The sequence below is a fragment of the Nocardiopsis sp. B62 genome, from assembly GCF_018070675.1.
GTDB lineage: Bacteria > Actinomycetota > Actinomycetes > Streptosporangiales > Streptosporangiaceae > Nocardiopsis > Nocardiopsis prasina.
Genome location: NZ_JAGPXK010000016.1, coordinates 1 through 57,671 on the forward strand (window position 1 = coordinate 1; position 57,671 = coordinate 57,671).

Here is a 57,671-nt window from a genome sequence, read left to right on the forward strand (position 1 = left end):
GGGCGGGCGCCGCGCCCGCCCCCCACGGCTGTGCACAGAAGGGAGGGGCTTCCTACTCGACCGGCTCGTTGAGGATCGTGGTCAGCTGCTCGTTGGCGCCTTCCAGGACCTCCTCGGGGTCGCCGCCCCGAACGATGTCGAGCACGGCGCCGGGCAGGATCTTGTTGTCCAGGTCGGCGGCGTTCCAGCGCGGGGTGCTGGGGAAGAAGCGCGTGTTCTGCATGCTGGTGGCCGCGGCCGAGCGGGCGGGGTCGTTCTGGTACTCGTCCGCCTCGAGCAGCTCCGGGTAGGCCGGGAAGAAGCCCGCGACGTCGGCGTAGGCCTTGCCGCCCTCCTGGTCACCCAGGACGCCGAGCAGGTCGAAGGCCTCGTCCGGGTACGAGGTGAGACCGAAGACGGTCAGGGCCGAACCGCCCGCGAAGACCGGGGCGATGCCGTCGGCGCCGGGGATCGGGGCGGAGGCGATGTTGTCCAGGACCTCGGGGTCCTCGGCCTGCTCCTCCATGGAGCCCAGCGCCCAGCCGCCGTCGATGTACATGCCGAGCTGGCTGTTGGCGATGTCGGCCAGCGCGACCAGCTCGGTCTCACCGACGTAGCTCTGCGGGGAGATACCGTCCGTGGTGAGACCGGCGTAGAACTCGACGGCCTCGACGGTGGCGGGGTCGGTGAGCCTGCCGGTCCACTCCTCGCCGTCCTGCTCGGCGATCTCACCGCCGTTGCCCCAGATGAAGCTCGCGATGCCGTTGGTGAAGTCGGTGGGCGCGGCGAAACCGGGGACGTCGTACTCCTCCTCGATGGCCTCGGAGACCTCGATGAGCTCGTCCCAGGTCTCGGGGGCCTCGTGGCCGATCTCCTGGAGCCAGTCGGCGCGGTAGTACAGGGTGCGCACGCCGGAGAACCACGGGATGCCGTACTGGACGCCGTTGTAGGTGCCGTACTCCAGGGCCTCCTGGTCCATGTCGGCGGCGGGGGCCCACTCGTCGACGTGGCCGCCGATGTCGAGCAGCGCGCCCTGGGACGCCCAGTTGGAGACCTGGTCGTTGCCGACCTCGAGGACGTCGGGAGCGTCACCGCCCGCGATGGCGTTGGTGATCGACTCCTGGGCGTCGCCCCACGGGATGAACTCGACGTTGACGGAGGTGTCCGGGTACTGCTCCTGGAAACGACTCTCCGCCTCCTCGAAGTAGGCGACCAGCTCGTCCTGGGAGGTGCCCATGACCCACACGGTCAGGGAATCGGGGGTCTCGCCGGAAGAGTTGCCGTCGCCACTGCCGCAGGCGGCCGCGAGCATCACCACGGCCGAGGCCAGAGCGATCTTGGGGAACCTCATGTGAACGTATCTCCCTTCGCACGTCGCCGGGGCTCGGCGCCTGTGCTCGAAACGACCTGGGATCATGAACGGACCCGGGCGCCTCGACGTCTCTTATGGGGGGTGTGCTGGGACAGCACTGGTTGTGGCCGCCCCGCCGGCGCGGGTACCGGTGGCCCGAACACTGCCTCGGACCTGCCGGGACGTGACCTCCTGTGAGGTTGTCAGCTAAATTAACAGGAAACTTTCCTAATAAAAACAGGGTGAGGTGTCACGGTTATGTCTCAACGTCCGGGGACTCCCCGGCTGCTGCGCCAGCTCAACGATCGCGCGGCACTGGAACTCCTCTTGTCCGGCGGTCCGCTCACGAGGACCCAACTCGGAACGAGGACGGGCCTGTCCAAGGTGACTGCGTCCCAGCTTCTCTCCCGCCTGGAGGAACGCGACCTCGTCCGGGTCGTCGGCAGCCAGGCCGGGGGCAGGGGACCCAACGCGGCCCTCTACGCGGTCGTTCCGGAGAGCGCCTACGTGGCGGCCCTCGACGTCAGCGCGGGGCGGGTCACCGCCACGATCGCCGACATCACCGGCCGGATCATCAGTGACGTCACGGTCGACCCCAGTGCCTCCGACGACCCCGTCGCCCTGGTGCACACCGCGGTGATGAGGTTGGCCGAGACCGCGGAGGTCCCACTCGACAAGGTCCGCGCGTGTGTGATCGGCACTCCCGGCGTGGTCGATCCGCGCACCGGCGACATCCGCTTCTCCTTCGACCTCATGTCCTGGCACGAGGGGGTCCTGGAGGCCCTGCGCACCGACCTCAAGCGCTCGGTCATGCTGGAGAACGACGTGAACCTGGCCGCGCTGGCCGAGTACTCCGAGGGCGCGGCCGAGGGCGTGGACGAGTTCGTGCTGATCTGGCTCAGCGCGGCTGGCGGGGTCGGCATGTCCACGATGATCGACGGCCGCATCCTCCGGGGCCGCTCCGGAGGCGCGGGGGAGATCGGCTACCTGCCGGTGCCCGGCGCCCCCATGCCGGTCGACGTCGGTCTGTCCGGAGGGTACGACTCGCTTGCGGCCCAAGGCGACCGGGAGCTGCCGCACGGCTTCCAGGCGCTGGTCAAGGCCAAGCAGGTGGTCCAGCTCGCCGCCGAGCACGGTATCCCCGGTGACGACGTCACCGAGGTCGTGGCGGCCGCTTCGGGCAGCGACACTCCCGAGAGCGATGCCTTCCTCGACGCCTTCGCCGACAGGCTGGCCCGGGGCGTGGCGGCGGTGAGCGTGATCATCGACCCGGGGCTGGTGGTCCTGGGCGGCGACGTCGCCAAGGCGGGCGGCCCCAGGCTCGCCGAGCGGGTCCAGGCGGCCACCGCCCGGATAGCGCCCAACGTCACCGAGGTGGCCATGGGCACCGTCGAGGGCAGTCCGGTGGTGCGGGGCGCCCTCCTGCACGCTCTGGAGCGCGCCCGCGACGAGGTCTTCTCCTCCACGGTCTGAATCCCGTCACCCGTCCGCGCGCCCCGGCACCCTCACCCGCCGGGGCGCGCGGACGCGCCGCGCCAGCGGTGCCAGCCCCGGGAGCGACGGCCCCCGGGTGTCAGTCCTGGTCGGTGTCGGGCCCGAAGGAGTCGATCACCGCCTGGAACTCGTCCTGGTGGTCGCCACGGAGGTCCGCCGGGAAGTTGAAGCTGATCCGGTAGGCGATCCCCCGGTTGTCGTCGCTGATCTCGCGGGTGAACATCCACCGCTCCGGGGAGTCGCGTTCCTCGTGGCGGAACAGCACCTCGTAGACGGCGCTCCGGACGCCGGCCCCCAGCTCCTCGGTCTCCAACCGCTGCTGTCGGACGTCGCTGAACTCCTCGTCCTCCTGGAGCAGCTCCTCCATCCGCACCATGGAGCCCTCGGCGTCGCGGACCAGGAAGTCGTATTCGGTGGCGATGACCGTGGCGGTCGCGTCCTCCTCCCCGATCTCCAGCTCGTAGGACGAGAGGCGGGTGGCCGACTCGCCGCCGCCCTGGAAGTCCCCGTCGCGCACCACCCAGTCCTGCGGCATGACGAGTTCGACCACGCCGTCGCTGAGGCGGGCGAAACCCTCGGGAGCGTCGTCGGAGAGGTGGTCGGGGGCGTCGTCGGACGCGGAGTCCGAGGGGGCGTCGCTCGGTTCGGGTGCCGGTTCCTCCGGGGACGCGCTCCCCGCCTCGGGGCCGTACCCGTCGTTCAGCAGAGCCGGGAGGGTGAGAACACCCATCACCAGCAGGGCCGCGAGCGCGGCGGCGCCGATCCACAGCGGAGCACGGGAACGCCGTGGGCGGGCCACCGGGGGAGTCGGAGACGGAACTGGCGGCGCCTGGCGCACGGGGGGCGTATGGGGGCCGGAAGCGTGCGAGTCGAGCAGCGCCAACGCCCGCTCCGGGAGCAGTCGTCGCCGGGGGTCCCGCACCAACAGCCCGTTCACCACGGCGGCCAGCGGGCCACGGGCGGGCACCTGCGGGACGGGCTGCGTGAGCACCGCGGTGAGGGTCGAGGTGAGCGTGTCCCGCTTGAACGGGGAATCCCCGGCCAGCGCCGCGAACAGGGTGGCGCCCAGGCTCCACAGGTCCGAGACCGCGCTGGTCTCGTCGTCCTCCAGCCGTTCGGGGGCCGCGTAGGCGGCCGTGCCGAGGATCGTCCCGGTACCGGTCAGCGCCGTGCCCTCGTGGTCGGGCAGGTTGGCGATGCCGAAGTCGGTCAGGACTGGTCGGGCGCCGCCCTCGCTCAGCATGATGTTGGCGGGCTTGACGTCGCGGTGGATCACCCCGGCCCGGTGGGCGGCCCACAGGGCGCCCAGCAGGGGACGGGCGATCCGCTCGACCTCCGCCTCGGGCAGGGGACCCGCGCGCCTGAGCCGCTCCCGCAGCGACTCACCGTCCAGCAGCTCCATGACGATGTAGGTGACCCCGCCCTCGTCCAGGACGTCGTGCACGGTCACCACCGAGGGGTGGGAGACACGAGCCGCCGCCTGGGCCTCGCGCACCATCCGGGCGCGGGCGCGTTCACGCTCACGCGGGGGCATGTCGTGGGGGAGGTGGACCTCCTTGACCGCGACCTCCCGGTTCAGCCCGGTGTCGTGGGCGCGCCACACCGTGCCCATGGCCCCGCTGCCCAGTTCCCCCAGGAACGTGTAACGACCGACCGACCCGCGCGGGGAGGGTTGGTTGAGGTTCGCGGTGGGGCCCGAGGGGTCCGGGGGATCGGTGGGGTGCATGGACCCATTCTCTCAAAACCGCGAAGCGGGACGAATACGAAGGGTGCCGTCCCGGGGGCGGTCGCGGACCCGCCGCCCGTCAGCCGTCCCCGAGCGGCCGCACCATCGCGATCCTGGGGCGGACCGTGATCCCCGCCCGCTCCTCGGCCTGCCACTGTCGCTCCAGATCGGGACCCCACCCGGCCCGTGGCAGCTCCTCGAAGCCCCGGCGCTCGTACCAGGGGCCGTTCCAGGGCAGGTCCCGGAAGGTGGTGAGGGTGACCCGTGTGTGCCCGTCCTCCCGCGCGCGGGTGCAGACGGTCTCCAGGAGCGCCCCTCCGATCCCGCGCCGACCGTGGTCGGGGTGGACGGCGAGCTGTTCGAGGTGGACGGCGTCGTCCAGGGTGACCGTGGCGGCCAGGCCACACACGCCCTGGTCGGTGACGGCCACCAGGACCCGCTCCACGTGGTCGAGCATCTCCCTGGGGTCGTCCGGCGGGAGGTCGAGCCCGGCCTCGGCGAACAGTGTGTCCGCTGCCAGGGAGACCTCCACCAGGGCGTCGGTGTCCTCGGGTCCCATGGGACGGATGACGAGTGGCAAGGCCACCTCCTGCGTGCGGGTTCGAGCGATCGAGGTGATCCTCGCGCATCACCCGACGCTTCGGCCAGTGGATTCCTCCGGGCTCACCGCCGCAGCCGCAGCCCCTTCGGAGTGACGTGGAACCCGGCCGAGACCAGGGCCGTGTCCACCGGGGTGCCGAACACCTCCGCGCCGTCCGCGCGTTCCACCGTCAATGACTCCACCGCGCCCGAGAGCACCAGATCCGCCACCCTGCGAGCAGCCCGCTCCAGCAGCGCCGGGGTGGAACCGAAGGTCAGAACCGACCGGCCGCCCCGGCCCACGAACAGGGTCAGCCGACCGCCGTCCAGAACCACCAGCGCGCCCGCCACCCGGCCCGGCCGGTGGGACGCCTCCACACCCGCCGAACCCGCGGGCCAGGACAACGCGGCGCCGAACGGGTTGGCGGGGTCCGTGGCGGCCAGCACCACGGGCGGCGTCGGTCCGCCGGGCTCCTCACCGGACAGCGCCCGCAGCCGGTCCACCGCGCCGGGCAGCGCGAACTGCGCACCGCCCAACCCCTCCACGAAGTAGCCCCGGCGTACCCGACCCGCCTCCTCCATGGAGCGCAGCACCCGGTACTCGTCCGAGGAGATGCCCCGACCCTGCTGTCCCTTGAGCAGGATCCCGTCGCGTTCGAGCCGCGCCTCCACCCGAGCCAGCGTGCGGCGGGTCGGGTCCGGGTCGGGCGCCGGCAGGGCCGACCAGCGACCCGCCGCCGTGGGAGGACCGGACCGCGTGGGCATGACCGGGCGTCGCCTGGCCCGGGAGGAGCCGCGCCGCGTGACGGGGCCCGCCCCCAGCACGGCACGCAGCGGGGCCAGGGTGTCGTTGGTGACGCACCCCGCCCACACCAGCCGCCACACGGCCGCCACCAGGTCCGCGTCGGAGACCACCGCCCCGCCCAGAGCGCGGGCGACACGGTGGGACACGTCCCGGAAGAACAGCGCCCCGCCCTCCCGCAGCACATCCAGGACGGTCTCGGCGAGCGAGCCCTCCTCCGGCGGGACGGGATCGGGCAGCAGCAGTGGCGCCTCGTCCGCCGGGACCAGCGTCAACCAGCCGTCCTCACCCGGCAGCGCCCCGGTCCCCGCCCACACGACCTCCCCGGCCTGGGTGAGCGAGTCCAGGGCCACGGGGGCGTAACCCTCCACCCGGGCGGCCAGCACCGTCGACTCCAGGGACGAGGCCACCAACGGGGCACCGCGCAGCGACTCCACCGCCTCGAACACCGCGTCGGGTCCCCGCAGCCGCGCGTCGGGAACCGCCCGCTGCCACAGCGGCGCGAACCGGGCCAGCGCCCCGGGCTCGACCGGCTCGACCTCCCTGCGCAACCGGGCGACCGAACCCCGTCGCAGACGGCGCAGCACGTCGTCGTCGCACCACTCGGTACCGCTGCCTCCGGGCCGGAACCCGCCCCGGGCCACCCTGCCGCGCCCGGACAGCTCCCGCAGGGCGCCCTCCACCACCTCACGGCCCAGTCCCAGCCGCCCGGCCGCCTGCGCCGAGGTGAACGGCGCGTGCGTGCGCGCGTACCGCGACACCAGGTCCACCACCGGCTCCGCCACCGGTTCCAGGAACACCTCCGGGACCCCGGGCGGGGGCACGGCTCCCAGGGCGTCGCGGAGCCGGGCCGTGTCCTCCACCGCGCACCACCGCTCGGCCCCGGCCACCCGCATCCGCACCACGCGACCGGCGCCCTCCAACTCGGCCAGCCACTCCCGCAGCGCACCCCGCTCGTCCGCCTCGGCGGTGGTCAGCGGCCCCACCTCCCGCAACAGGTCGGCCGCACCCTCCAGGTCCCGCACCGGTGCGGCGGTCCGCTGCAACAGGGCGTCGGTCTGCTCCACCACCTCCGGGTCCAGCAGCTCCCGCAGGTCCGCGCTGCCCAGCAGGTCCGCCAACAGCGACGCGTCCAGGGTGAGCGCCTGCGCGCGCAACTCGGCGGCGGGGGCGTCACCCTCGTACAGGAACGCCGCCGTGTACTCCATCAGCAGTGACCGGGCGAAGGGCGAGGCCTGCGGGGTCTCCACCTCCACCACCCTCATCCGACGCGCCCGGACGTCAGTGAGCACCTCCGCCAGCGCGGGCACGTCGAACACGTCCCGCAGACACTCGCGCACCGTCTCCAACACGATCGGGAACGACCCGTAGCGGCCCGCCACCGACAACAGGTGCTGGGCCCGCAACCGCTGCTGCCACAACGGCATCCGCCGGTCCGGGCGCTGCCGTGGCAACAGCAGCGCCCGCGCGGCGCACTCACGGAACCGGGACGCGAACAGCGCCGACCCGGTGAGCTCGTCGGTGACCACGGCCTCCACGGTCTCCGGGTCCAACGACACCAGGTCGGCCAGCTCACCCGCCCGCAGGATGCCGCCCGACTCCACGTCCGGCAGCCGCAGCACGATCCCGTCGTCACCGTGCACCACCTGGGCGTCCGTCCCGAACCGTTCCCGGGCCCGCCCGGCGATCGCCAGCGCCCACGGCGCGTGCACCCGGGCCCCCAGCGGTGAGTGCACCACCGCCCTCCAGTCGCCCACCTGGTCGCGGAAGCGCTCGATCACCACTGTTCGGTCGTCCGGCACGCTGCCGGTCGCCTCACGTTGGTCGGCCACGTACTCCACGAGGTTGTCGGCGGCCCAGTTGTCCAGCCCGGCGGCCGTGGCCAACTCACGCCCCGCCACCTGGTCGCGTTCGGCCAGTGCACGGGTCATCGCGCCCACCGCACGGCCCAGTTCGGCCGGGCGTCCGAGCGCGTCCGCCTTCCAGAACGGCATCCGGCCCGGCCGTCCGGGGGCGGGGGAGACCATCACGCGGTCGGCGGTGATCGCCTCGATCCGCCACGAGGTCGAGCCCAGCACGAACACGTCGCCCACCCGCGACTCGTACACCATCTCCTCGTCCAGCTCACCGACTCGGGTCGGTGCCCTGCTCGTCGACTCCGAGGCCAGGTGCACCCCGTACATGCCCCGGTCGGGGATGGTGCCGCCGCTGATCACCGCCAGCCGCTGGGCGCCCGGCCGCGACCGCAGCACGTCCTCGCCTCGGTCCCACACCAGGCGTGGCCGCAGCTCGGCGAACTCGTCCGAGGGGTAGCGGCCGGACAGCATGTCCAGCACCGACTCCAGCACCGCGTCGCTCAGGTCCGCGAAGGGCGCCGCGCGTCGCACCAGTGCGGCGAGCCCGGGCACCGTCCAGTCGTCCATCGCCACCATGGCCACGACCTGCTGCGACAACACGTCCAGGGGGTCGCGCGGCATCTCCAGCCGTTCGATCCCGCCCGCGCGCATGCGTTCGGTCACCACGGTGGTCGCCAGCAGGTCGCCCCGGTACTGCGGAAGGAACACCCCGCGGGAGGTCTCACCCACCTGGTGGCCCGCGCGGCCGACCCGCTGGAGGCCACTGGCCACCGACGGGGGAGCGGCCACCTGCACCACCAGGTCCACCGCCCCCATGTCCACCCCGAGTTCGAGGCTGGAGGTGGCCACCACACACCGCAGCCGCCCCGCCTTGAGGTCGTCCTCGATGAGCTCCCGCTCGGCCTTGGACACGGACCCGTGGTGGGCGCGCGCGATCACCGGGTCACCGCCCCGGCTCTGCTCGGACTGGCCGATCACCTGCGCGGCCACCTCCTCGTCGGGGAGGCCGCCGTCGACGCGTTCGGCGTGGAGGTCGTTGAGCCGGGCGCACAGCTTCTCGGCGGTGCGACGGCCGTTGGTGAACACGATGGTGGAGCGGTTGGCCTCGACCAGATCCAGCACCCGGCGCTCCATGTGCGGCCAGACCGAGCCCCGGCTCATGGTGTTGCCCGCGCGCGGGTCCGGGGGCAGGCCCTCGGCCGTGGCGGCCGGGCTCCCGGGTTCGTCGAGGTCGGGTACGGACGCCTCCACGCGCAGGTCCATGCGGGGGGTGTCCGGCGGCGCCACGATCACGGCGCCACCGGTTCCGGCGGATCCCCCACCGGTTCCGGCGGATCCCCCACCGGTGCCGCTCAGGTAGGCGGCGACGGTCTCCCGCGGACGCACCGTGGCGGACAGGCCGATCCGCTGGGCCGGGCGGTCCACCAGGGCGGACAGGCGCTCCAGGCTCAGCGCCAGGTGGGCGCCGCGCTTGGTCCCGGCCAGGGCGTGCACCTCGTCCACGATGACCGTCTCCACCCCGGAGAGGCCCTCACGGGCCCTGGAGGTCAGGACGAGGAAGAGGGACTCGGGCGTGGTGATGAGGACGTCCGGGGGGTGGGTCGCCATCCGGCGCCGCTCCTGGGCGGGGGTGTCGCCGGTGCGCACCCCCACGGTGACCGGTGACAGGACCTCCCCACCGCCCTCGGCGGCCGCGGCGATCCCCGCGAGCGGCTGGCGGAGGTTGCGCTCCACGTCCACAGCCAGCGCCTTGAGCGGCGACACGTACAGGACCCGGCAGCGCTTCGAGCGATCCGTCGGCACCGGGGCGTGGGTGAGCCGGTCCAGGGACCACAGGAAGGCCGACAGCGTCTTGCCCGACCCGGTCGGCGCCACCACCAGCGTGTCCCTGCCGGAGGCGACCGTCCGCCAGGCCTCGGTCTGTGCGGCCGTGGGCCCGTCCGGGAAGGCCCGACCGAACCAGGCCCGGGTCGCCGTGCCGAAGGGTGCCAGGGGATCGGTCGCTCCGCTCATCGCACCAGTCTGCCCAAGGGGTCCGACAGATCGCCGCAGGACACCCGGGACCGCGGACCGGCGGAACTCGTCCTGTGGACGAGGCCCAGCGGCTCCCTCCGGTCACCCATACTGGGGCCGATGAGACTCACTGTTTTCTGGCACAACATGCACGCCCAGTTCGGCGAGGCCTACGCGGACAGCCTGGCCAAGGACTACGTCATCGAGAAGCTCGGCTCCCGCACGGTCAACCAGGCGCTGGCCGACGGGACCTCGGCCAAGGAGGTGTGGCGGGCCGTGTGTGACGCGTTCGACCTTCCCGCCTCCGTCCGCTGAGCCGACCTTCCCCAAGCACACGTAAAAACCGGGACGCCAGGGGTTCGTACCGGATTTCGAACATGAGTTCGGGTACTCTGGGTTCTCGGTGGGCGGACGTCGAGCGTCGCGATTGTCGTAGCGACCGCGTAGCGTCATGCGCATCATGAAGAAAAAGGCATCAACCCAACAGGGGAATCCCGTGGCATCTGGAGACCGAGACAAGGCTCTCGAAACAGCGCTCGCGCAGATCGAGCGGCAGTTCGGCAAGGGCTCCGTCATGCGGCTGGGGGACGACGACCGTCCGCCGATCGAGGCGATCCCCACCGGCGCCATCGCGCTGGACGTCGCCCTGGGCATCGGAGGCCTGCCCAAGGGCCGGGTCGTCGAGATCTACGGCCCCGAGTCCAGCGGTAAGACCACCGTCGCCCTGCACGCGGTGGCCAGCGCCCAGAAGATGGGCGGCATCGCCGCCTTCGTCGACGCCGAGCACGCGCTCGACCCCGAGTACGCCAAGAAGATCGGCGTCGACACCGACAACCTCCTCCTGTCGCAGCCGGACACCGGTGAGCAGGCGCTGGAGATCGTCGACATGCTCATCCGCTCCGGCGCCGTCTCGATCATCGTGATCGACTCCGTGGCGGCCCTGGTGCCCCGCGCCGAGATCGAGGGCGAGATGGGCGACAGCCACGTCGGCCTCCAGGCCCGGCTCATGTCCCAGGCGCTGCGCAAGATCGCCGGTGCCCTGCACACCACCGGCACCACCGCGATCTTCATCAACCAGCTCCGCGAGAAGGTCGGCGTCATGTTCGGCTCGCCGGAGACCACCACCGGTGGCAAGGCGCTGAAGTTCTACGCCTCGGTCCGCCTGGACGTGCGCCGCATCGAGACGCTCAAGGACGGCACCGACGCGGTCGGCAACCGCACCCGCGTCAAGGTCGTCAAGAACAAGGTCGCTCCGCCCTTCAAGCAGGCGGAGTTCGACATCCTCTACGGTGTCGGCGTCTCCCGCGAGGGCAGCCTCATCGACCTGGGCGTCGAGCACGCCATCGTGCGCAAGTCCGGCGCCTGGTACACCTACGACGGCACCCAGCTCGGGCAGGGCAAGGAGAACGCCCGCAACTTCCTGCGCGAGAACGTGGACGTGGCCAAGGAGATCGAGAAGAAGATCAAGGAGAAGCTGGGCATCCCCGGACAGGGTGACGACAGCGCCTCCAGCGCGTCCAGCCCCGCCGAGCCCAAGGCCGACCCGGTCAAGGCCGAGGAGCCCAAGGCCCCGGCCAAGCGCGTCGCGGCCAAGACCACCAAGGCCGCCGCCCCGGATGCGTGAGCGGCGCCGGTCACCCGACCGCACCGGACCGGCCGAGGCCGATCCGGTGAGCGCCGACGAGGAGACCGCTCCGGGCGGGCAGCCCGGAGCGGACCTCGAGAACAAGGCCAGGAACCTGGTCCTGCGGATGCTCACCCACTCCCCGCGCACCCGCGCCCAGCTGGAGCGCTCCCTGCACCGCAGGGAGTACCCGGACGAGGTGGTGGAGGGGGTCCTCAACGGCCTCGATGAGGCCGGACTGATCGACGACGCCGCCTTCGCCCAGGCCTGGGTCACCTCCCGGCAGTACGGCAGGCACCTGTCCCGCCGTGCCCTGACCCAGGAGCTGCGCACCCGGGGGGTGGAGGAGGAGACCGTCCGTGAGGCGGTCGCCGAGGTCAGTGACGAGGACGAGCAGGAGGCCGCCCGCGTGCTGGCCCGCAAGAGCCTGCGCGGGAGCCGAAGCAGGGAGAAGGAGGCCCGCATCCGCCGTGCCCTGGGCGTCCTGGCACGCAAGGGCTACCCGGGGGGCCTGTCCTACCGCATCGTCCGCGAGGAGATGGAACAGGAAGGCCTGGAGGCCGACCCGGACCACCCCGACCTCTAGCGCCCACTCAGCCAACCCCGCCCCACCCGGGCCGCAGGCGGGCCGGGGCCGCTTCGGCCCCGGGCGCCGTGCACGCACGCGGATGCTAGCTTCCTCTTCTGTGACGGAACACCAGGAAGAGACCAGGGCCGCCTACGACGGGGTCGTCGAGCTGTACGCGTCGATGTTCGCGGGACGGTTGGAGACACAGCCGTTCTCGCGGAACATGATCGGCACCTTCGCCGAACTGGTGCGCGGGACGGGGAACCCGCTGGCGGCCGACGTCGGGTGTGGGCCCGGACACCTGACGGCCATGCTGCGCGAACTGGGTCTGGACGCCTTCGGGCTGGACCTCTCCTCCGCCATGGTCGACCACGCACGGCGGACGTACCCGTCCCTGCGGTTCGAGCGGGCGCGGATGGAGACCCTACCGGTCGAGGACGGCGCGCTCGGCGGTGTGCTGGCCCACTACTCCGTGATCCACACCCCGCCCGGGGAACTGCCGGCGCTCCTGGACGAGCAGGTGCGGGTCCTGGCGCCCGGGGGGCTGCTCCTGGTCTCGTTCTTCGCCACCGACGGACCCGAGCCGGTTCGCTTCGACCACAAGGTGACCCCCGCCCACAGCTGGCCTGTGGAACGGTTCGCCGAACTGCTGGCCGAGGCTGGTCTCACCGTGGTCGCCCGGCTCATCCATGATCCGGCCTCCGAGCGGGGCTTCCTTGACGCCCACCTGTTGGCCCGCCTCGACCGGTGATCGCCGAAGTGACCGTGTGCGCACGGCTCCCTGACGGGCCCCACCCCGGCAGGGCGGCGGCGAACACCCCGCGGGTCTGATCAGGCCCGACCAGGCACTCCCGCACCCGGTCGAGTTCCTCGGGGGCTCAGGACGGCTCCGTGTGCTCCCTGACCACGGGCTCACCGGTCCCTGCGGTCACACCGGCCTCCGGGGTCACCTCGGGAAGCTGCTCCGCGACGGGGATGTCGACCTCCGGTTCCTCTGCGCGCGGTTCGGGGGGATCGGTGGTGAGTTCCAGCGGGGCCACGTCCGGCGCGAAACCGAACACTCCCGCGTAGAAGGCCAGCTCCGCCTCCAGGGAGCGCACGCGCGCGGCCTCGGACCGGAATCCGTGCGCCTCACCCTCGAACTCCAGCAGCGCGTGGGGCACCTGGCGCCTGCTCAGCCCAGCGGCCATGCGGCTCGCCTGGTCCGGGGTGACCACCTTGTCCTCCAACCCCTGGAGCAGGAGGACGGGGACCCCGATCTCACTGATCCGGTTGATCGGCGACCGCTCCCGGTAGGTCTCCACGAACCCCGGCAGGGTCCCGACCAGCGTGTCCGTGAAACGTGACTCGAAGTCGTGGGTGGTCTTGACCAGGCCCAGCAGGTCCGCGACACCGAAGTACGACACCCCGCAGGCGAAGGTGTCACCGGTCAGGGCGAGCAGGGCGGTGAGGCCGCCCGCGCTCGGGCCCCGGATCGCCAGGCGCTCGGGGTCGGCCAGGCCACGATCCACCAGGGCCCGAGCGGCCGCGGTGCAGTCCTCGACGTCCACCGCGCCCCACTGCTTGTGCAGGCGCTTGCGGTAAGAGCGCCCGTAGCCCGTGGAACCGCCGTAGTCCACGTCCACGATGCCGATCCCACGGCTGGTGAAGTAGGCCTTGACCAGGTCCAACGAGCGCGTGGCCTGCCCCACCGGCCCGCCGTGCGCCCACACCACGTAGGGCGCTGGCCCGTCCGAGGAGACCTCGGGGTTGGTGGGCGGGTACACGTTGGCGTGCACCGTCGCCCCGTAGCGGCCGGGCAGCGTCTCCTGGCGGGGGACGGGAAGGTAGGCGGGGTCGACGGGTTCCTCGGCGCCGCGCACCAGCACCTCGACGGTACGGCGGTCCGGGTCGAGCCGCACCAGGCACCCGGCTGTGTCCGCGGAGGCCGCGATGGCCACCACGCTGGTGCCGTCCGAGTCCAGGTGCGACCACGAGGTCAGCTCGGTGGTGACCGGCTCCAGGTCCAGGGTGTCGGGGTCGTACACGCTCGGCCGCATCGCGGTGTCGCCGTGCAGGGTCACGATCCGTCCGTCGTCCAGCAGGCGGAAACAGCGGTCGCCCAGACGCCACGGCGGGGAGTGGAACTCCTCCTCGGCCGGGTACAGGGCGATGGCCTGTCCCTTCAGCCCGGCCTGGTACAGGTTCCAGAAGCCGGGCCAGTCCGAGGCCAGGTACAGCGTGGAGTCGTCAGACCAGACGGGGGCGAGCACGGACTCGTCCACCCCGCCCTTGAGCGTGTACTCGCCGATCAGCCCGTCCTCGGTGAGGTCGCCCACCCGCAGCTCCGTGCCGTCCCAGGGCATCCTCGGGTGGTTCCACCGCACGTAGGCCAGATGGGTGCCGTCCGGCGAGACCGTGGGGGAGGCGTAGAAGTGCGCTCCGGAGACCAGCTCGCGGATCGCGGACGGGTCGTGGGCGCCCCGGCCCGAGAGCGGAACCGTCACGATGGAACGGCGCACGGTGCCGTCGACGTGCTGTTCCCGCACGCACAGGAGCTGTTTGCCGTCGGCGCCCAGCGCCGGGTCGGCGTACCGCAGAGCCCCGGGGGAGGCGGGTTCGGGGGTCAGCGGGACGGGGTCCTTGGCCCCGCGTTCGAGCAGGTAGAGCCGCTGGTCCTCGGAGTTGGCGAAGACCACGCCCACACGGGCGATGGCCTTGTCGTCACGGCGGGGGACGGGGAGATGGGAACGGCCGCCGTACTCGTGCACCCGCGTGCCCACGTTCCACGGTGCGGGCAGCAGATCGCGCACGGTGCCGTCCGCGTCACGGCGCACGAGCGTGGTGCGGCCTTCCTCGGCTGGTCGGTACTCCTCCCACCAGACCTCGTCGCCCAGGACGGAGGGATACGCCATCTGGCGCACTCCTCGGGCGACGTCACCGGCACTGATGGGTGATGGCCAGGAGCCGTGGGGGCTCGACAGTTCAGACATGTCCCGCTCAGGAAGGGTCGTGGGTGTGATCAGATGACATGTCGACCTTAGTGCTCCATGGCCTTCGTGTGCAGTCCCGAAGGGCCCGCCTGTGGACAGACGGCGCCGCCGCCACACGGGCAGGGCAACGTCGACAGCGGTGAGAACGTTCGACGACACCGGTGGCGAGCCCGAACGCGTGTGAGCCGCGGGTGGTACCAACGGCGACGGCCCCGCGGAGCGCACTCGGAGTGCGTCCACGGGGCCGTCGCGCGGGTGTTCCCAGGGGCTCGTTACGAGCTCGAACCCCCGTCGCTACCGGAGCCGGAGTCGCCACCGGAACCGGATCCACCACCGGAGCCGGAGTCCCCGCCGGAGCCGGAGTCCCCGTGGGATCCGGAACCGCCGTCACCGGACTCGGGACGCGGATCGGATTCGCCCCTTTCGGAGTCCTCCTCGGTCTCGATCACGACGAAGTCCGCCCCGGGCTGGGCCGTTGCTCCGCCGGTCACGGGCTGGCCGCCGGGAACTGCGGTCACGCCCGCCACGTCGGTGGGCGCGCCGCCCGCCGCCGTCGCCTTGGCGGAGGGCCTGCCCCGACGGGCGTTGCGGCGCTCCAACCAGATCGCGAACCGGCTCAGCGACAGGTTGATCATGATGTAGATCAACGCGCAGATGATCGCCGCGGGGATCACGTTGCTCTCCCGGGTGGCCACCAGCGTGAAACTACGCAGCAGCTCCGGGAAGGCGATGATGTAACCCAGCGCGGAGTCCTTGAGCAGGACCACCAGCTGCGCGACGATCGCGGGCATCATCGAGGTGATGGCCTGCGGGATGAGGATCGTCCACATCGTCTGGGTCCGGCTCATGCCGATGGACTGCGCGGCCTCGGCCTGGCCCTTGGGCACGGCCAAAATGCCCGCGCGGAACACCTCCGCGAGCACCGACCCGTTGTACAGGGTCAGGCCCGTGACCACCGCGACCAGCGCGGTCACCTGGAAGGTCCCGGTCGGGATGTTGAAGAGCTGCCAGGCGACGATGGGCAGCGCCATCGTGAAGAAGATCAGCATCAGCAGCGGGATGCCGCGGAAGAACTCCACGACGGCCCCGGCCGGGACGCGGATCCACCAGCGCTCGGAGAGACGACCGATACCGAAGACCAGGCCGAACAGCACCGCCAGCACCGAGGCGGTCAGCGCCGCGGTCAGCGTGTTCTGGAGGCCGGGGAGGACGTAACCGGTCCACGTCTCGGGACGGAGGAAGGGCTCCCACTTGTCTGCGGCCCACTGGCCCGACGGGTTGACGGCCCAGGTCTGCGCCGAGAACAGCGGTGACTCGCGCTCGCTCAGGGTCCGGTTGAACCCCAGGTACAACACGGCCAGACCGACCAGCCCGAGGGCGACGGTGATGATCGTGTAGACGAGGTTGCGCACCCGGGCCTTGGGCCCCGGAGCGTCGAAGAGAACGGCCTGCGCGCTCATCGGACCACCGCCACTCGCTTGGCGAGCCAGCCGAAGAAGTAACCCATCGGCAGGGTCAGGATCAGGAACCCGATCGCGAATCCGACGAAGGTCGGCAGGACCGGGGCGATGCCCTGGTCGAACATGAGCTTCATCTCCCGGGACGCCTCCTGGACGCCCAGCCCCGCGACGGAGGCGACGGTGGTGTTCTTGGTCAGCGCGATGAGCACGCTGCCCAGCGGACCGACGACGGTGCGCAGCGCCTGCGGGATGACGATCAGGCGCAGGTTCTGGGTGAAGGTCAGACCCAGGGAACGGGCCGCCTCGACCTGGCCCAGAGGGATGGTGTTGATCCCGGCGCGCAGCGATTCGGACACGAAGCACGCGGTGTAGGCGGACAGGCCGATGACCGCCCACCAGAACACGTCCCAGGCCACGCTGTCGGCCAGGCTCAGCCCGAGGGCACTGTTGAGGCCGAGGCCGCAGAAGAGCAGGACCAGGGTCAGGGGCGAGTTCCGGATGCCCTCGACGTAGGCGGTCGACAGACCGCGCAGCAGCGGGACGGGGGAGACCCGCATCGCGGTGAGCAGGATGCCGAGGACGAACGAGAAGACGGCACTGAAGAGGGTGAGCCGGACGGTCCATGAGAAACCGTCGACGACCCTGTCGATGTTGCTGAGAAAGGCTTCCATAGGTCCCAGCCGGTCAAGGCTCGGAAGGTGGGGCCGGGCTGTCCCGGCCCCACCTTCCGAACAAGGTCAGATGACGGTTTTAGGCGCAGGCCTCAAGCTCGGGGACGGACTCCTCGTAGGCGAAGTCGGTCGCGCCGAAGGCCTCCTCGAGGTACTCGGTGGCGGTGCCGTCATCCCACATCTTGGTGATGGCCTCGTTGATCTCCTCGCAGCGCTCGGTCGAGCCGGCGGGCAGACCGACGCCGTACATCTCCTCGCCGAACGGGTTGTTCACCATCCGGAAGCTGTCGGGGTTCTGGGCGGCGAAGCCCGCGAGGATGGTGTTGTCCGTGGTGACGGCGTCGACGGTGCCGTTGCTGAGCAGCTCCAGGCACTCGGAGTAGTTGCCCGCCTCGCGCAGCTCGGCGTCGATCTCCATGTCCTCGGTGATGTTGTTCGCCGAGCGGGAGCCGGAGGCCGAACACAGCACCTTGCCGTCGAGGTCCTCGGGGCTGTTGATGTCCGTGTTGTCAGCCTGGGTCAGGATGTCCTGCTTGGCGACGTAGTACGGGCCACCGAAGTCGACGACCTGGCGGCGCTCGTCGGTGATCGAGTAGGTCGCGAGGATCATGTCGACCGTGCCCTGCTGGAGGAAGGACTCACGGTTGGCGGAGGCCGCCTCGGTCCACTCGATCTGCTCCGGGGAGTAGCCGAGCTCACCGGCGATGTAGGTGGCGACGTCGACGTCGAAGCCGGCGGGGGTGCCGCCCTCGCTCAGGCCCAGGCCCGGCTGGTCGTACTTGACACCGATGGTGATGGTGTCGCCGCCGCCGTTGCCGTCACTGCTGCCACCGTCACCGTCGCCGCCGACATCGGCGGTGCCACAAGCGGTCAGAGCGAGGGCGAGGACGGCGACGCCGCCCAGGAGGCTGTTGAAACGACGTGCTCGCATGTGGGGTACCTCTTCCTTGGTGCTGCGTGCGAAGAACGCGAAGATCTCGGGGAGCCCGGTGGGCTCTAGTGGGTCAGGATCTTCGACAGGAAGTCCTGAGCCCTCTCCGACCGGGGATTGGTGAAGAACTCGTCGGGGGTGTTCTCCTCGACGATCTGGCCGTCGGCCATGAAGACGACCCGGTTGGCGGCACGGCGGGCGAAGCCCATCTCGTGCGTGACCACGACCATGGTCATGCCCTCGCTGGCGAGGTCGGTCATGACGTCGAGGACCTCCTGGACCATCTCGGGGTCCAGGGCGGAGGTCGGCTCGTCGAAGAGGAGCACCTTCGGGTTCATGGCCAGCGCACGGGCGATGGCCACGCGCTGCTGCTGACCACCCGAGAGCTGGGCGGGGTACTTGTGCGCCTGGTTGCCGATCCGGACCCGGTCGAGGAGTTCCATCCCCCGGGCCTCGGCGTCGGCCTTGGACTTGCGGAGCACCTTCATCGGGCCCAGCGTCACGTTCTGGAGCACGGTCTTGTGCGCGAACAGGTTGAAGGACTGGAACACCATTCCCACGTCGCTGCGCAGCTTGGCCAGGCCACGGCCCTCCGCGGGTAGGGGCTGGCCGTCCAGGGAGATGACACCGGAGTCGATCGTCTCGAGCCGGTTCATGGTGCGGCAGAGCGTCGACTTGCCGGACCCGGACGGGCCGATGACGACTACCACCTCGCCGGAGTTAACCGTCAGATCGATGTCGCGGAGCACGTGCAGGTCGCCGAAGTGCTTGTTGACGTTCTCCAGCACGACGAGAGGAGTTGAAGTCATGCATCGGAACCTAATGGGTCCAAGTTGCCGTGTCATCCCGAAAACGCTGCTTGAGTCAGGAGTAGCTGACTTGTTACGGCGTGATCCGCAAAACCGTTATCGATTTCGTTGTGTAAGTGGGCCACTGTCGCACGGAGTGGCGGAGCCACTCTCCAGAGTTTCCATTGGTCACTCTCGGTGATGGTGTCAGGACTCCCGATTAACCTGCTGGACACATCGTCCGTCCAGGTCAGGCTGACAGTCCGGCGCGGTCGGTTGGAACGATGAGCCGGGGGGAGTTACGGAGCGTCCCTATTTCCAGAAACCGACTTTCGACCTCCGGAGCCCCATGAAGGCAGGGCCGTCACCACGGAAATCACCCGGAAGCCGCGTTCCCGTAAACCGGACCGTCTCCCTGTCCATAACGGCCTCCGGTGACCGAATCCGCTCCGCTGGCGCCCACCCCGGGGGCCTGCGGCGCGAGGCGGAGGCGGGGCCCGGAACGGCCAACGCGCGAGCGTCCTGGGCGCCGCCGCGAAGCGGATAGCCTGGAACGGTGAGCCATAGTCGTACCTACCAAGTGCGGACCTACGGCTGCCAGATGAACGTCCACGACTCCGAGCGCCTCTCCGGTCTGCTGGAGGACGCTGGGTACGATCGCGCAGCTGAGGACACCACCGCAGACATCGTCGTCTTCAACACCTGTGCGGTCCGTGAGAACGCGGACAACCGCCTCTACGGCAACCTCGGTCACCTGCGCCCGGTCAAGGACGCCAACCCCGGGATGCAGATCGCCGTGGGTGGCTGCCTCGCCCAGAAGGACCGAGGGGAGATCGTGCGCCGCGCCCCCTGGGTGGACGTGGTGTTCGGCACCCACAACATCGGCTCCCTGCCCACCCTGCTGGAGCGCGCCCGCGTCCAGCGCGAGGCGCAGGTCGAGATCGCCGAGGCGCTGGAGCACTTCCCGTCCACGCTGCCCAGCCGCCGCGAGTCGGCCTACGCGGCCTGGGTGTCGATCTCGGTCGGCTGCAACAACACCTGCACCTTCTGCATCGTGCCCGCGCTGCGGGGCAAGGAGAAGGATCGGCGTCCCGGCGACGTGCTCGCCGAGGTCCGCGCCCTGGTCGACGAAGGCGTCACCGAGGTGACGCTGCTCGGACAGAACGTCAACGCCTACGGCAGCGAGTTCGGCGACCGTCAGGCCTTCTCCAAGCTGCTGCGCGCCTGCGGTGAGATCGAGGGGCTGGAGCGGGTCCGCTTCACCTCCCCGCACCCGCGCGACTTCACCGACGACGTCATCGAGGCCATGGCCGAGACGCCCAACGTGATGCCGCAGCTGCACATGCCGTTGCAGTCCGGGTCCAGCAAGGTCCTCAAGGACATGCGTCGTTCCTACCGCCAGGAGCGCTTCCTCGGCATCGTGGACAAGGTGCGCTCGGCGATGCCGCGCGCCGCCATCACCACGGACATCATCGTGGGCTTCCCCGGTGAGACCGAGGAGGACTTCGAGCAGACCCTGCACGTGGTCCGCGAGTCCAGGTTCGCGATGGCGTTCACCTTCCAGTATTCCAAGCGCCCCGGCACCCCTGCCGCCACCATGGACGGGCAGATCCCGCCGGAGGTCGTCAAGGAGCGCTACCAGCGGTTGGTCGAGCTCCAGGACCAGATCTCCTGGGAGGAGAACCAGAAGCTGGTCGGCCGTGAGGTCGAGCTGATGGTCTCCGAGGGAGAGGGCAAGAAGGACGGCGCGCACCGCCGCCTGTCCGGCCGCGCCCCCGACAACCGCCTCGTGCACTTCGCCGTGGGCGACGCCGAGGAGCCGCGCCCGGGCGACATGGTCACCGTCGAGGTCACCTACGCCGCCCCGCACCACCTCGTCGCCGACTCCGGCGTCAGGCACCTGCGCCGCACGCGCGCCGGTGACGCCTGGGACGCCCGTCAGGGCAGGCCGGTACAGGTCACCAAGCCGGACGTGCTCCTGGGCATGCCGAGGATCGGTGTTCCGCCGGAGGAGCCCGCCCCCGCTGGCGGCTGCTGCGACGCCTGATCCGCACCCGAGTTCCGAGGCCCCCGACGCACACGCGCCGGGGGCCTCGCGCCGTTCCGGCGCGGCTGTCACGCCTACGCGGGCCCGAGCCGGACCGGGAGCTCCCTCAGCCGCAGCGTCCCCGGGACGGTGTCGCGCACCGGCGGTCGGCCCGGGACCAGGGAGAGTTCCGGGTGGGCCGCGAACAGGGCGCCGACGGCGACCTCCCCCTCCTGGCGGGCCAGGGCCGCGCCCAGGCAGTAGTGCGCGCCGTGTCCGAAGGCCACGTGGGCCTCGCCCGGCCTGCCCTGGTGCCGGGTGACGTCGAACCGGTGCGGATCGGGGTGGACGTCCGGGTCGTGGTTGGCCCCGGCGACCAGCGCCACCGCTCGCTCCCCGGCGGCCAACGTGCCACGGGAGAGCTGGACGTCCTCCGTGGCGTACCGGGCCTTGGCCGTGACGGCGGTACCCCCGACGCGGAGCATCTCGTGGACCGCGGCGGGCAGCAGGCCGGGGTCGGACCGGAGCAGGGCGAGCTGGTCCGGGTGCTCCAGGAGCGCGCGGGTTCCGTTGCCCAACAGGTGGGCTGTGGTCTCGTGACCGGCGATGACCAGCGTGAACACCAGGGTGACCAGCTCGCCCTGGGAGAGTCGCCCGCCGCCCTCGTCCCGTGCGCGCACGAGCGCGTCGAGGAGGTCCTCACGCGGGTGCTCCCGGCGCTCGACGATCATCGCCTCGATGTGGTCGATCATCTCGCCGAGCACCCGGTTCATCACCTCGGGCTGGGCGGGGTCGAACCGGGCCAGCTGGTGGCTCCACGCGTGCCACTGCGGGCGGTCCGCCACGGGGACCCCCACGAGATCGCAGATGACCGCGATGGGCAGCGGGTAGGCGAAGTGCTCGATCAGGTCGACCACGCCCTCTTCGTCCACGTGTTCGGGGAGCGCCGTCAGCAGGTCGTTGGTGATCCGCTCGACGCCCGGACGCATCTCGTTGACGCGTCGCACGGTGAAGGTGCGGGAGACGAGTTTGCGCAGGCGGGCGTGGTCGGAGCCGTCCTTGTCCAGCAGCGACTCGGTGAGGTAGGTGATGAGGTCGGGGCGCAGGCCCAGGGCCGCCATGGCGTCGGATCGCCTGGCCCCGGTGGGACCCTCGGGCACGTTCTGGGGATCGACGACGAACCGCCGGTCACTGAGGATGGCGCGAACGTCGGCGTCGTCGACGAAGGCCCGCGCCGCCTGGCCGTCGACGAACAGGACCGGCGCGGAACCGCCCGCGGCCCGGATCCGCTCGATGACCTCCAGTGGCCGCGAGGAGAACTCCTCTGAGCGCATGTTGACGGGTTCGGGTGCGCGGGACTGGTCCGTGACGGGTGTGGCGGTGTGCATGTGCCCCTCCTTGTGGGGTCTACGTGCTGCGCTTGACGCGTTTCTGTTCCTCGATCTCGCCGGTCAGGAGCTGTTCGAGTCCGGTGAAGATCGCGACGGTGCCCGCCTGCGTGGCCCGCATGGCCGAGTCGGGCACGTCCTGCTCCAGGAGCAGGCGCAGGCTGTGCGCGGCCAGATCGGCTCTGGCGGTGCGTTCGGGGACGGGAAAGCCCTGTTGGGTGAGCAGGGGTTCGGAGAGCAGGTGTCCCATGACGGTGGAGCAGTAGGCGTAGAACCGTTGGTCGGCGGGGAGCTGCGGCCCCAGGACCCCGTGTTCCTCCAGCAGGTCCCAGTAGTCGCGCAGGGCCTTCTGCCGGGCCTCTGTCAGGTCCCTGACCAGCTGCGGAAGGGTGCGGGAGAAGGAGCTGAGTTCGTCGCTGCCGTTGTTGTAGAGCGCGTGGACGACGGGGGATTCGAACTGGAGGAGGTAGATGTGGCGCGCGATCTCGCTCGGCCGGGCGGACCGGGGGTCCTGCCGGATCAGGTCCAGGAGGCGGCCGACCATGTCGTGCTGGGCGCGTAGCAGCACCGTGAGGAAGAGCCGCTCCTTGGTGGGGAAGTGCAGGTAGACGGTGCCCTTGCCGACCCCCGCCCGGCGAGCGACGTCGTCGATGGTGGTCTTGCGGTGCCCCCAGGCCACCATGAGCTCCTCGGCGGCGTCGAGGATGCGTTCGGCCCGGGTGTCGCGTTCGGACACGGGCTGGTCCTGGGAGTGGTGGTCGGCGGACGGGGACACGTACGGCTCCTTCGGTACGGGGGCCGCCGGTGAGGGCGCTCACCAGCTTTGACGCGAAGACCATATCCAGACCTCCGTTCCCGGGCCGCATCACTCTGACTGTGTGACCAGATTTCAAATCTGGTCACACAGTCAAAGCTAGGTCAGATCACTCCGCGGTACAAGACCCGCGGTGCAGCCGGGGAGCGGCGGGCACGCGGGGCCGGGGACCGGAGGGGGCGGGAACGATAGCCTCGCCCTTGTGTTGATCGCCGCCGCCGTGTGCCCGCACCCGCCCGTACTGTTCCCCGAGATCGCCCGGGGAGCGGCGCCGGACCTGGACGGCCTGCGCGCCGCCTGCGACCGCGCCGTCGCCGGGCTCCGCGGGGCCGACCGCCTCCTCGTCGTGGGCCGGGGGGCGACCGAGCGGCGGTTCGGTCCCGACACCGGTGGGGACCTCGCCGACTTCGGGGTCGACCTGCGGGTGGGACCAGCACCGGCCGTCCTCGACCTGGCGGCCACGACCGGTCGCTGGCTGGCGGAGCGCAACGGACTGGAGCCGGACGGCTACCTGGAGGTTCCCTCCGGTGTCACACCGGAGCGGGCGGCGGAGCTCGGCGCCGAGCTCGCCGGGTCGGCGGACCGGGTGGCGTTGCTGGTCATGGGCGACGGAAGCGCCCGCAGGACCGAACACTCACCGGGGTACGTGGACGAGCGCGCCGTGCCCCACGACGACGCCGTCGCCGAGGCCCTGGGCAAGGCGGACACGGCGCGCCTCGCGGGGCTCGACCCCGAGCTGGCCCTCGAACTCATGGTGGCCGGGCGCCCCGCCTGGCAGGTCCTGGCCGGGGCCGCCGGGGAGGCGGCCCTCACCGGTGACCTGCTCGCCTACGAGGCTCCCTACGGGGTGGGGTACTTCGTGGCCACCTGGTCCTGATCCCGAAGGGCCCGGCCCCGGCCCCGGCTCAGCGCTGGGAGTTGGGCAGCATCGTGGCGACGTCCACCAGGGCCTCGCCCGGCTCCTCGGTCCGCCCGGACAACGCTGACTCCACCTGGGCCATCGCCCGCTCCAACAGGTTCGGGGCGTCGTAGGGCAGCCAGTGCACCCGGTGGTCACGGCGGAACCACGACTCCTGGCGCCGGGCGAACCGGCGCGTGGCCTGGGCGGTCTGCTCCTTGGCCTCGGTCTCGGTGAGCTCGCCGTCCAGCTGGGCGAGGGCCTGCGCGTAGCCCAGCGCCTTGGACGCGGTGCGCCCCTCGCGCAGCCCCTGCTTGTCCAGGCGGCGGACCTCCTCCAGCAGCCCCTGGTCCCACATGCGCTCGACCCGCAGGTCGATGCGCTCGTCGAGCTCGGGGCGCGGGGCGCTCAGCCCCAGCTGGGCGCACGGGTAGAAGGAGGTGTGGTCGGGCAGGTTGGCGGTGAACGGCCGCCCGGTCAGCTCGATGACCTCCAGCGCGCGGACGATCCGCCGACCGTTGCCGGGCAGGATGGTGCGGGCGGCCTCGGGGTCGGCCTCGGCCAGCCTGGCGTGCATCAGCCCCGGGCCCACGTCGGCCAGCTCGTTCTCCAGTCGCGCACGCACCCGGGGGTTGGTGCCCGGGAACTCCATGTGGTCCAGGACCGCGCGCACGTACAGGCCGGAACCGCCCACGAGGACGGGGATGACGTCGCGGTCCGCGCAGTCGTCCACCCGCTCCCGGGCGAGGGTCTGGTAGGTGGCGACGTCGGCGGGTTCGTGCACGTCCCAGATGTCCAGCAGGTGGTGCGGCACGCCCCGGCGCTCCTCGAAGGGGAGCTTCGCGGTGCCGATGTCCATGCCCCGGTACAGCTGCATGGAATCAGCGTTGATCACCTCGCCCCGACGGCCGGTGCGTTCCTCCAACCACTCCGCCAGATCGACGGCCAGGTCCGACTTGCCCACAGCGGTCGGGCCCACGACCGCGATCACCTTGATCATCCCTCCAGCGTAGCCACGTCCGGCCGGCTCCGTGGCCAGAGCGGGTGAGAGATCGGTGGGAGTTCGGTGGGAGAGCGCTCCGTTCGATGACCTCGACGTGCGCGTCTAGGATGGCCAGCATGCGATTCGCCAAGGGCCACGGAACCGAGAACGACTTCGTGATTCTCCCCGACCCCGACGGGGAGCTCCAGCTCACGGAGGAGACCGTCCGTTCGCTCTGCGACCGACGGGCCGGTATCGGGGGTGACGGTGTCCTCCGGGTGGTGCGCACGCCCGCCCTCGGTGAGGCGCTCGCCCCGGCCGCCCGCACCGCCGAGCGGACCGAGTGGTTCATGGACTACCGCAACTCGGACGGCAGCGTCGCCGAGATGTGCGGCAACGGGGTGCGAGTCTTCGCCCACTACCTGCGGCACGCCGGTCTCGTCACGGACGACCGCTTCGAGGTCGGTACCCGGGACGGCGCCAAGGCCGTCGTGATCGAGGCCGACGGCGACGTCACCGTGGACATGGGCCGGGTCGAGCGGCTGGGCACCTCCTCGGCCAAGCTCGCCCGGCAGGTCGTGCACGGCGCCCGCATCTCCGTGGGCAACCCGCACCTGGCCTGCGAGGTCGACGCCCCGGTCTCCGAGATCGACCTCACCGAACTGCCCGCGCTCGACGACGAGGCCTTCCCTGAGGGAGCCAACGTCGAGGTCTACTCCGAGGTCGGCCCCGGTGTGCTGGAGATGCGCGTGTACGAGCGGGGGTCCGGTGAGACCCGCTCCTGCGGCACCGGCATCGTCGCCACGGCCGCGGCGGCGACCCCGGCGGGTGAGGGTGCCACGTGGCGGGTGCGCGTCCCCGGGGGAGAGTGCACGGTCTACCTCGACGCCTCCGGTGCCCGCCTGAGCGGTCCCGCCACGATCGTCGCCGAGGGCGAGACCATCCTGCTCTGACGGGACCGCTCGACGTTCACCGTCGTTCGTGCGCTCCCCACAGCCGTCGCGCGTCCAGACCGCGCAGAGAGGCGTCCAGGAGCTGGGCTGTGTGGGTCACCGACACCGACGAACCCGCGCGCTCCATGGCCGAGGCGATCTGCAGGGAGCACCCGGGGTTGCCCGACACCAGGAGCCCGGCCCCGGTGGAGGCCACGTCGGCGCCCTTGCGATCGCCCAGCTCGCCCGCGGCCTCCGGCTTGAACAGGTTGTACACCCCCGCCGAACCGCAGCAGATCTCCTTGTTGGGCAGGTCCACCACCTCCAGGCCGGGGATCTGCCGGAGCAGCTCGCGCGGCTGGCTGGTGACACCCTGGCCGTGGGACAGGTGACACGCGTCGTGGTAGGCCACGCGGAGCGGAAGCGGGTGCCGCTCGGCGCGCGGCCCCAGGTCCACCAGGTACTCGGTCAGGTCCACCACCTTCGACGAGACATCCCTGGCCCGCTCCACCCAAGCCGGTCCCGCCCCCGCCTCCTCCAGGGTCCGGTCGAAGTGCTTCATGCTGGACCCGCACCCGGCCGAGTTCACGACGATCCGCTCCACCTGGCGGGCCTCGAACACCTCCACCAGACCCTTGGCGAACTCGGCCGCCTCGGTGAGCCGCCCCGAGTGGCCCGACAGCGCCCCGCAGCACCCCTGGGAGCGCGGGATCACCACCTCACAGCCCTCCAGGGCGAGCACACGGGCGGTGGCCGTGTTGACCTCGGGGAAGAAGGCGCCCTGCACACAGCCCACCAGCATGCCCACCCGGGCGCGCCGCTCACCGACGGCCGGGACGAGCTCGGGCAGCGGGGGAGGGGGCGCCGACAACGGCGGCGCGATCCGCTCCATGGTGGCCAGAGTCGGTGAGATCCGGTCCAGGACCCCGGACCTGCGGACCAGCGCGGATACCCCGCTCGCCTGGTAGGCGCGCAGCGGCCCGCGCAACGCTCTGAGGCGTCGGCGGTGGGGGAAGAGCGAGAACACGGCGGCGCGCAGCGCGCGTTCGCCCGGAGTCCGCCGGTGCTCCTCCTCGACCCGGAACCGGGTGTGCTCGATGAGGGCGTCGTAGGCCACCCCGGAGGGGCACGAGGATACGCACGCCAGACACCCCAGGCAGTTGTCGAAGTGCCCCACGGCGGTCTCGGTGAGCACGTCCTCCTCGTGCATCTGGCCCATCAGGTGGATACGCCCGCGCGGGGAGTCCATCTCCTGACCCCACAGCACGTTGGTGGGGCACGTGGGCAGACAGAACCCGCAGTGCACGCAGTCGCTCAGCAGGTCGCCGAAGAGCCGTTCTCGCTCGCCGGGACCACCACTGGCCGGTTCGGTCGGTAGGTCGGTCAAGCGGGCTCCCTGGATCGAGGCGAACGGTGGCGGGCCGGATGGCTCAGATCCCCCCGGCGAACCGGCCGGGGGACAGGCGGTGCCCGGGGTCGAGGGAGTCCTTGACCGCGCGCATCAGGCCCAGCGCGGGGACCTCGCCCCACGGGCTGATCCCGGAGGCCCGCACGTCCGGTTCCGCGCGCAGCAGGACCAGCGGATGCTCGGTGGCCGACCGCACGCCGTCGACCACCAGTCCGATCCGCTCCGGGTCGGTTCCCGGGGGGAAGGACACGACGAGGGAACCGGTGGACGCCGAACCGCGGGTGTGCGCGCCCGCGTCGACCGCCCCGGAGACCTCCGACACCCACGCGGCGGCGGCGACGCTCTCCGCGGGCGGGGCCGTGACCAGGGCGAGCGTTCCCTCGCCGGGCAGCAGACCCCAGCCCTCGGGCAGGGTCTCGGCGATGGTGGGGGAGTCCTCCGATCCCTCGGCCAGGGCGAGCGCCGTCCTCTCCGCGCGCGCCTCCAGCCCGGCCGGGGTGCCCTCCAGCACCACGTCCAGCCGCCCGGGGCCCTCGGCGGGCCAGTCGAGTTCCACGGCCGAGGGCACCACGGAGGTCGCCCTGAGTGCGGCCAGGGCCCGCTCCGCCACTGGCCGGGAGGACACACGGGCGCTCACCACCCGCAGGGACTCCGGAAGGGGGTGCAGACGGAAGGCGACCGACGCGATCACGCCGAGCGTGCCGTAGCCACCGGTGTGCAGCTTGGCCAGGTCGTACCCGGCCACGTTCTTCACCACCCGGCCGCCGCTGCGGGCCACCACCCCGTCCGCGCGCACCACCGTCATCCCGATCACGAGGTCGCGCAGGGCTCCGGAGAGCAGACGGCGCGGGCCGCTCACTCCCGTGGCCACCGCGCCGCCCACCGTGCCACCGGCCCTGACCGGATCGTAGGACAGCCGCTGCCCGGCCGAGGCCAGCGCCGCGTACAGGTCGGCGACCGGGGTGCCCGCGCCGACCTCCACCACCAGGTCACCGGCGTTGTGGTCGATCCAGGAGAGCGCGGAGACGTCCACCAGCAGGTCCAGGGAACGGGGCGGCCAGCTCCAGCCCAGGGCGGTGCCGCCACCCCGCACGGTCACCGAGAGCGAGTTCCGGTGAGCCGCCGCCATCACCCCCGCGAGGGCGTCGGTGTCGGTCGGCGTCGCCACGTACCGGGGCTCCACCCCGCACACGGAGTCCTCAGCGGTCGCCTCCCGCAGTTCGCAGCCCTCGACATCCAGGTTCACCTTGGCCCTCCCGGCCCACTCGTCACTCCCGTACCGTCCACGGTCCGGACGGCTCAGAACTGCTCAGCCTCCCCGGACTCGACCAGCGGATGGACCCCGGTGCGCACCCCGGGCCGCTCACCGCACAGGCGCGGCGTGGGCAGCAGTTTCTCCGGGTTGGCGATCCCGTCCGGATCGAAGGCCCGCCGGAACAGGTCGAAGGTCTCCAACGCGGCGTCGTCGAACATGCGGGGCATCTTGCACGCCTTGTCCACGCCCACCCCGTGTTCGCCGGTGATGGACCCGCCGTGCTCGATGCACAGGTCCAGGATCGCCCCGGACACCCGCTCGGCGCGCTCGCCCGCGCCGGGCTCGGCGTCGTCGAACAGCACGAGCGGGTGCAGGTTGCCGTCTCCGGCGTGGAACACGTTGGCCACCCGGATGCCGGACTCCTCCGACAGCGCGGCGATCCGGCCCAGCACCTCGCCCAGTGCGGTGCGCGGCACCACCCCGTCCTGGACGATGTAGGCCGGGCTGATCCGGCCCACGGCCGCGAAGGCGGACTTGCGGCCCTTCCAGATGAGGGCGCGCTCCTCGGCGCCGCTGGCCGCGCGGGTCTCGAAGGAACCGGAGTCCGCGCACAGGGCGGTGACCCGCTCCAACTGGGCGTCGACCTCCTCGGCGGGGCCGTCCAGCTCCACCACCAGCACGGCGGCAGCCCCTTCGGGGTAGTCGCAGGCCACGGCCAGCTCGGCGGCCTCGATAGCCAGGGCGTCCATCATCTCGATGGCGGACGGCAGCACCCCGGCGGAGATGATGGCGCTCACCGCCTGCCCGCCCGCGTCCAGCGAGGTGAACGCCGACAGCAGGGTGACGGTCTTCTCGGGGGAACGGGTTAGCGACACGGTGACGCGCGTGGCCACCCCCAGGGTGCCCTCCGAGCCGACGAACGCCCCGATGAGGTCGTATCCGTGCGCGCCCGGAGCCTTGCCGCCGAGTTCGACGATCTCGCCCGCCGGGGTGACGATCTGGAGTCCGCGCACGTGGTTGACGGTGAATCCGTACTTGAGACAGTGGGCGCCGCCGGAGTTCTCCGCGACGTTGCCGCCGACCGAGCACACCTGCTGGCTGGAGGGGTCGGGCGCGTAGTAGTAGCCGTGGGGGCTGGCGGCGCGGGTGATGTCGAGGTTGGCCACGCCCGGTTCGACCACGGCGCACTCGTTCTCGACGTCGATCTCGACGATGCGCCGCATGCGCGAGGTGACCAGGAGTACGCCCTCGGCGTGGGGGAGCGCCCCCGCTGACAGGCCGGTGCCCGCTCCACGCGGGACGTAGGGGACGCGGTGCCTGGCGCAGAGCCGGATCACGGCGGCGACCTGCTCGGTGGTGGTCGGCATGACCACGACACCGGGGGTGGCGCGGTGGTAGGTGAGGCCGTCGCTCTCGTAGACGCGACGTTGGGAGGGGTCGGTCAGGACCCCGTCCTCGCCGCAGATCTCGCGCAGCCGGGGAACCAGAGCGGTCAGCACCGTGGGTGTGTCGGGTGCGGACGTGGTCATGGGCGCCTCCCGGTTCCGTGCGGAGAACGCGGCTGGGGGTGGCGTTCTCCGACTTCGGCCTCGCAAGGGGACCGTACGACCGTGCCCCCTGCCGAAGCAAGGGGCACGGTGGAAGCGGCATTTCGTTGCGTGAAACCGATGGGGGTCCGGCGGGCCCGTGGGGCGAGCACCGCGGACCGGCCCGATCCGTCCAGGTTGGCCGCGCTGGACGGGTCCCGGTTCGCTAGGGCATGCGCTCGTAGGCGGGCAGGGTCAGGAAGTCGACGTAGTCGTCGTCCAGGGCGACCTCGGTGAAGAGCTCGCTGGCCTGCTGGTAGAGGTCCTCGTCGAAGTTGGCGCCGAGGGCCTCTCGGATGGCGGCCAGCTCCTCGCCGATGATCTGCCGGACCAGCTCGGCGGTGACCTTCTCACCGCCGTCCAGGGTGACGTCGTTGTGCAGCCACTGCCAGATCTGGGACCGCGAGATCTCGGCGGTGGCGGCGTCCTCCATGAGGTTGTGGATCGCCACCGCGCCGTTTCCGCCCATCCACGCCGCCAGGTACTGGAGGGCGACGTTGACGTTGCCGCGAAGACCGGCGAGCGTCACGCCGCCCGGGGTCTGGTCCACGGAGAGCAGGTCGGCGGCGGTCACCTCGACCTCGGGGCGCTGCTTGTCGATCTGGTTGGGGCGGTCGCCCAGGACGCCGTCGAAGATCTCGCGGGCGATCGGGACCAGGTCGGGGTGGGCGACCCAGGAGCCGTCGAAGCCGTCGCCGGACTCGCGGGACTTGTCGTCGCGGACCTTGGCGAAGGCGTTCCGGTTGACCTCCTCGTCCCTGCGGGAGGGGATGAAGGCTGCCATGCCGCCGATGGCGTGGGCGCCGCGCTTGTGGCAGGTCTTGACCAGCAGCTCGGTGTAGGCGCGCATCATGGGCGCGGTCATGGTGACGGCGTTGCGCTCGGGCAGCAGGAACCTGCGGCCCCGGGTGCGGTGGGTCTTGATGATGCTGAAGAGGTAGTCCCAGCGACCGGCGTTGAGACCGGCGGAGTGCTCGCGCAGCTCGTAGAGGATCTCCTCCATCTCGAACGCGGCCGGGATGGTCTCGATCAGGCAGGTGGCGCGGATGGTGCCGCGGGGGATCCCCAGGCGCTCCTGGGCCAGCACGAAGATGTCGTTCCAGAGGCGGGCCTCAAGGTGGCTCTGCATCTTCGGCAGGTAGAAGTAGGGGCCCTTGCCCTTGGCGATCTGGCGCTTGGCGCTGTGGAAGAAGTACAGCGCGAAGTCGACGATCCCGCCGCTGGTGCGCTGGCCGTCGACGAGGACGTGCTTCTCGTCCAGGTGCCAGCCGCGCGGGCGGACCACGATCGTGGCCAGCTCGGAGTCGTCCTTGAGGGCGTAGGTCTTGCCCTGGGGGGAGGTGAAGTCGATCTCGCGGTCCAGGGCGTCACGCAGGTTGAGCTGCCCCTGGATCATGTTCTCCCACAGCGGGGTGTTGGCGTCCTCGAAGTCGGCCAGCCACACCTTCGCGCCGGAGTTGAGCGCGTTGATCGTCATCTTGCGGTCCGTGGGACCGGTGATCTCGACGCGGCGGTCGGTGATGCCAGGGGCGGCCGGGGCCACCTTCCAGCTGTCGTCCTCGCGGATGTGCCTGGTCTCGGGGAGGAAGTCGAGGTCCTCCCCGGCGGCGATCCGCTCCTCGCGGGTCCGACGCGCGGCCAGCAGCTCCTGGCGACGCGACTCGAAGGTGCGGTGCAGCTCGGCGACGAGAGCCAGGGCCTCCTCGGTGAGGATCTCGTCGAACCGATCGTTGAGGGGGCCGGTGATCTCGACCCCGTGCGTGGCGCCCATGGATAACCTTCCGCGATACGAAATAAGCTTCTGGGATGTGGAAATGAAGCTACTATCTTGATGTCGAGCGGTCAACGTCACTCACGCGCTTGATCAGTGGAGATCTTCGTCAGGGCGGAATTATGTCCAAAGTTCCGACGGAAGATCTGCGCTTCTTGAGAGTCCGATCTACTCCAAGGGTCTCACGCGCCCACGCGTCGGCATGGCCTGTGTCACGTTCCCTGCGATAATTCGGATGCCCTGCCCGAGCGGAGGTGCGAGCATCGTTACCACGGGGCCGCCGTCTCCGCTCCGGGAAGAACCATGGCGGCACATGCGTTGACCCACCTGGAGGGATATGAATACAGCTGACACCCACGGAAGCGACCACGCGGGCCACGACGGCCACGGCGAGGACGACTTCCGTGAGGGGAGCACCACCGGCGGCGAGGCCACCGGCGGTGCCCACCACGAGGACCAGGGTCACGCACCCGACCAGGGCGAGATGGAGCTGGCCGAACGGCACGCGCTCCGCCGCGTCCAGGGGCTGTCCACCGAGCTCACCGACGTCACCGAGGTCGAGTACCGGAAGCTGCGGCTGGAACGAGTCGTGCTCATCGGCGTCTGGACCAGGGGGAACCAGGCCGAGGCCGACAACTCACTGACCGAACTCGCCGCACTCGCCGAGACGGCTGGCGCCCTCGTCCTCGAAGGACTCACCCAGCGCCGCTCCAAGCCCGACCCAGCGACCTATGTCGGCAAGGGCAAGGCGGCGGAACTGCGCGACATCGTCGAGGCCACCGGCGCCGACACCGTCATCTGCGACGGCGAACTCACCCCCGGCCAGCTGCGCCAGCTGGAGGACGTCGTGAAGGTCAAGGTGGTCGACAGGACCGCCCTGATCCTCGACATCTTCGCCCAGCACGCCAGCAGCAGCGAGGGCAAGGCCCAGGTCGAACTCGCCCAGCTCAACTACCTGCTCCCGCGACTGCGCGGCTGGGGCGACTCCCTGTCCCGACAGGCGGGCGGCTCCGGCGGAGGCGGCGCGGGCGGTGGCGTGGGACTGCGCGGTCCCGGTGAGACCAAGATCGAGACCGACCGTCGGCGCATCAACGACAAGATGGCCAAGCTGCGCCGTCAGCTCGCCCACATGCGGACCGCGCGCGAGGTCAAGAAGGACGTCCGCCGTACCCGCGAGGTGCCCTCGGTGGCGATCGCCGGGTACACCAACGCGGGCAAGTCGAGCCTGCTCAACCGGCTCACCGGCGCCGGGGTGCTGGTGGAGAACGCGCTGTTCGCCACCCTGGACCCGACCGTCCGTCAGGCCCGCACGCCCGACGGCCGCGGCTTCACGCTGAGCGACACCGTCGGCTTCGTCCGGCACCTGCCGCACCAGCTGGTGGAGGCGTTCCGCTCCACCCTGGAGGAGGTCGCCGACTCCGACCTGATCCTGCACGTGGTCGACGGATCCCACCCCGACCCCGAACAGCAGATCAGCGCGGTTCGCGAGGTGTTCGCCGAGATCGAGGCCGTGGACGTGCCCGAGCTCATCGTGGTGAACAAGGTCGACGCCGCTGACCCGGACACGCTCAGGACGCTGCGTACGCGCTACCCCGACCTGGTCGAGGTCTCGGCGCGCACCGGTGAGGGCGTCGCGGAACTGGTCACCGCGCTGGCCGAGGCGCTGCCCGAGCTCGCCAAGGAAGTACGGGCTCTGGTTCCGTACTCGCGGGGCGACCTCATCGCAAGGGCGCACGAGGAGGGCCGCATCATCAGCGAGGAGCACACCGGAGACGGCACGGCGCTGCACGCGTTCGTCCCCGAGCTGCTCGCCGCCAAGCTCGACGAGTACACACCCAGTAACGCCTGAGCCAGCGCGTACTGGAGAACACACGGCCGGGACGTCCCCGTGACGTCCCGGCCGCGTTGTGTCGGAAGTGCCCGTTCCCGAGAGTCGCGGCCGGAGCCCTCACGTTCCGGCTTGAAAGGCCGTATCGAAGAATCCGAGCGTGGAAGACCAGCTCAACAGGGGTGCGGGTGGTCTTCATCACTCTGCCTGCTTGCGAGTTTCGCTCCTTAACGCTCGCATTCGTCCCTTGGGGGAGGTGTACACGGGCTCCGAGGATGGACTACGGTTTTGGAGCACTGGCCGGCAGTGATCGCTGTCCCCCCGGGCCGACGCGAACCCCCACTGTCACGGCACCGCGAGGCGACTCCGGGTCGCCCACGGCCCTGTCGGAATCGCATCCAGATACGAGGTCGCCATGCCCGCCCGTGCACCCCACGCCCCTGCTCCGCGCGTACCGCGGCGGATCTGACCGGCGAGGGCGGACCACCCATGACGGTAGTACTCCTCACCAACATCGGTCGGCTGTGGACCGGGAACGAGCTGCTCACCAAGGCCGCCATCCTGATGGACAACGACCGGATCGCCTGGGTCGGCCACGCGGCCGAGCTCCCCCAACGCATTCCCGGAGTGATGGAGGACCTCACCGAGGTCGACGAGGTCGTCAACATCGGAGGCGGACTCGTCACCCCCGGCCTGGTCGACGCCCACTGCCACCCCGTGTACGCGGGTGACCGCTACGCCGAGGTCAACATGTGGGCCAAGGGCGCCACCCGCGCGGACATCTTCGCCGCTGGCGGCGGGGTCTCGACGACCGTCACCATCACCCGTGGGACCGACCCCTGGACGCTGTGCAACGCGGTCCGGGAACGCCTCCGGCACTGGGTGCTGTCCGGCAGCACCACCGTGGAGGCCAAGACCGGCTACCACCTCACCCGGGACGGCGAACTCGCCGACGTGCGCCTGCTGCGCTCCCTGGAGGAGGAACCCGGCATGCCCCGCCTGCACGTCACGTTCTTCCCCGCGCACGGGGTCCCGCCGGAGTTCTTCGGCCGCCCCAAGGAGTACGTGGCCACCGCCGCCTCCTGGCTCAGCGACGCCGCCATGGCCGGGGCGGACGGCGTGGACGTGTACTGCGACAACCAGCAGTTCACCACCGAGGACGCCCACATGCTCCTGGGCGTGGGCCAGTCCGTGGGCCTGCGCACCACCCTGCACGCCTGCTCGCGGCCCCGGCACGGGGCAGTGCGGATGGCGGCCGAGCTGGGCTGCTCCTCGGTGGACCTCGTCCACGAGGCCGACGACGAGGACCTGCTCGCCCTGGCGTCCACCCGCACCCCCGTCGTGGCCTGCCCCACCACCGCCCTGCACGAGCGCCGCACCCCGCCGGTGCGCGCCCTGCTCGACCACGGCGTACCCGTGGGTCTGGGCACCGACCACAACCCGGGCCAGTCCGGAACCACGTCCATGCCGCTGGTGATCTCCCTCGCGGTGTCCATGTTCGAGATGACCGTCCAGGAGGCGCTCAACGCCGCCACGGCGGGCAGTGCGCACGCGCTGGGTCTGAACGACCGGGGCATGATCGCTCCGGGGATGCTGGCCGATCTCGTGCAGTGGGACGCCGATCACGAGGGCGCCTTCGCGTGGTCCATGGGCCTGCACACCCTGCGTGTGTGGCAGGGCGGCCGCACCATCCACTGAGGTCACTCCGGGGAGCGTGTGGGGCGGCCACGAGTGCCCAGGGGCGTGCGCGTCCTCGGTGCGCTCGCCAGGTCCCGAACTGCGGGCTCTCCAAGGGTCAGTCCCACGCCGCCGTGCGCGGGCCGGTGGGAACGCCGGGGTCGGACCTGGTACCCGCGGGGCTCTCCGTCAGCCTGTGCCCGTGGGGCGGGCCCGTTCCGGCATGCTGAGGTGCCACCGCACCTGCGGGCGGCCGCCTCTTGCCAGCCATGTCCGCGGGCGGTTCGGTTCGAGACTCCAGAGGTCTGCGGTTCCCGCATGGGGGAAGCCGCCCCGAGGCCCCTTCGGGTACCTGGAGGCCGGTCAAGGCCGGAGCCATGGTCGTGCCCACGGCAGCGGCAACACCGGCGCTCCCTGGTCAGGTTTCCAGTGGTCACGGCGCCGGGGCCTTCGGCTCCGTTCAGCGGGTGCCTCGGGCGCGGGCGATCTCGATCACCGCGCGCTCCAGCGCGTACTCGGGATCGCGTCCGGCGCCCTTGATGAGCGCGTCGGTCTCGGCGATCACCGCCATCGCCCGGGTCACCCCGGCCGCGCTCCATCCACGAGCCTGCTGACGCAGGGTGCGCAGCTTCCACGGCGGTACCTTGGCCCGCCTGGCCAGCTCCGCCTCGTTCATACCGCGCGGAGGCTGGGCGGCCACCGCGATCCCGCGCACGGCACCGGCCAGGGCGCTGTTGATCAGCACCGGGGCGGTGCCCACCGCCAGGGACCAGCGCAACTGCTCCAGGGCCTCGGGCAGGCGGCCCTCCACGGCACGGTCGGCGACGGTGAATCCCGAGGCCTCCGCCTTGCCGGAGTGGTACCTGGCCACCGCCGCCGCGTCCACCCTGCCCTCGGTGTCAGCGACCAGCTGGGTGCAGGCCGCGGCGATCTCACGCAACTCGGTGCCGACGGCGTCCACCAGCGCCTGCGCGGCGTCCGGAGTGATCTGCCGTCCGGCCGAGGAGAACTCGCTCTTGACGAAGGCGACCCGCTCGGGCCCCTTGGTGGGACCCTTGCAGTCCACCCGCTGGGCCCCGGCCTTCACCGCGGCCTGGAGCAGGGCCTTGCCCTTGGCACCACCCGCGTGGGTGAGCACCATGAACACGTCGTCGGCGGGGGCCTTGAGGTAGTCGGTGACGGTCGCCGCCAGGTCCTTGACCAGGTCCTGGGAGGAGCGGATCACCACCACCCGGCGGTCGCCGAAGAGCGAGGGGGACGTGACCTCCACCAGGGTGGACAGACCCACCTGGGCGGGCACGAGGTCGTGGACGTCCACCTCGGGGTCCTCCTCGCGGGCCGAGGCGACGACGGCGGCCACGGCCCGGTCGACGAGGAGCTCCTCGTCGCCGACGATGAGCGTGATGAGGGCGGGTGCAGGCATACAACGAGGATGCCACGCTCCACCGACCAACCTGTGCCCGATCACCGGTCTCCGAGCGGATCGCCGTCGTTGGTCCACGCGTCTGTGGGCCACGCACGGGCGACCACCCGGGCACCCACCCGGGCACCCACCCGGGCACCCACCCGGGCACCCATCCGGGCGCCCGCGAACCCCGCCGCCCGAGGGCGGCGCGTCCTCGGTTGCGGCTCGGCCAGTGTCGGTTGCTCGCACCCTCGCCTCAAGGCGGGTTCCGCGGATTCCCGCTGGCCAGGGGCGGTGGGATCTCGCTCGCGGGGAGGCCAGCGCGAGTGGGCACACCCGCGGCCCCTGCTGGTACCGCTTCGGCTCCGCTGCCAGGTGCCTCACCTTCCGCATAGCTGTTGCCTCCTCGCTCCCAGTCCCTGTTCGTGCCTCCGCTGCCGGACCGGGTGTCCGCAACCGCGCATCGCGGAGTCGGACGCCCACCTCGGGGTGGCGATACCTACGGGTCGGGTCTCGGGCCACGGGTGGCCACCCGTACCGGTCCGCCCAGGACGGCGATGTCACCGTCGAGGTCGGTGCGCGCGTGCGCCCGCGCCATCCCCTCCAGCACTCCCACCGTGAACGGGGTGGGGTGGCCGTAGGAGTTCTCCCGGCCAGCGGAGGTGACCGCCACCGTCGCCTCCGTGGCGGTGAGGAAGGCGGGGACCTGGGTGTTCGAGCCGTGGTGGGGCGTGGTCAGCACCGTCACCGCCAACAGCTCGGCTTCGGGCTCGCGCAGCAGTGCGCTCTGGGCCTCCATCTCGATGTCCCCGGTGAGCAGCACGGACATCTGCGGGCCGTCGGCGCGCACCACCACGGAGGTGTCGTTCACCGACCCCACGAACCCGCTCCTGGGCCAGAGCACCCGCAGCAGCCACGGCCCCACCCGGAACCGCTGCCCCCGCTGGGCCTCGTGCAGTTCCACCCCCTCCTCAGCCAACAGACGGCCCGCGGGGCCCTCACCGAACCCCGGCGGGGCCAGCGCCACAGGAACCCTGCGGTGTCGCAGCACGCCGGGCGCGCCGTCCACGTGATCGGCGTGGTCGTGGCTGAGGACCAGCAGCGGCACCACGCGTATCCCCAGGCGGTCCAGACAGCCGTCCACCAGGTCCGGGTCGTCCCCGGTGTCGAAGACCACCGCCTCCCCTCTCCCAATGGACAGCACGAACGCGTCCCCCTGCCCCACGTCGCAGGCGACCAGGGCCCACCCGGGAGGCGGCCACCCTCCCGGTACGCAGCGGGCGGCCAACCCCAGGACCAGCACGGCCGCCGCCACGGCGGCGAGTACCCGCCGGGTCAGGCCACGGGTCAGCAGGAACACCACCAGCACCAAGGCCAGCAACAGGCCGCCCGCCACGTCCGATCGCCAGGGCAGCGCGCCGTACGGGACCCGCGCCCCGGCCCCGGCCACCAGAGCGATCCAGGACACCCCCAGCCCGGGCAGCGGCACCAGGAAGGCGGCGGCGCCCGGCCACACCGACGCCAGTGCGGTCAGCGCCGACCCGGCCACGGTCACCACCGCCACCACGGGCGCGGCCAGCACGTTGGCCGGGATCGCCACCCAGGACACCTCGCCGGACAGCAGCACCAGCACGGGCGCGACCGCCACCTGCGCGGCCACCGCGACCGCGAAGCCCTCGGCCACGGGCCGGGGCCAGCGTTCCGACCAGGCCCGTGCCCAACCGGGCACGAGCACCAGGATGCCCGCCGTGGCCAGCACCGACAGAGCGAACCCGTACGATGCGGCCAGCCCGGGTGCCACGAACAGCACCCCCACCACCGTGGCGCACAGGGCCCGCATCCCCGCCTGCGCCCGTCCGGTGGCCAACGCCAACAGACCCAGGGACCCCATGAACGCCGCCCTCACCACGCTCGGCTCGGGTCGGCACACCAGGACGAACACCCAGATCATCAGCGCGCCGCCCAGCACCGAGCACCAGGTGGGCGCGCGTGTCCACCTGGCCACCCCCAGAACGAACCCGGTGAGGATCGCGAGGTTGGCCCCGCTGACGGTGAGCAGGTGGGTCATCCCGGTGGCTCGGAAGTCCTCGGCCGTGGGTTCGGGCAACGCGGACACGTCACCGACGATCAGTGCCGGGAGGAGCCCCCGCTCCGGCTGGGACAGGCCCGCGGAGGCCTCGCGCAGCCCCGACCGGACCTCACCCGCGAACGCCTGGAACCTCCCGGGCTCGCCCACCGCCTCCGGAGGGCCACGCACGAGTACCAGGGCGGCGGTGAGCTGGTCGTCGTCCGAGGCCAGGAAGGAGCCGCGCGCCTCGAAGGACTGGCCGGGCAGCAGCCCCTCCCAGCCCGGCCCGGAGGCCAGCACCACCACCGGGGCCCGCGACACTCGTTCCGCACCGTCCACCCGAACCCACTCGGTGCGTGCGGGCACCACCCACTCGGCTCGGCCCGGACGCGGCAGGCCAGCCCTGGAACGTGGATCGGTGGTGACCACCGCGCGGAAGGCCGCCTCACCGCCCTGTTCCGCAGCCGCCGTGGCGGCGCTGGAGGCGGTCCGGTGCACGTGGACCCCCGCCACCGCCGCCACCGTCGCGCCGCAGGCCAACGTGGCGACCAGGGCCAGGGCCGGAGCCTCCAGCACGTGGTGGTGCACCAGGAGTGCCGCCAGCGCGGCGCAACCCAGCAATCCCGCGAACGACCACGCCAGCCAAGGAGGCGCCGCCAGCGCGCCGAGCGCGGCCAGCCAGGCGGTGACGGCGGGGAGAAACAGTTTGAGGTCCGGCGGTTGGTCCAGACCGTGGGCGTCGGTACCCAGCCAGCTGACCACCCTCACCCCACCGTCACGTGGGGTTCGAGGTTCCTGAACGTCTTCTCCGCGATGCCGTCCACGCCGAGCAGGTCCTCGACGCCGCTGAACGAGCCGCCGAGCGACTCACGGTGGGCGAGGATCTGCTGGGCCTTCTTCTGCCCGATCCCCGGAAGGGTCTCCAGCTCGGACTGCCCGGCGAGGTTGAGGTTGACCAGGGGGCCGCTGCCCTCGGGGTCGTCACCCGATCCACCGTCCGGTTGGGGGACCCCGACCAGGACGCGCTCGCCGTCAGTCAGCGGTCGGGCGAGGTTGACCAGGTCGAGGTCGGCTTCGGGCAACGGACCACCCGCCTCCTCCACCGCGTCGGCCACGCGTGATCCGGCGGGCATGGTGTACAGCCCGGGCTCGGAGACCTCACCGCCCACGTGCACCACGACGTCCCCGCCTGGTTCCGCGGACGCTTCACCCGTTCCGCCCTCGTCCCCGGACGCGGCCTGTTCGGCCGTGTCATGACCGACCGGGGAGGCCTGGTCCGAGAGCTCGGACACGGTCACCTCTTCGGGGCGATCACGCACGGCCAGGAAGGCACCCGCCACGGCGAGCAGCCCCAGTACCAACAGGGCCACCACCGCCCGCCGGGACAGTGCGGAGGTGGAGCCCCAGCGCTCGGCCACCCGTTCCAGGACGGAACCGGGTCCCTCAGGAGACAGTTCCGTGTATCCGGACGGCGGCCGGGCCGCAGCCAGGCTCCGGTGGTCCCCGCCGCCCGGAGGCCGCTCCGACCCGGGTGCGTTCCGGGGCCCTGTCCGGGGCCCGTCCCCGGACGCCACGACGCCCGTCTGCTCCCACACCGGCCGCTCCTGTGCACCAGTGCCTTCGGAGTCCGCCGGATTGAACTCGGAGTCGGGATCGCCCTCGTGGTGTCGTCGCGCGGTGCGGCCGGACCGGAGTTCCGAGGGCCGCCCGGCCTGATCGCCGCCTGAGTCGGGGTCGTCCGTCCAGGGTTCCGGGCTGGACTCGGTCTCGGGAACGGCAGTGTGGCGTTGTCGCGCGGCGTGGCCGGACTGGAGCCGGAGTCCTGGGTGACGCTCCTGGTGTGCGTCTGCGGAGCCGTCGTCCCGGTCCCCGGGAGCCGTCTCGTGGAGCCGCCGCGCCTCGTCGCTCCAGGACTCGGGTGGTCGCCGGTCTCCCTGGTCCGTCAGCGCGGTGGCGTGGGCGTCCAGCCCGGGGGCACCGAGGGACGGCACCGAAGTACCGGACCAGAATTGCGGGGAGAACTCCCCGTTCGGGTTCGCGGGTTCGTCCGCCCAGAGGTCCGGGGGCGTCGCGTTCGGTGCCACATGGCTGCCCGCGGCGGGTGGTGCCCCACCTGGTGGCGGCCCCTCCCGGGGATCGAGTCGGGCGGGGGCACCAGAGACGCCGTCGGGATTCGGTGTGATCCGGACGGTGGGCGAGGACTCCGGGTCCAGGGAGTCCTCGGGCGGCCGCTCCGTCAGATCCGGGGCCGAGGCCCTTCCGTTCCACAGCGGACCGGGTGGGGAGGACGAGCTCCAGTGCCTGCTCCGCCCCGGCTCGTGGTCATCGGGGAGGTAGGGAGTCTCCGCCTCGCCCACCGCGTAGGGAGGGCGGGGGAGGGCCACCACCGACGCGGGATCGGGCAGGGCGCCGGGGACGCGGACGCGCGGCGGGGTGGCGGCGGGGGAGGAGTCCAGGCCGAGGGTACGGAGTCGTTCCTCGGGGTCTGACAGGGAAGGTGTGCGCCGTGACCGGCGCGAAGCGGTCATGGATTCAACGCTAGGGAGGCCGGGACGGCCTGTCATCGGCCAGTTTCGATCTGTGGATAACTCGCAGGGGGAGCGGCGTATCCGATTTCGGGCAGGCTTGCGAGGGCGAAGACACAGGCGCCCCCGATATCGAGCAAACCAGGATCGGCGCCGACGTTCCAGGGGACCGGTGCGACCTGTGGACAACTCCGACACGAGGGAGTTCCCAGGCCCGGAGGGTGGGTCACACCGAGTGTGCGCGTCTGTCCCGCACCGGTTTCGAGGACCCGCGCGGGGCGGGGCCGGTGCGGGGGCGGCCCGCTGCTCCGGCAATCAGCGGGGCGATCGGGCGGGCCCGCGCGGGAGTCCCCGGGCATGACGGAGGGCCCGGTCCTGGTGGACCGAGCCCTCGCGAAGCCTTCTTGCCCTGAGTCCTTAGGCGGACTGAAGAGCGTCCAGGCGCTTGGCGATCGCGCTCTTGCGGTTCGCGGCCTGGTTCTTGTGGATGACGCCCTTGCTGCTGGCCTTGTCCAGGGCACGAGCGGCGCCACGCTGCGCGATGGTGGCCTGCTCGACGTTCCCGGCCTCGGCAGCTTCGCGGAACTTCCGAACGGCCGTCTTCAGGGAAGAGCGCACCGCCTGGTTGCGGACACGAGCCTTCTCGTTCTGCCGAATGCGCTTCTTCTGCGACTTGATGTTCGCCATGCGAAAACGTGCTCCAGTTACTGTGATCTTCGCGTCGGTCGAACAGGCGGCTCATCTCATGGGCAGCCGTTCCATGAGAGGCCTGCGTGGGCGCCGACGCAGGGTGTGTGTGAGTCCACAGGGCTCAAATTCGAACGTGGAAGTCCGAGACACGGACTTCTCAGTATGCCGCACCACGCGGACCACTCGGGACCCCGGGGGTGCGCGACGCGGGTTCGCCCCTGCGGAGTCGGCCGCCGCGTGCCCCCGGAACCGTCACGGCGCTCCCACCGGGGACAGCCAGGCCGTCCGGTAGGCGGTCAGATCGCCCTCCTCGGCCTCGTCCACCAGGTACAGGGACACGCCCAGGGTCATCGTCTCCGGGACCTCCTCGACCCTCGACATCCCCAGCCGGACGGCGGCGAGCGCGGTCAGCGCGGTCTCGTTGTCCGTGGCCGGCCCCCACTGTTCGCTCTCGTAGGTCGGTACCCCGAACCTCACGGTGACGTCCTCGCGGGTGGCCAGCGCGGTCACCCCCTCGGTCACCTGCCGCACCATGAACCCGCCGTACAACCCCGCCGTGGGCATGTTCGCGTCCACGCCCGGCAGCACGACCTGGTCCGCGTGCTCGGTCACCCGGTCCAGATACCCCTTGGACCAGTACTTCTCCTCGCCGCCCGCGACGAAGGACGGGACTCGGCCACCCGGCACCAGCTCCACGTGATGGGCCTGGACCGACAGCACCGTGTCCTCGTCCAGCTCCTCCCTCACCAGTTCCATGAGGGTGGGGAGTGACGGGTCGTTCACCGTCACCGGGCGGATCTCCAGGTGCACCCCGTCGAACCCGTCCGCGCCCACCTCGGCGACGGCCGGAGCCAGAGCCTCCCGCGCCGGGGCGTCGAACCGGTCCCGGATGAGCGAGGAACCCGACTCCACGTGGCGCAGCCACGCCAGCGCCTCGACGTCGGGGAAGTTCGCGTCCAGCCACGACAGCAACGCCTCGGTGTCCGCCACCCGCTCCACACCGCCGTCCGCGTCCACCTCACCGGCGTACACGTACAGCGTGCTCACCGAGCCCGTGTCCAGCAGCGCCTGCAGAGTCCCGGTGTCCTCCCACGAGCCCACCCACGCCGCGTCCGCCCCCTGGGAGGCGGTCCACTCCTCGGGCGACCCCGAGTACTGGTACGCCAGCAGCGCACCGGCGCCCACCAGCACGACCAGGACCGCCGCCACACCGGCCAGCAACCGTTTCAGTAGCCACTTCACCCGTACGCCACCCGCTCTCGTCCGGCGCCCTCGCCCGCTGGGCACCCGCATCGCCCGTTTCCGGCCCCAGGTCGCATAATCTGGACTCAGGTCCCGCGCTCGCGCCCATACTGCCGTATCCTCACCGGCCGCTTCCGGTGAGGACGGTCTCGGCGCCGTGGGATGATGGACGATGCCGTGGCCGGATGGTCCTCCCATCACCGAGAGCCCGGCGGGGCGGCGCCACCCCAGGCGCGTGACGACCCACACCCAACCCTGTGAACGGAGCACGGTGGCACAGCCGAACTGGACCGATCCCGCGCTGATCCGCAACTTCTGCATCATCGCGCACATCGACCATGGCAAGTCGACGCTGGCCGACCGGATGCTCCAGATCACGGGCGTCGTCGAGGACCGTCAGATGCGTGCCCAGTACCTGGACCGCATGGACATCGAGCGCGAGCGCGGCATCACGATCAAGTCGCAGGCCGTGCGCATCCCGTTCACGGCGGTGGACGACCGGACCTACACGCTCGACCTCATCGACACCCCCGGCCACGTCGACTTCACCTACGAGGTGTCGCGCTCCCTGGCCGCGTGTGAGGGCGCGGTCCTGCTGGTCGACGCCGCGCAGGGCATCGAGGCCCAGACCCTCGCCAACCTCTACATGGCGCTGGAGAACGACCTCACCATCATCCCGGTCCTGAACAAGATCGACCTGCCCGCCGCGCAGCCCGAGAAGTACGCCGAGGAGCTCGCCGGGATCATCGGCTGCGAGGCCTCCGACGTCCTCAGGGTGAGCGCGAAGACCGGCGAGGGCGTCGAGGACCTGCTCAACGAGATCGTCAACCAGATCCCGCCGCCCGTCGGCCAGGCCGACGCCCCGGCCCGCGCGATGATCTTCGACTCGGTCTACGACACCTACCGCGGCGTGGTCACCTACGTTCGGGTCGTGGACGGTCACCTCAGCCCGCGTGAGCGCATCCAGATGATGTCCACCAAGGCCTCCCACGAGATCCTGGAGATCGGCGTCAGCTCGCCCGAGCCGACCAAGTGCCAGGGTCTGGGCGTGGGCGAGGTCGGCTACATCATCACCGGCGTGAAGGACGTGCGCCAGTCCAAGGTGGGTGACACCATCACCTCCCTGGTCAAGCCCGCCACCGACATGCTCGGCGGCTACCACGAACCCAAGCCGATGGTGTTCTCGGGCCTGTACCCGATCGAGGGCACCGACTACCCGGTGCTGCGCGACGCTCTGGAGAAGCTCCAGCTGAACGACGCCGCCCTGGCCTTCGAACCGGAGACCTCCGCCGCCCTCGGCTTCGGCTTCCGCTGCGGCTTCCTCGGCCTGCTCCACCTGGAGATCACGCGTGCCCGCCTGGAGCGCGAGTTCAACCTCGACCTCATCTCCACCGCGCCCAACGTGATCTACCGCGTGGACATGGAGGACGGCGCCGAGCACGTGGTGACCAACCCCAGCGAGTTCCCCACCGGCAAGATCGAGGGCATCTACGAGCCGATGGTCAAGGCCACGGTCCTGAGCCCCTCCGACTACATCGGTCAGATCATGGAGCTGTGCCAGGACCGTCGCGGCGAGCTCCAGGGCATGGACTACCTGTCCGAGGACCGCGTCGAGATGCGGTACACGCTGCCCATGGCGGAGATCGTCTTCGACTTCTTCGACGCCCTCAAGTCCCGGACCAAGGGGTACGCCTCCCTGGACTACGAGCCCATCGGCGAGCAGAAGGCCGACCTCGTCAAGGTGGACATCCTCCTCCAGGGCGAGCCGGTCGACGCGTTCTCCGCGATCGTCCACAAGGAGAAGGCCTACGCCTACGGTGTGGAGATGACCAAGAAGCTGCGCGAGCTCATCCCGCGGCAGCAGTTCGAGGTCCCGGTCCAGGCCGCCATCGGCGCCCGGGTCATCGCCCGTGAGAACATCCGCGCCATCCGCAAGGACGTGCTCTCCAAGTGCTACGGCGGCGACATCAGCCGTAAGCGCAAGCTGCTGGAGAAGCAGAAGGAGGGCAAGAAGCGGATGAAGATGGTCGGCCGGGTCGAGGTGCCCCAGGAGGCCTTCATCTCCGCGCTGTCCACCGACACCAGCGGTGCCGAGGACAAGAAGAAGAAGTAGGGAACGGCCCCCCGGGTGGTGCACCGCCCGGGGCCGTACCGATGAGAGAGGGGCGCCCCCGCCAGGGAGCGCCCCTCTGCTCGTGCGTCGTGCGAGCGCACGGCGTGTGCCCCGGGCCCGGTGGACCGGGAGCAGCCCTACCCCTTCACCGCCCCGGCGGTGAGGCCGTCGCTGATGTAGCGCTGGAGGAACCAGAACACGATCAGCGTGGGCAGGGACAGCATCAGCGCGCCCACCGCGAACATCCCGAAGTTGGCGTTGCGCTGCGAGGCGACCAGTTGGTACAGCCCCAGGCCCAGCGTCTTGGCGTCGGTGTCCCTCAGGAACACGCTGGCCATCAGGAACTCGTTGATGGTGGAGATGAACACCAGCAGCGCCACGATCGCCAGCACCGGGGTCACCAGCGGAAGCATGATCCGGAAGAACACCTGCGCGTGGGTGGCGCCGTCGATCTGCGCTGACTCGTCCAGCTCCTTCGGCACCGTGTCGAAGAAGCCCTTCATGAGCCACGTGTTGATGCTCAGCGCACCGCCCAGGTACACCAGCAGCAGACCCCACCGGGTGTCGAAGCCGATCGCCGGGTAGAGCTCACCGATGTTGGAGAACATCAGGTAGATGGCGACGATCGCCAGGAACTGCGGGAACATCTGGATGATGAGCAGGCCGATCAGGCCCACCCTGCGCCCCTTGAACCGCATCCGGCTGAAGGCGTAGGCCGCCAGCGCCGAGAGCAGCACCGTCACCGCCGCGTTGGTGGTCGCGAAGAACAGCGAGTTCGCGTACCAGGTGGTGAACGGCGTGTTCCGGAACAGGTCCCGGGCGTTGTCCAAGCTCGCTCCGGTGGGCCACAGCTGCGCGCTGCTCAGGGTGCCGACGGGGTTGAGGGCGGCCGAGACCACGAACAGCACCGGGAAGATCGCGAAGGCCACGACCACCACCATGACCGCGTGCCGCCACCCCAGACGTCGGGCCCACAGCGCGAACCGGGTGGCTCCGCTGCGCGTGTGGGGCGCGCGTACCGCATCGGGAACGCCGACCGTCATCGGTCCACCTCCTTGAGGGCCTTGCTCCGACTCAGACTGACCACGGAGATCACGGAGACGATGAGGAAGATCATCACCGAAAGCGCCGCCGCGTACCCGTACTGCGCCGTGGCCTCGTTGAAGGCCAGCCGGTAGGTGTAGGTGATGAGCAGGTCCGTGCCGCCCGCCGTCGGGTTGTCCGGCGAGAACGGCCCGCCCCTGGTGATCAGCCACACCGCGTTGAAGTTGTTGAAGTTGAACGCGAACGTGGCGATGAGGATCGGGGTCATGGCGACCATCAGCAGGGGCAGGGTGACGTGCCGGAAGGCCTGCCACGGGCCCGCTCCGTCGATCTGCGCCGCCTGCCCCAGCTCGCGGGGGATCGCCTGCAACGCCCCGGTGGCCACCAGGAACATGTAGGGGTACCCCAGCCACACGTTGGCGAGGATGACGGCTGCCCGGGCGGTCCACACGTCGCCGAGCCAGTCGATCTGGAGCCCGAGCATCCGGTTGAAGAGGCCGAAGTCGGTGTTGAACATGTCCCGCCACAGCAGGAACATGGCCAGCGAACTCATGGCGTAGGGCAGGATCACCAGGACGCGGTAGAGCACCTTGCCGCGCATCCTCGGCACGTGCAGGGTCAGGGCGATCCCCAGACCCACCACGAACACGAGCCCGGTGACGGACACCGCGAACACCAGGTTCCACAGCAGGATGCCGAAGAACGAGCCGGCGAAGGTCGGGTTGAGCAGGAAGCGCGCGAAGTTGTCGAGACCGACGTTGACCTGCCAGCCCTGGGCCAGCCGCTGTCCGTCCTCGTTGTAGAAGGCGCCGCGTTCGTTGTCGGCCGTGTAGACCTCACCGCTCTCGGAGTCGGTGACGCAGTCGCAGCCCTGGTCGTAGACCCGGACAGCGCTGCCCTCGAACGCGCTGGACAGTCCGCTGGAGCGGATGCCCGATCCATCGTCGGTGGGGACCGCGAACTCCTGGAGTTCGTCGCTGCGCGCGTTCACCTCGGCGGGCGTCAGGATCGTGTACCCGAACGCGCTGGTGACCTTCCCGGCTGCGTCGACGTCGGCACCGCCGAGGTCGCTCAGACCGTCCGCGGTGCCCACGTGGGCGCGGCCCTCGGCGTCGGTGAGCAGGAAGGCCAGCTCACCGGTCTCGGGGTCTCCCGTGGTGGCGACGGTGAGCACGTACTCGGGGGAGTCGGGGTCGCGGGTGACCGAGAACGCCTCGATGGCCGCGACGGCCCGGTCCTTGTCGCCCCGGTGGCCGTCGCTGAGGTTGGTCACCGAGGTGCTCATCGTGTAGAGCACCGGCAGGATCTGGAACGCCAGGAGGAACACCACGCCCGGCACCAGGTACTTCGCCGGGACGGTGCGTTTGGACAGGTAGACGTAGTAGACCAGGCCGACCACCAGGGTGACCAGGCCGATGCCCCACCAATTGCCCGCCACGTACAACGGCAGGACCGCCCACACGCCGAAGGCGGTGAACACGCTGAGCAGGGCGATTCTGACGAGCTGGCCGACGATCGACCCGTTGGCGGCGAACCGGCCCCCGGGTAGCGGTGGACGGGCGGGCGTCCCGGAGGAGGGCGGGCCCGCGCCGTCGCGGCTGGAAGCTGCCACCTCTACTGGCCGATCTGCTCGGCGATGGTGTCGTGGGCGGCCTCCATGGCCTCGCGGACGTCCCCGCCCGCGATGGCCTGGGCCTGGGCCTGGCCCAGCGGGTCCCAGGTCTCGCCCATCTCGGGGATCGACGGCATCGGCATGCCCTCGGCACCGGCCTCGGCGATCGCGGCGATGTTGGCGTCGTCGGCGGAGACGGCCTCCAACGCCTCGTTCTGCACGGGGGTGCGCGGGTCGGCGTCGTAGAGGCTGAGGATGAAGTCGGTGGAGGTGACGTAGTTGGTCACGAACTCCTGGGCCAGGGCGCTGTTGGCGCTGCCCTCGGTGACGAAGAAGGCGTGGTAGCCGATGTAGGGGCTGGCCGGGGCCTCGCCCTCGAAGCCGGGGATGGGGCTGATCCCGAAGTCGATGCCCGCGTCGTTGGCGTCACCGATGTTCCACGGCCCGGCGATGAAGAAGGGGGCCTCCTCCTCGTAGAAGAGGTTGGCGTCGTTCTCCGTGTCGATGGAGCGGCGCAGCACGCCCTCTCCGTCCTCGCCGTACTCGGCGATCCTCTCCATGGCGGCGACGGACTCGTCCGAACCCACGCCGAGGTCGGCGGGGTCCCAGGTGCCGGTCTCATCCTGCCCGAAGAGGTAGCCGCCAGCCGAGGTGAACAGCGCGTTCATCCGGAAGGGCTCGCCCTCCTGGCCGATCGCCATGGCCAGGACCTCGCTGGTGTCACCCGCGTCCTTGAGTTCACTGCCGACCTCGACGAGCTCCTCGAAGGTCTCCGGGGCGTCGGGGACCAGCGCCGTGTTGCGCATCAGGAAGATGTTCTCCTGGGAGTACGGGACACCGAAGAGCTGCCCGTCGTAGGAGAGCGCCTCGACGGCGGTCTCGTCCACGCCCCCGGACTGGTCGCCGGTGAGCTCGACCGGGGAGACCGCGCCGTTGCGGACCAGGTTGCCGGTCCAGTCGTGCGCCCCGATGAAGACGTCGGGGGCGTTGCCCGCCTGGTGGGCGTTGAGGAGGTCGCCCTGGATGTCGTCGAAGGCCAGTCCCTGGACGTCCACCTCGATACCGTTGGCCTCGGCGAACTCGGCGGCCGCGCTCTGGATGGCGTCGGCGCGTTCGGGGTCGGACCAGATGACGAGGGTGCCCTCGGCGGCTCCCTCATCGCCACCGTCCGAACCGTCGCTGCTGCATGCGGTCGCCACCAGGGCGATCGCGGCGATACCGGCGGCCGCTGAAGCGCTGCGGGATCTCATGGTGTCTTCCTTCCGGGAGGACTGCGGAGGTGGGCGCATGCGGGTCACCGGGGGGACCGGGTCCGTTGCGGGCATGCGTGGTGATGTGACGTTAGCAATAACTTGCAGGCTTTGAAAGTCTTTGCAGACGCCGGGGATAAAGATGTGGAAACACCCCGGAAACGAATGGGGTGACCGGTGCGGGGAGTGGCTCGGCGCTCACTCCGGGTCGGTGTCGCGCTCCGCGGCGTCCTCCGGGATCAGCTGTTCGGGCCTCGGCCAGCGCCTCGGCCGGGCCCCCTTCGCCGATGATGTCCGCGCTGGCCTGCGAGAACGGGCTCCACGCCGCCTCCATCCCGGGGACAGCGGACACCGGAAGGCGACCCTCGCCCGCGCGCTGCAAGGCCAGCAGGGTTCGGGTCCTGGTTGGCCACCATCTCCAGGGCCGTGTCCGGCGCGGGGCGCGGCCACACCCGGGTCCGTGGGGTCGGGACCGCCCGAGGTGTTCTCCCCGAACAGGTAGCCGTCGGCAGAGGGAACGGGTGGACGTGGTGGGCGTCGCCCTCATCGCCCACCTGGACGCTCAGTGGCCGGTCCACCGCACCCGAGTCCACCCAGGTCCGTACCGGTCTCCACCATCGCCTCCGACGAGTCGGGGGGCTCCGGGACCAGGTCGGTGTTGCGGGACGGCTTCTCAGTCGGGTAGGGCACCCGTGTACGCGGCCTCGTGGGTCAGGGCGTCCAGGGCGCCCAAGGAGAACAGGTCGGTGTCGTCGGCGGACAGCCTGGACCGGCCCCGCCTACGGCAGGCCCCGGACGAGCGGGCGGAGGTGCGCCCCGCGGAAGGGGATGTGAAGGGGGAACGCGTGGAGGCGGGTGCCGGGCGGCGCTCACACCGTCCGGCACCCGGGGGCTCACGGCCCGGTCAGGCGCGTAGCCACGCCGAGGTCTCGGCGGGCAGGGACAGCGTGCCGTCGGCCAGTTCGGCGCCGGGGCCGCTGGCTACCAGGACCTCACCGGAGGCAGGCAGTTCGACGGCGTCACCGCTCAGGTTGACCGCCACCCGCACACCGGGCTCACGCTCGAAGTACAGGACGCCCTCGGGGGAGTCCAGCCAGCTCATCGAGCCGTCGCCCAGGGCCTCCAGCTCACGGCGCAGACCGAGGGCGGCGGTGTACAGCTCCAGGGTCGAACCCTCCACACCGCGCTGACAGGCGCGGGCCAGCTCCGCCCACACCTCGGGGACCGGCAGCCACGGCGAGCTGCCGTCGGGGCCGAACCCGTACGGGGCGACGTCGCCCTCCCACGGCAGCGGCACGCGGCAGCCGTCGCGGCCCCGCTCGGTGCGGCCCGAACGCTCCCAGGTGGGGTCCTGGAGCGACTCCTCCGGGAGGTCGGTGACCTCCGGCAGGCCCAGCTCCTCGCCCTGGTACAGGTAGACCGAGCCGGGCAGGCCCAGCATCAGCAGGGTGGCCGCGCGCGCACGCCGCAGCCCCTGGTCGCCACCACCGAAACGGGTCACGTGCCGGGTGACGTCGTGGTTGGACAGCACCCACGTGGTCGTCGCCCCGACGGCGCCGTTGGCGGCCAGGGAACCTTCGATCACCTCGCGCAGGCGCCCGGCGTCCCACGGCGCGGTGAGGTACTCGAAGTTGAACGCCTGGTGCAGCTCGTCCGGGCGCAGGTAGCGCGCCACCCGCTCGGCGTCCTCCACCCAGGCCTCGGCCACCAGAGTCCGGTCGCCCGGGTACCCGGCGGCGATACGCGACCAGCGGCGGTAGATGTCGTGGACGCCGTCCTGGTCGAAGTAGGGCAGCGAGGTGCTGCCGTCGAGCAGGTCCGCCTTGGCGTCGGGGTCGATGTCGGGCAGCGCCGGGTCCTTGACCATGCCGTGCGCCACGTCGATTCGGAACCCGTCCACCCCGCGGTCCAGCCAGAAGCGCAGGACGTCGTCGAACTCGTCGTGCACCTCCTGGTTGCTCCAGTCGAAGTCCGGCTGCTCGGGGTCGAACAGGTGCAGGTACCACTGCTCGGGGGTGCCGTCGGCGGTCTTGAGGCGGGTCCAGGCCGGACCGCCGAAGATCGACTTCCAGTTGTTGGGCGGCTCCTCGCCGTCCGTCCCCCGGCCGTCACGGAAGACGTACCGCGAACGCGCGGCGCTGCCCGGTTCGGCGGCCACGGCCTCGCGGAACCAGCGGTGCGCGGAGGAGGAGTGGTTGGGGACCACGTCGATGATCATGCGGATGCCCAGTTCGTGGGCGGTGGACAGGAGGGCGTCGAAGTCCTCCAGGGTGCCGAACCGGGGGTCGACGTCGCGGTAGTCGGCGACGTCGTAGCCGCCGTCGGCCAGCGGCGAGACGTAGAAGGGGGTCAGCCAGATCGCGTCCACGCCGAGCTCGGCCAGCTGGGGGAGGCGCTCGCGGATTCCGGTGAGGTCCCCCTCACCGTCCCCGTTGGAGTCGGCGAAGCTGCGCACGTAGATCTGGTAGATGGCCGCCTCGCGCCACCAGTGAGACTGGTCCTTCATCTGTGGGGGTCCTTCCGGATCATGGCTGCAAGTTCTTGCGCAAGATTACCGCCAACTTTCGTCCCTGTGTCAGGAATCTCGACTAGAGTTGCCGCATGGGTCCACGACTTGCCGACATCGCACGGCACGCAGGCGTCAGCGAGGCCACCGTCTCGCGGGTGCTGAACGACAAGCCCGGCGTCGGAAGCGCCACGCGCAAGGCCGTCCTCACCGCGCTCGACGTGCTCGGATACGAACGCCCCGCCCGGCTGCGCCAGCGCTCCGCCGGTCTGGTCGGCATGGTCATCCCCGAGTTGGAGAACCCGGTCTTCCCGATGTTCGCCCAGGCGGCCGAAGGCGCCCTGGCGCAGCGTGGGTACACGCCCGTGCTTTGCACCCAGACCCCCGGCGGGATATCAGAGGACGAGTACGTGGAACTCCTCCTGGAGCGCAACGTCTCCGGCATCCTCTTCGTCTCCGGAAAGCACGCCGACACCACCGCCTCGCACGAGCGCTACCAGGCCCTGGTCTCCCGGAGGCTGCCGATCGTGCTGGTCAACGGATACACGGAGTCCGTCCCGGCGGCCTTCATCTCCGCCGACGACCGTGAGGCCGGACGCCTGGCCGTCAACCACCTCGTCGCCCTCGGCCACACCCGCATCGGCTTCACCAGCGGACCCGAGCGCTACGTCCCGGTCCGCCGCAAGCTGGAGGGCTACCACCAGGCCCTCGCCGAGCACGGCCTGGACGGCGACGACCTCGTCCAGCTCTCCCTCTTCGGTGTCGAGGGCGGGCACGCCGCAGCGGGCCGCCTCATCGAACGCGGGGTCACCGCCATGGTCTGCGGCTCCGACATCATGGCCCTGGGCGCGATCCGCGCCGCCCGCCAGCACGGCCTGCGCGTACCCCAGGACTTCTCCGTGGTCGGTTACGACGACTCCCAGCTCATCGCCTTCACGGACCCGCCGCTGACCACCGTCCGCCAGCCCGTCAACGCGATGGCCATGGCCGCCGTGCGGGCCCTGTGCGACGAGATCGCCGGGCACCCCGTCTCGCACGCCGAGTACGTCTTCGACCCCGAGCTGGTCGTGCGCGGTTCCACGGCGGCCGCCCCCGCAGCGACCGTGCCCGGCCCGTCCGCGCAGAGCCACCTGGACGTCCCCTCCCCACTGCGCCGGGACCCCCAGGACGCCACCCAAGGAGTCTGATCCCGGGCCTGCCCGGACGGGGCAGCCGGGCCGCGGTGAGTGTCAGGGCACGTCGTCGGGTCGGCGACACTGGAGACATGCCATCCGTAGCCCTCGACGGCGAACCCGTGCCCCGGACCGGGGAACTCCCCGAGACCTCCCTCGCCGAACTCGGCGAGCGCCCGCTCGGGTTCTACGTCCACGTGCCCTTCTGTGTCACCCGCTGCGGCTACTGCGACTTCAACACCTACACCGCCGACGAACTCGTCTCACGGGACGGAACCGCCACGGCCTCCCGGGAGACCTACGCCGGGCAGGCGGCGGGCGAGGTCGCCCTGGCCGACCGGGTGCTGACCGGCCAACGCCCGCCGGTCAGCACCGTGTTCGTGGGCGGCGGCACACCCACCCTGCTCTCACCCGAGGACCTCGGGCTCGTCCTCGGTGAGATCCGCGACCGCTTCGGACTCACCCCCGACGCGGAGATCACCACCGAGGCCAACCCGGAGACGGTCGACCCCGACTACCTCGTACGTCTCCGGAAGGCCGGGTTCACCCGGGTGTCCTTCGGTATGCAGAGCGCCCGACCCCACGTCCTGCGCGTCCTGGAGCGAGGTCACACCCCGGGCCGCCCCGAACAGTGCGTGACGTGGGCCCGCCAGGCCGGGTTCGAGCACGTCAACCTGGACCTCATCTACGGCACACCGGGGGAGAGCGACGAGGACTGGGCGGCCTCCCTGGACGCCGCCATCGGTGCCGGGCCCGACCACGTCTCCGCCTACTCCCTGATCGTGGAGGACGGAACCCGGTTGGCCGCCCGCGTCCGCCGGGGCGAACTCACCGAACCGGATGACGACGCCATGGCCGACCGCTACCTCATGGCGGACGAGGCCCTGGCCAGGGCCGGGTACACCCCCTACGAGGTGTCCAACTGGGCCCGCAGCACCGAGGGGCGCAGCGCCCACAACATGCTCTACTGGACCGGCGGTCACTGGTGGGGGATCGGCCCGGGCGCGCACAGCCACGTGGGCGGGACCCGCTGGTGGAACGTCAAGCACCCCGCCGCCTACGCGGCCCGCCTGGCCGCCGGGGACAGCCCGGCCCAGGCCCGAGAGGTGCTCACCGAGGCCGAGCGCAGGTTCGAGCGGGTCCTGTTGGAACTGCGTGTGGACGGCGGCTGCCCGCTGGAACTCCTGGACGCCCCGGGCCTGGCCGCCGCCGAACGCCTGGTCAAGGAGGGGCTCCTGGACCCCGTGGCCCACTCCGGGGGGCGCGCCGCGCTGACCCGGCGCGGCAGACTGCTCGCCGACGCGGTGGTTCGCGACCTCACCTGAGTCACACGAGAAGGAGGGGCCCGGCTTCGCGCCGGGCCCCTCCTTCTCGCGTCGATCCCCGGGTCACTTCACCCAGTCGACGTCCATCGGGTAGCGGGCCCACTCGCCCCGGTCCACCGCCGACGCCGCGCGGAAACCGGAGACGATCGAGAAGATCGCCAGGCCGATCAGCCCGAGGAAGCCGATCACGATGCTCGTGAGGATCCACGAGATCGTGTAACCGATCAGCAGCACCAGCTGGAAGCTGAGCGCCCGGGCGGCCTGGTCGCGGACGTACGGTGACTCGTCCTTCTTCGAGATGTACACGATGAGCGGCAGCAGCCAGCAGAGGAAGCCGCCGCCGATGTGGGCGAGCTTCGCTGAGCTGCGCTCCTCCGGGGTCGGCATGTAGGCACCGTAGCCCTGGGCGCCGGGCTGCTGGTAGCCGCCGTACTGACCGCCGTGGGGAGGCGGGTAACCACCGGGCTGCTGGTACCCGCCCTGGGGGTACCCGCCCTGGGGGTAGCCACCGGGCTGCTGGTAGCCGCCCTGGGGCGACGGGTAGCCGCCGGACTGGGGGCCGCCGTAGGGGGCGGGCGGACCACCGGGCACGCCGCCCTGCTGCGGGTAACCGGGCGGTGGCGGGTAGCCCCCGGACTCGCCCTGACCGTAGGGGTCGTTGGGGTTCGGGGTGTTCGGGTACGACATGGTGGTTCCTTGGTGTGTGGGAGAGAGGTGGCTACTTCAGGAGTCGGATGCTCACGGGGTAGCGGGTCCAGGCTCCCTTGTTGGCTCCGGAGGCTCCCAGAACGCCGAAGACGATGGAGATGATCCACACGAGGGCGATGAGCAGGTAGCCGATCCAGGACAGGCCGGGGAAGAAGATACCCAAGCCGAAGAACGCGACGCCAGCGAAGACGTACGGGATCAGCATAGTGATCTGGAAGTTCGCCGCTTCCGACGCGTGGTGCCGGATGAACGGTGACTGGTTGCGCTTGGCGAAGTAGACGGCCAGCGGCGGGATCCAGCCCAGGAAGGCGATCACGAAACCGGACAGGTGCGCGAGCATGGCGACGAGTACGTCGTTGCCGCCACCGGTCGGCTGCTGGACCGGCGGCTGCCCGTAGACCTGCTGGGGCTGCTGGTACTGCTCCCCGTAACCGGCCTGGGGATGCGCCTGTGCGGGCTGGGCCTGCTGGAACTGCGGCTGAGCGTACCCCTGGGGGGCGTAGCCAGCCTGAGCCTGGTCAGCGACTGGCTGACCCCAGGCGGGCTGTGCGCCGCTCTGCTGGGCCTGCGCCTCCGGCTGGCCCCAGTGCGGCTGCTGCGGCTGGCCACCGGCGGGCTGGACCCACGTCGGCTGCGCGCCGCTCTGCTGCGATTGGCCGTACGCCTGTCCCTCGGGCTGGCCCCAGTGGGGCTGCTGCGGCTCGCCGCCCGTCGACTGCTCCCAACCGGGCTGGACCTGTTGGGGCTGGCCGTAGGCCTGGGGCTGCGGAGTCTGCGCCCCGGGCTGGCCCCAACCGGGTTGAGCACCGGTCTGCGGTGGGCCGTACGCCTGCGCCTGTTCCTGCGGCTGTCCCCAGCCGGGCTGTTGGGGCGCCTGGGGCTGACCGCCGGTGTTGGGTCCCCAGCCGGGCTGTGCCTGTTGGGGCTGGCTGTAGGCCTGGGGCTGCGGGGCCTGTGCCCCGGGCTGGCCCCATCCGGGCTGGGGTTGCTGCGGGTCGCCGCCGGGTACTCCCCAGCCGGGCTGTGCGCCGCTGGGCTGCTGGGGCGCCTGGGGCTGACCGCCCGTGTCGTGACCCCACCCGGGCTGTGCGCCGCTCGGCTGCGCCTGGGCCTGTTGGGGCTGGCCGTAGGCCTGCGCCTGCTGGGGCTGACCGGACTGCTCGGGTGCCTGCGGCTGAGCTCCGGCGGGCTGCCCCCAGGCGGGCTGAGCCCCGCTCTGCTGCTGGCCGTGGGCCTGCGCGTCGGGCTGGCCCCAACCGGGCTGCGCGCCGCTCTGCTGCGCGGGATCCTGCGGCGGTCGCCGCTGTCCCTGCGGGTCGTCCGGCGACGGATGACTGGACGGGGTCTCGCTCATGCTCTTCCTTGACTCCGCTGTTGGGGGCGCTTGCTGTCTGCCCGAAGGATTCGGGCCGTACCGACGACCGCGGAGGGCCGGAGGCCGTGTCGCCCGACGGAAACGGGGGAGCGGTTTCCCGGGGGATCCATCAGACCACGTGATCGTGACAATCCTAGTGTTCCGCGGTGTGCGGTCCCGTGACGAAGTCGATGAGCTCCTCCACCCGCCCCAGCAGGGAGGGTTCGAGGTCCCCGTAGCCACGGACCGAGCCCAGGATGCGGCGCCAGGCCTCACCCGTCTCCATCCGCCAGCCAAGAGCGTCCACGACGCCCTCCTTCCAGGGCAGACCCCGAGGGATCTCGGGCCAGGCCCCGATCCCCACCGCGCTCGGACGCACCGCCTGCCACACATCCACGTAGGGATGGCCGACCACGAGCACGTCCGCGCCCCGGGCGCGCTCGGCGATCCGGCTCTCCTTTGAACCCGGAACCAGGTGGTCGACCAGGACTCCCAGACGGCGCCCCGGCCCCGGCTCGAACTCCGCCACCACTGCGGGAAGGTCGTCGACCCCCTCCAGGAACTCGACGGCCACCCCCTCCACACGGAGGTCGTGGCCCCAGACCTTCTCGACCAGTTCGGCGTCGTGGGCGCCCTCGACGTAGATCCGGCTCTCGCGGGCCGTGCGCGCCCGCGCGTCGGTCACCGCGATCGACCCCGAGGCGCTGCGCAGCGGACCCTTGGGGGCCTCCGTCGGACGCACCAGTGTCACGGGTTCACCGTCCACGAGGAAGGCGGCCTGACCCAGCTCGAACACCCTGCGGCACCCGTCCCGGTCCTCCAGGGTCACCGCGGCCTTGTCCCAGGACACCACGGCCCCGCAGAAGGTCTCGTCGGCGTCCTCCACGACCAGGTCACGACTGAGGGGTATCTCGCGGACCGCACCCTTCTTCGGTCGCCGCCAGTCTCCCGCCAGAACGTCGCGGCCGTAACGGCCGGTTCCCTTGGTAACCACGGTGGTGCAGTCTACTGGTGAAGGACCCCGGACGCCCGCTGGCGGGTGGCGCACGTCGCGGATCCGACAAGGAAGAAGCGACCCCCGTCCCCGTGTTACTGCGTGCGGGTAGCCGTGCGGGTTTGCGGCCGGGCATAGAATTAGCACTGAGGACCTTGGAGTGCCAGGAGGTGGCGAGTTGCTGGATGAGCGCAAGCTCGCGGTCCTGCGTGCGGTCGTCGAGGACTTCGTCAACACCAACGAACCCGTGGGTTCCCGGGCGTTGGCGGACCGTCACCCCCTTG

43 protein-coding genes (1 of these 43 running past the window's edge) are annotated in these 57,671 nt (G+C 71.1%); 15 read left to right on the forward strand and 28 right to left on the reverse strand.

Annotated features, from left to right (window positions below; all coding sequences use genetic code 11):
* Positions 1 to 52: 52 nt before the first annotated feature.
* On the reverse strand, positions 53 to 1,330 hold the full coding sequence (locus KBX21_RS17390; protein WP_049571644.1) for an extracellular solute-binding protein: 1,278 nt from the start codon (positions 1,328 to 1,330) through the stop codon (positions 53 to 55).
* 258 nt (positions 1,331 to 1,588) lie between these two features.
* Here KBX21_RS17390 and KBX21_RS17395 point away from each other — a divergent pair, with 258 nt between their 5' ends.
* Positions 1,589 to 2,803, forward strand: coding sequence for an ROK family transcriptional regulator (locus KBX21_RS17395; protein ID WP_049571646.1), 1,215 nt, complete (start codon positions 1,589 to 1,591; stop codon positions 2,801 to 2,803).
* Positions 2,804 to 2,903: 100 nt separating this feature from the next.
* Here the strand turns inward: KBX21_RS17395 and KBX21_RS17400 are convergent, their stop codons facing one another.
* The 3 genes from KBX21_RS17400 to KBX21_RS17410 form a co-directional block, all read right to left on the reverse strand.
* Positions 2,904 to 4,550: a serine/threonine-protein kinase gene (locus KBX21_RS17400; RefSeq protein ID WP_210842539.1), complete on the reverse strand. Its 1,647-nt coding sequence runs from the start codon at positions 4,548 to 4,550 to the stop codon at positions 2,904 to 2,906.
* Positions 4,551 to 4,629: 79 nt separating this feature from the next.
* Positions 4,630 to 5,109 carry a GNAT family N-acetyltransferase gene (locus tag KBX21_RS17405; protein WP_210842579.1) on the reverse strand — a complete coding sequence of 160 codons (480 nt, stop codon included), beginning with the start codon at positions 5,107 to 5,109 and terminating at the stop codon, positions 4,630 to 4,632.
* Positions 5,110 to 5,213: 104 nt separating this feature from the next.
* Entirely contained in the window at positions 5,214 to 9,800 is a 4,587-nt protein-coding gene (locus KBX21_RS17410) for an ATP-dependent helicase (RefSeq protein ID WP_210842540.1), read from the reverse strand.
* A gap of 120 nt (positions 9,801 to 9,920) precedes the next feature.
* Between KBX21_RS17410 and KBX21_RS17415 the strand changes: the two genes are divergently transcribed.
* The 4 genes from KBX21_RS17415 to KBX21_RS17430 all read left to right on the forward strand — a co-directional run bounded on the left by KBX21_RS17415 (position 9,921) and on the right by KBX21_RS17430 (position 12,743).
* Positions 9,921 to 10,115, forward strand: a complete 195-nt coding sequence (locus tag KBX21_RS17415) for a DUF3046 domain-containing protein (protein WP_026129574.1) — start codon at positions 9,921 to 9,923, stop codon at positions 10,113 to 10,115.
* A gap of 181 nt (positions 10,116 to 10,296) precedes the next feature.
* Positions 10,297 to 11,424 (forward strand): recombinase RecA, encoded by a 1,128-nt coding sequence (recA, locus tag KBX21_RS17420; protein WP_049571657.1) that lies wholly within the window; start codon positions 10,297 to 10,299, stop codon positions 11,422 to 11,424.
* Positions 11,417 to 12,010 carry a regulatory protein RecX gene (locus KBX21_RS17425; protein WP_049571660.1) on the forward strand — a complete coding sequence of 198 codons (594 nt, stop codon included), beginning with the start codon at positions 11,417 to 11,419 and terminating at the stop codon, positions 12,008 to 12,010. The genes recA and KBX21_RS17425 overlap by 8 nt, the downstream gene beginning before the upstream one ends.
* A gap of 100 nt (positions 12,011 to 12,110) precedes the next feature.
* The gene (locus KBX21_RS17430) at positions 12,111 to 12,743 is read left to right on the forward strand and encodes a class I SAM-dependent methyltransferase (protein WP_210842541.1); all 633 of its coding nucleotides are present in this window, start codon (positions 12,111 to 12,113) and stop codon (positions 12,741 to 12,743) included.
* A gap of 127 nt (positions 12,744 to 12,870) precedes the next feature.
* On the opposite strand, the gene KBX21_RS17435 is transcribed toward KBX21_RS17430, so the two are convergent.
* The 5 genes from KBX21_RS17435 to KBX21_RS17455 all read right to left on the reverse strand — a co-directional run bounded on the left by KBX21_RS17435 (position 12,871) and on the right by KBX21_RS17455 (position 18,835).
* On the reverse strand, positions 12,871 to 14,964 hold the full coding sequence (locus tag KBX21_RS17435) for a prolyl oligopeptidase family serine peptidase (RefSeq protein WP_210842542.1): 2,094 nt from the start codon (positions 14,962 to 14,964) through the stop codon (positions 12,871 to 12,873).
* A gap of 272 nt (positions 14,965 to 15,236) precedes the next feature.
* Positions 15,237 to 16,424 (reverse strand): amino acid ABC transporter permease, encoded by a 1,188-nt coding sequence (locus tag KBX21_RS17440; RefSeq protein WP_049571670.1) that lies wholly within the window; start codon positions 16,422 to 16,424, stop codon positions 15,237 to 15,239.
* Positions 16,421 to 17,095: an amino acid ABC transporter permease gene (locus KBX21_RS17445; RefSeq protein WP_049571675.1), complete on the reverse strand. Its 675-nt coding sequence runs from the start codon at positions 17,093 to 17,095 to the stop codon at positions 16,421 to 16,423. Before KBX21_RS17445 ends, KBX21_RS17440 begins: the two co-directional genes overlap by 4 nt.
* A 79-nt stretch (positions 17,096 to 17,174) precedes the next feature.
* Positions 17,175 to 18,026, reverse strand: a complete 852-nt coding sequence (locus KBX21_RS17450) for a glutamate ABC transporter substrate-binding protein (RefSeq protein ID WP_049571679.1) — start codon at positions 18,024 to 18,026, stop codon at positions 17,175 to 17,177.
* A gap of 65 nt (positions 18,027 to 18,091) precedes the next feature.
* Positions 18,092 to 18,835: an amino acid ABC transporter ATP-binding protein gene (locus KBX21_RS17455; RefSeq protein ID WP_026129572.1), complete on the reverse strand. Its 744-nt coding sequence runs from the start codon at positions 18,833 to 18,835 to the stop codon at positions 18,092 to 18,094.
* Positions 18,836 to 19,394: 559 nt separating this feature from the next.
* Here KBX21_RS17455 and miaB point away from each other — a divergent pair.
* Entirely contained in the window at positions 19,395 to 20,861 is a 1,467-nt protein-coding gene (gene miaB, locus KBX21_RS17460) for a tRNA (N6-isopentenyl adenosine(37)-C2)-methylthiotransferase MiaB (RefSeq protein WP_255352564.1), read from the forward strand.
* A gap of 74 nt (positions 20,862 to 20,935) precedes the next feature.
* Here miaB and KBX21_RS17465 read toward each other — a convergent pair whose 3' ends face one another.
* The gene (locus KBX21_RS17465; RefSeq protein WP_210842544.1) at positions 20,936 to 22,228 is read right to left on the reverse strand and encodes a cytochrome P450; all 1,293 of its coding nucleotides are present in this window, start codon (positions 22,226 to 22,228) and stop codon (positions 20,936 to 20,938) included.
* Between the two features lie 19 nt (positions 22,229 to 22,247).
* Positions 22,248 to 23,003, reverse strand: a complete 756-nt coding sequence (locus KBX21_RS17470; protein ID WP_049571685.1) for a TetR/AcrR family transcriptional regulator — start codon at positions 23,001 to 23,003, stop codon at positions 22,248 to 22,250.
* Positions 23,004 to 23,244: 241 nt separating this feature from the next.
* Here KBX21_RS17470 and KBX21_RS17475 point away from each other — a divergent pair, with 241 nt between their 5' ends.
* Positions 23,245 to 23,919 carry a class III extradiol dioxygenase subunit B-like domain-containing protein gene (locus KBX21_RS17475; protein ID WP_049578935.1) on the forward strand — a complete coding sequence of 225 codons (675 nt, stop codon included), beginning with the start codon at positions 23,245 to 23,247 and terminating at the stop codon, positions 23,917 to 23,919.
* A 28-nt stretch (positions 23,920 to 23,947) separates the two neighbouring features.
* Here KBX21_RS17475 and miaA read toward each other — a convergent pair whose 3' ends face one another.
* The gene (gene miaA / locus KBX21_RS17480) at positions 23,948 to 24,940 is read right to left on the reverse strand and encodes a tRNA (adenosine(37)-N6)-dimethylallyltransferase MiaA (protein WP_210842545.1); all 993 of its coding nucleotides are present in this window, start codon (positions 24,938 to 24,940) and stop codon (positions 23,948 to 23,950) included.
* Between the two features lie 110 nt (positions 24,941 to 25,050).
* Here miaA and dapF point away from each other — a divergent pair, with 110 nt between their 5' ends.
* On the forward strand, positions 25,051 to 25,875 hold the full coding sequence (gene dapF, locus KBX21_RS17485) for a diaminopimelate epimerase (RefSeq protein ID WP_210842546.1): 825 nt from the start codon (positions 25,051 to 25,053) through the stop codon (positions 25,873 to 25,875).
* Between the two features lie 16 nt (positions 25,876 to 25,891).
* Here the strand turns inward: dapF and KBX21_RS17490 are convergent, their stop codons facing one another.
* The 4 genes from KBX21_RS17490 to aceB form a co-directional block, all read right to left on the reverse strand.
* Entirely contained in the window at positions 25,892 to 27,241 is a 1,350-nt protein-coding gene (locus KBX21_RS17490; RefSeq protein ID WP_210842547.1) for a (Fe-S)-binding protein, read from the reverse strand.
* A 43-nt stretch (positions 27,242 to 27,284) separates the two neighbouring features.
* Positions 27,285 to 28,508 (reverse strand): FAD-binding oxidoreductase, encoded by a 1,224-nt coding sequence (locus KBX21_RS17495; protein ID WP_210842548.1) that lies wholly within the window; start codon positions 28,506 to 28,508, stop codon positions 27,285 to 27,287.
* A gap of 53 nt (positions 28,509 to 28,561) precedes the next feature.
* Positions 28,562 to 30,046, reverse strand: coding sequence for an FAD-linked oxidase C-terminal domain-containing protein (locus KBX21_RS17500; RefSeq protein WP_049578924.1), 1,485 nt, complete (start codon positions 30,044 to 30,046; stop codon positions 28,562 to 28,564).
* A 223-nt stretch (positions 30,047 to 30,269) separates the two neighbouring features.
* Complete coding sequence (gene aceB / locus KBX21_RS17505) at positions 30,270 to 31,874, reverse strand: malate synthase A (RefSeq protein WP_049578922.1); 1,605 nt, start codon at positions 31,872 to 31,874, stop codon at positions 30,270 to 30,272.
* A gap of 337 nt (positions 31,875 to 32,211) precedes the next feature.
* Here aceB and hflX point away from each other — a divergent pair, with 337 nt between their 5' ends.
* Together hflX and KBX21_RS17515 are read left to right on the forward strand one after the other, a co-directional pair.
* Positions 32,212 to 33,723 (forward strand): GTPase HflX, encoded by a 1,512-nt coding sequence (gene hflX / locus KBX21_RS17510; protein ID WP_049578919.1) that lies wholly within the window; start codon positions 32,212 to 32,214, stop codon positions 33,721 to 33,723.
* Between the two features lie 468 nt (positions 33,724 to 34,191).
* Complete coding sequence (locus KBX21_RS17515) at positions 34,192 to 35,400, forward strand: amidohydrolase family protein (protein WP_049578917.1); 1,209 nt, start codon at positions 34,192 to 34,194, stop codon at positions 35,398 to 35,400.
* Positions 35,401 to 35,839: 439 nt separating this feature from the next.
* On the opposite strand, the gene holA is transcribed toward KBX21_RS17515, so the two are convergent.
* The 5 genes from holA to KBX21_RS17540 form a co-directional block, all read right to left on the reverse strand.
* Positions 35,840 to 36,802: a DNA polymerase III subunit delta gene (gene holA, locus KBX21_RS17520; RefSeq protein ID WP_049578914.1), complete on the reverse strand. Its 963-nt coding sequence runs from the start codon at positions 36,800 to 36,802 to the stop codon at positions 35,840 to 35,842.
* Between the two features lie 481 nt (positions 36,803 to 37,283).
* Positions 37,284 to 39,614: a ComEC/Rec2 family competence protein gene (locus tag KBX21_RS17525; RefSeq protein ID WP_210842549.1), complete on the reverse strand. Its 2,331-nt coding sequence runs from the start codon at positions 39,612 to 39,614 to the stop codon at positions 37,284 to 37,286.
* A gap of 2 nt (positions 39,615 to 39,616) precedes the next feature.
* The gene (locus KBX21_RS17530; RefSeq protein WP_210842550.1) at positions 39,617 to 41,380 is read right to left on the reverse strand and encodes a helix-hairpin-helix domain-containing protein; all 1,764 of its coding nucleotides are present in this window, start codon (positions 41,378 to 41,380) and stop codon (positions 39,617 to 39,619) included.
* A 414-nt stretch (positions 41,381 to 41,794) separates the two neighbouring features.
* A complete protein-coding gene (rpsT, locus tag KBX21_RS17535; RefSeq protein ID WP_049574246.1) occupies positions 41,795 to 42,064 on the reverse strand; it encodes a 30S ribosomal protein S20 in 270 nt (89 codons plus the stop codon).
* 255 nt (positions 42,065 to 42,319) lie between these two features.
* Complete coding sequence (locus KBX21_RS17540) at positions 42,320 to 43,309, reverse strand: hypothetical protein (RefSeq protein ID WP_210842551.1); 990 nt, start codon at positions 43,307 to 43,309, stop codon at positions 42,320 to 42,322.
* A gap of 271 nt (positions 43,310 to 43,580) precedes the next feature.
* On the opposite strand from KBX21_RS17540, the gene lepA reads away from it, so the two are divergent.
* Positions 43,581 to 45,422: a translation elongation factor 4 gene (gene lepA / locus KBX21_RS17545; protein ID WP_049574255.1), complete on the forward strand. Its 1,842-nt coding sequence runs from the start codon at positions 43,581 to 43,583 to the stop codon at positions 45,420 to 45,422.
* Between the two features lie 137 nt (positions 45,423 to 45,559).
* Here the strand turns inward: lepA and KBX21_RS17550 are convergent, their stop codons facing one another.
* The 4 genes from KBX21_RS17550 to KBX21_RS17565 all read right to left on the reverse strand — a co-directional run bounded on the left by KBX21_RS17550 (position 45,560) and on the right by KBX21_RS17565 (position 51,834).
* Positions 45,560 to 46,465 carry a sugar ABC transporter permease gene (locus tag KBX21_RS17550; protein WP_049574259.1) on the reverse strand — a complete coding sequence of 302 codons (906 nt, stop codon included), beginning with the start codon at positions 46,463 to 46,465 and terminating at the stop codon, positions 45,560 to 45,562.
* The gene (locus tag KBX21_RS17555) at positions 46,462 to 48,078 is read right to left on the reverse strand and encodes an ABC transporter permease subunit (RefSeq protein WP_210842552.1); all 1,617 of its coding nucleotides are present in this window, start codon (positions 48,076 to 48,078) and stop codon (positions 46,462 to 46,464) included. The genes KBX21_RS17550 and KBX21_RS17555 overlap by 4 nt, the downstream gene beginning before the upstream one ends.
* A 2-nt stretch (positions 48,079 to 48,080) precedes the next feature.
* On the reverse strand, positions 48,081 to 49,328 hold the full coding sequence (locus KBX21_RS17560; RefSeq protein WP_210842553.1) for an extracellular solute-binding protein: 1,248 nt from the start codon (positions 49,326 to 49,328) through the stop codon (positions 48,081 to 48,083).
* A gap of 904 nt (positions 49,329 to 50,232) precedes the next feature.
* Complete coding sequence (locus KBX21_RS17565) at positions 50,233 to 51,834, reverse strand: glycoside hydrolase family 13 protein (protein ID WP_049574270.1); 1,602 nt, start codon at positions 51,832 to 51,834, stop codon at positions 50,233 to 50,235.
* Positions 51,835 to 51,929: 95 nt separating this feature from the next.
* Between KBX21_RS17565 and KBX21_RS17570 the strand changes: the two genes are divergently transcribed.
* Both KBX21_RS17570 and hemW read left to right on the forward strand, forming a co-directional pair.
* Positions 51,930 to 53,021: a LacI family DNA-binding transcriptional regulator gene (locus tag KBX21_RS17570; RefSeq protein ID WP_049574273.1), complete on the forward strand. Its 1,092-nt coding sequence runs from the start codon at positions 51,930 to 51,932 to the stop codon at positions 53,019 to 53,021.
* A gap of 77 nt (positions 53,022 to 53,098) precedes the next feature.
* Complete coding sequence (gene hemW / locus KBX21_RS17575; RefSeq protein WP_210842554.1) at positions 53,099 to 54,331, forward strand: radical SAM family heme chaperone HemW; 1,233 nt, start codon at positions 53,099 to 53,101, stop codon at positions 54,329 to 54,331.
* Between the two features lie 63 nt (positions 54,332 to 54,394).
* On the opposite strand, the gene KBX21_RS17580 is transcribed toward hemW, so the two are convergent.
* Entirely contained in the window at positions 54,395 to 55,018 is a 624-nt protein-coding gene (locus KBX21_RS17580; protein WP_210842555.1) for a DUF4870 domain-containing protein, read from the reverse strand.
* Between the two features lie 31 nt (positions 55,019 to 55,049).
* Positions 55,050 to 55,379 carry a DUF4870 domain-containing protein gene (locus KBX21_RS17585; RefSeq protein ID WP_049574283.1) on the reverse strand — a complete coding sequence of 110 codons (330 nt, stop codon included), beginning with the start codon at positions 55,377 to 55,379 and terminating at the stop codon, positions 55,050 to 55,052.
* Between KBX21_RS17585 and KBX21_RS17590 the strand changes: the two genes are divergently transcribed.
* Positions 55,368 to 56,405 carry a hypothetical protein gene (locus KBX21_RS17590; RefSeq protein WP_210842556.1) on the forward strand — a complete coding sequence of 346 codons (1,038 nt, stop codon included), beginning with the start codon at positions 55,368 to 55,370 and terminating at the stop codon, positions 56,403 to 56,405. The genes KBX21_RS17585 and KBX21_RS17590 overlap by 12 nt on opposite strands.
* A 142-nt stretch (positions 56,406 to 56,547) precedes the next feature.
* Here the strand turns inward: KBX21_RS17590 and KBX21_RS17595 are convergent, their stop codons facing one another.
* Positions 56,548 to 57,387, reverse strand: a complete 840-nt coding sequence (locus tag KBX21_RS17595) for a DUF3097 domain-containing protein (protein ID WP_210842557.1) — start codon at positions 57,385 to 57,387, stop codon at positions 56,548 to 56,550.
* A 178-nt stretch (positions 57,388 to 57,565) separates the two neighbouring features.
* Here KBX21_RS17595 and hrcA point away from each other — a divergent pair, with 178 nt between their 5' ends.
* Positions 57,566 to 57,671: the 5' end (the start) of a heat-inducible transcriptional repressor HrcA gene (gene hrcA / locus KBX21_RS17600; RefSeq protein ID WP_049574291.1), read on the forward strand. It continues 908 nt past the right edge of the window; 106 of the gene's 1,014 nt are visible here — the first part of the coding sequence; it begins with the start codon at positions 57,566 to 57,568; its stop codon lies beyond the right edge, outside the window.

Excerpts from the sequence above, each read along its gene's own strand:
- KBX21_RS17415 (WP_026129574.1), top strand. The coding sequence starts at position 9,921 with ATGAGACTCACTGTTTTCTGGCACAACATGCACGCCCAGTTCGGCGAG.
- KBX21_RS17515 (WP_049578917.1), top strand. The coding sequence starts at position 34,192 with ATGACGGTAGTACTCCTCACCAACATCGGTCGGCTGTGGACCGGGAAC.
- holA (WP_049578914.1), bottom strand. The coding sequence starts at position 36,802 with ATGCCTGCACCCGCCCTCATCACGCTCATCGTCGGCGACGAGGAGCTC.
- KBX21_RS17530 (WP_210842550.1), bottom strand. The coding sequence starts at position 41,380 with ATGACCGCTTCGCGCCGGTCACGGCGCACACCTTCCCTGTCAGACCCC.
- KBX21_RS17455 (WP_026129572.1), bottom strand. The coding sequence starts at position 18,835 with ATGACTTCAACTCCTCTCGTCGTGCTGGAGAACGTCAACAAGCACTTC.
- rpsT (WP_049574246.1), bottom strand. The coding sequence starts at position 42,064 with ATGGCGAACATCAAGTCGCAGAAGAAGCGCATTCGGCAGAACGAGAAG.
- KBX21_RS17440 (WP_049571670.1), bottom strand. The coding sequence starts at position 16,424 with ATGAGCGCGCAGGCCGTTCTCTTCGACGCTCCGGGGCCCAAGGCCCGG.
- hemW (WP_210842554.1), top strand. The coding sequence starts at position 53,099 with ATGCCATCCGTAGCCCTCGACGGCGAACCCGTGCCCCGGACCGGGGAA.
- dapF (WP_210842546.1), top strand. The coding sequence starts at position 25,051 with ATGGCCAGCATGCGATTCGCCAAGGGCCACGGAACCGAGAACGACTTC.
- KBX21_RS17500 (WP_049578924.1), bottom strand. The coding sequence starts at position 30,046 with ATGACCACGTCCGCACCCGACACACCCACGGTGCTGACCGCTCTGGTT.
- KBX21_RS17585 (WP_049574283.1), bottom strand. The coding sequence starts at position 55,379 with ATGCTCGCGCACCTGTCCGGTTTCGTGATCGCCTTCCTGGGCTGGATC.
- KBX21_RS17550 (WP_049574259.1), bottom strand. The coding sequence starts at position 46,465 with ATGACGGTCGGCGTTCCCGATGCGGTACGCGCGCCCCACACGCGCAGC.
- KBX21_RS17580 (WP_210842555.1), bottom strand. The coding sequence starts at position 55,018 with ATGTCGTACCCGAACACCCCGAACCCCAACGACCCCTACGGTCAGGGC.
- KBX21_RS17465 (WP_210842544.1), bottom strand. The coding sequence starts at position 22,228 with ATGCACACCGCCACACCCGTCACGGACCAGTCCCGCGCACCCGAACCC.
- KBX21_RS17410 (WP_210842540.1), bottom strand. The coding sequence starts at position 9,800 with ATGAGCGGAGCGACCGATCCCCTGGCACCCTTCGGCACGGCGACCCGG.
- hflX (WP_049578919.1), top strand. The coding sequence starts at position 32,212 with ATGAATACAGCTGACACCCACGGAAGCGACCACGCGGGCCACGACGGC.
- KBX21_RS17450 (WP_049571679.1), bottom strand. The coding sequence starts at position 18,026 with ATGCGAGCACGTCGTTTCAACAGCCTCCTGGGCGGCGTCGCCGTCCTC.
- KBX21_RS17445 (WP_049571675.1), bottom strand. The coding sequence starts at position 17,095 with ATGGAAGCCTTTCTCAGCAACATCGACAGGGTCGTCGACGGTTTCTCA.
- KBX21_RS17565 (WP_049574270.1), bottom strand. The coding sequence starts at position 51,834 with ATGAAGGACCAGTCTCACTGGTGGCGCGAGGCGGCCATCTACCAGATC.
- KBX21_RS17435 (WP_210842542.1), bottom strand. The coding sequence starts at position 14,964 with ATGTCTGAACTGTCGAGCCCCCACGGCTCCTGGCCATCACCCATCAGT.
- aceB (WP_049578922.1), bottom strand. The coding sequence starts at position 31,874 with ATGGGCGCCACGCACGGGGTCGAGATCACCGGCCCCCTCAACGATCGG.
- KBX21_RS17560 (WP_210842553.1), bottom strand. The coding sequence starts at position 49,328 with ATGAGATCCCGCAGCGCTTCAGCGGCCGCCGGTATCGCCGCGATCGCC.
- KBX21_RS17570 (WP_049574273.1), top strand. The coding sequence starts at position 51,930 with ATGGGTCCACGACTTGCCGACATCGCACGGCACGCAGGCGTCAGCGAG.
- KBX21_RS17425 (WP_049571660.1), top strand. The coding sequence starts at position 11,417 with ATGCGTGAGCGGCGCCGGTCACCCGACCGCACCGGACCGGCCGAGGCC.
- KBX21_RS17390 (WP_049571644.1), bottom strand. The coding sequence starts at position 1,330 with ATGAGGTTCCCCAAGATCGCTCTGGCCTCGGCCGTGGTGATGCTCGCG.
- KBX21_RS17395 (WP_049571646.1), top strand. The coding sequence starts at position 1,589 with ATGTCTCAACGTCCGGGGACTCCCCGGCTGCTGCGCCAGCTCAACGAT.
- KBX21_RS17405 (WP_210842579.1), bottom strand. The coding sequence starts at position 5,109 with ATGGGACCCGAGGACACCGACGCCCTGGTGGAGGTCTCCCTGGCAGCG.
- KBX21_RS17400 (WP_210842539.1), bottom strand. The coding sequence starts at position 4,550 with ATGCACCCCACCGATCCCCCGGACCCCTCGGGCCCCACCGCGAACCTC.
- miaA (WP_210842545.1), bottom strand. The coding sequence starts at position 24,940 with ATGATCAAGGTGATCGCGGTCGTGGGCCCGACCGCTGTGGGCAAGTCG.